The sequence below is a fragment of the Affinundibacterium seohonense genome, assembly GCF_014284305.1.
In the GTDB taxonomy this organism is placed as follows: domain Bacteria; phylum Pseudomonadota; class Gammaproteobacteria; order Burkholderiales; family Burkholderiaceae_D; genus Undibacterium; species Undibacterium seohonense.
On the sequence record NZ_JACOFW010000001.1, the window covers coordinates 346,028 to 403,698 of the forward strand.

The window sequence follows — 57,671 nt, forward strand, 5'->3', positions numbered from 1 at the left end:
GCAGCGATTTTAGCAAGCTCGTTGCGACCGCATCATTTTTTGTAGAGGCCTTCAATCGATTTCAAACCAGTGTTGGTGCCATGACGAATTCATTCGAGTCATCTTTTGATACCAGCTTTTTACTGGCCTTACACACGCAAAACGTCCAAGTAGGATCAGAGCATGCGCAGTCGTTCATAGATAGTTTGGCGCAAGTCGGGATTCATTTTAACGAAGCGACTGAGGAGACGAATCCAAATCAGTTCAAGATAGATTCGCAGGCACTGGAAGCCGCTTTTAATGCGAATCCCGCGCAAACGACAAACTTGCTCGATAAGGCATTAAAGGGGCTAGTGGTGATTGAGGCAAAACTGCTCGCAAGCGAACCTAAGTTAGATATGTTTACGAGTGACTTTACGCCAGCGCTTTCAGTGGCGGTGCCAGCGAGCCAATTTGATCTCAACATGGTCAATGCGAACCTATCTAAGCTCAGTACAGCAGACGCGCAGGAAATTAACAACGCATTGCAACGCTTGCTGGCCGATGAATCACTTGGCGCTGCGATCGACGCGACGCCGATTACATCGAGTGCGACAAGCACGCAGGCGGATGCTGTTGAGCTCCTTGGTAAGACTAGCAACAACGCAAGCGCTAGCGCTGACAGCGGCGTTGATAGCAGTGCCGGCAATAGCGTTGCCGATACGCTTGATAATAAGCTTGGTACCACTAGCTCTAGCACAGCGGCATCGGTCGAGAAATTATTGACCGAAATTCCCACGTCTGTGAGTGATGCCGTGCTTGCGCCAGTCGTGGTTGTGCCCGATTCATTTGCTCCAAGAGCAACACAGCCTGCGGCTGTAAGTAATTCTGATGAATCGCCCACGCTTCCTTATTCTTCGATTGAAGTAGGTCTTAATTCCGCTAATTCAGTGCAGAGTCCTGCAAAAATCTCGACGGTAGAAAATGCTGTCACGCAAACCGGGCAGGGCGACGATCTCGATAATACGCAGGTCAACACCGCCTTGAATACTAAAGTGCAATCCAACACGAACGTGGAGTCCAACAACAACACCAACACAAAGCCAAGTACCAGCACAAAAATCCAAACGAGGCAAACTCGCATTGGATCGAGTGTTGTAGATTCAACTGCTCAATTAGATTCAAATGCTCAAGCAGCAACCATTCGCCAAGGCGCCAACGCAGCCTCTGCGCAAGCTGACCGAGCAATGCCAGTCGTGGAAGCGAGTCGCACTATCGCCACACAAACCGATCTCAATAATGACGATAAGCTGGATGCGCCTAGACGCAACAGCATCGAGAGTAATACGAAATCAGCGGGCGCGACGAGAGCCCTTATCGCCGAGTCTGCTAGCAGTCAGCTCAAGCCACCAGCCGCCGCTTCTATTGTGCGTGCTATGTCTTCTAACGATGATGTGGAACGTGTTGCGGATGCCAGCGGGGTCGACAAAAAATCGAGGACTTCCAACGCCGCCCAACCACAAATACAGCCAATACTGCAGCCTGCCAATCTAATCAATTCTGAACCTTCGGGTACTAAAGAAGCACCCACTGTGCAAGGCGAGCCGGATTTAACCAATAAGGATGCGGTGAACAATAAGGCGTCAATAGTTGAGAAGCCTATTACTTTTTCCGTTGACGATGTGAGCTCGCGCACTACCTCGACTTTTACCAGCAATGGTTTAAGGAGCAGCACCAGCACCAGTCAAACCATACCTGCTAGCGCACAAGCTGCGTTTGAATATCCCACAGTGCAACCGCAGGCGACGCCAGTTCACTCTTCAATAAATCCCTCAATTGCAGCGGCAGTCGCCGCATACCGTTTCGGCGAAACAGTCATCGTTCAAGAAAGCGATGAGCTAGCGAGTGTAGCGACTGAAATCGTTCCAGATGTTTCCGTCATCCCTCGCATTGATGTGCTTGAATTGGACCCGCACGACGGCAACAGTGACGATGCACGCATTGCGGCGGCGCTGAACGAAGTCAAAACATCAGCACAAAGAGCAGAGTTTAAGGTCGCACATGGGCAGTCACCACCGCTCGATAGTGTGGATGTTTTGGCTTAGTGGGTACTGAGTTAATGCCAGTTTTTTTTCAAGTTCAGTGTAATCATTTTCTCTTATGCGCTCTAGCGAACATAAAAGGGACGCACTTCGTTCTAGACTAGGCTGATCAACAAATTCACAGGCAGCGATCAGAGTTTGTTTAACCTAATCTAGTCTGGGGTGCGCCTTGCTCTTTCGTCTTCTGCTCAGTTTGGTCGGTCTGCTCCTTGTGGTTACGCTGGGCGTGGTCAGCTTTTATTGGCGCTTCGCCTTGGCGGCGGTTACACCACCGCCAGCGAGTACTTTTTCGATTCAATTGGTACAAAAAGGCCAAGTGCTAGCTGGTATGGGAAACTGCGCCGCCTGTCATACCACCAAAGGCGGTGCGCCTTTGGCTGGCGGCTTGCCGATGGCAACGCCGTTTGGCATCATTTGTTCCAGCAACATTACGCCCGACCCAGATACCGGCATTGGCCGCTGGTCGCAAGACGCGTTTAAGCGAGCGATGCGCGAAGGCGTGCGGCAGGATGGTGCGCATCTATTCCCGGCCTTTCCCTACACCCATTTCACGATCATCAATGATGAAGATTTAAGCGCGCTGTATGCCTTTCTGATGACGCGCCCTGCAGTGCATGCGCTCACCCCTGTTAATACCATTCCTTTTCCCCTTAACATACGCTCGCTGCAAGCGGGATGGAAGTTACTGTATTTCGATAAGAAACCTTATCAGACCAACGTCTCACAAAGCGTTGACTGGAATCGCGGACGTTACCTGGCCGAAGGCATAGCGCATTGCGCGGCGTGCCATACGCCGCGCAATTTTCTCGGAGCAGAAAAGAAAAATTCGGCCTATTTAGGTGCCCAGATCGACGGCTGGTTCGCGCCTGCACTGACCGCCGCCAATACCTCGCCCTTGCCATGGACGCAAGCAGAGCTATTCTCCTATTTGCGTAGCGGTGTGTCGCAGTTTCATGGGGTCGCCAGTGGTCCTATGTCGGAGGTGGTGCATCAGGGTTTAGTGCTGTCACCGGATGCTGATATCCATGCGCTCGCTACCTACTTTATTAATATTAATGGCAGTCCGGTCGCCACCACATCGACTGCATCGGCAGATACCATCACAGCCACGAATTTGGCAAAAATCTTGGGCAAATCAGCACAAGTGAGCGACCTATACACGGACTGTGGCGCCAACTTGTATCTAGCAGCCTGTGCCTCATGCCACTCGAATAGTAACGGCGTTCCCACCGGTGTCCGGCCAGAACTAGGGCTCAACAGTGTACTCACAGCGACTGACCCTAGCAATCTGTTGCGCGTGATCTTAACGGGCGCAGCTAGGCGATCGCTAGTAAACGCTTGAAATGTTTGAACTGGCTCTTTGCACAAATTTGGGCTAACAGCTACAACATGGAAACGAGAGCCGATATCAATCCCAGCGGCGAATGGATTGATGATTGGCAACCCTGTCGGTTTGCTTCCCGATTGCATTTTGGACATATGACACCTCCTGGTTTAAAAAACGCAGGATAGGGAACGCGGATAAAATCAACTTCCTAAACGGGGTCGATATGAATCGCCACCACAACTGAGTCCGCAATTATCCCCAGGCCAGGTTTTTTGACGGGGTCGAAACCTCCAAGAAGCTTACGGCCAGGATCCTACGATCTTTGCAGTATAGTTCACCGGAGTTTCTATTCAAAAGGGGCGCGGCGGACCGCGTGGGGCGGTTTTTTAAGATGTCGCGCTCCTCTGTTGTGCGTTTTAATTCAGCCTTTAGACGAGTCACTTCTAACTTGAGTGCATCAGTATTATCTTGCTTAGCCGGATTCGATTGTTTCTCGTGCTGCTTCAACCAGAGATACAGACTTTTATCGGAAATGCCGAGTCGCTTGGAAACATCGACAACGCCATGCCCGCGCTCAAGGACCTGCTTAACGGCTTCTGCTTTAAATTCTGCTGTGTAACGATTGTTTCCCATTTGGAGTTTCCCCTTCTTAGTTTCGACATTATGAAATGTCTACTAAACTAGGGGAAGTCCATGTATTCAATTTTAAGCAAAGGTATTCATGAACTAAGTGAAAATGAATGCCTCACGGCATTCCCAATTGTAAAAATAGGCATTGAAATTATTCTTGATGGGAAGCTTGAAGCAATAGAGAGAGAAAGAAAGCTCACTGAAGCCAGAAAGGCAATTTCAGCCCTTAATAGTAGCTTATAAATAGAGCAAATCATTTCAACGAACACTTACAAGCACTGCAAGTTAGATTCCTTTCGCTAGCGCTACGGAACCACGTAATTCAATCCTTAGCTGTTTTTCCAATTAACCTTAATAAGGAGCTTTAATCATGACTGAGGCAACCATTCAACAAGCCGAATTGCGGGTATTATCCGGTGAAACTTATCGTATCCCTGACGGGACAGTACTAATACTAGTGGACAACCTAATCGTTGAGGACAATGCGAAAATTGAGGTAGCACCGGGTGCTGAGCTCTTAACAATAAAATCTAAAGCTACCATCTTTGGAAAGAATACCTTCATTTCTGCCAAAGGTTCCGATGGTAGCGATGGCGAGGCTGGCGGAAACGGCACCGCGTTGCATCTATTCATTGGCAATGTCACGTTCAATGGAAATACGATAGATACGCGTGGTGGAAAAGGTGGAAATGGGACTAAGGGAGCCAAAGGCCGTCGTGGTCGAGATGCGGAATGTAGCGGTGCTGATGCTACAAACGGAGGGCAAGGGGGAAAAGGAAACCCCGGAGGCACTGGTGGGCGTGGTGGTGATATTTCAATTTCCTACACATCTGCTGGCCCTCTCAAATTGCTTTTGCGTCCAGAGGGTGGCCAAGGTGGCGCACCAGGCGCCGGTGGTGATGGTGGTGACGGCGGTGGTGGTAAAACCCGTTGTGGAGTTTGGTCCTACTGGTCACGAGGTTCTGGCTATGGTGGAGCGGCTGGTGCTCAAGGAGAGTTGGGATTGGATGGTCTGTGGGGTGACTACGTCATTCAACAAGTTAGCGCGACCGAATCAGATAAGGCTCTTTCTGAGGTAATTGAGAAGTTTTTCCCTAAGGACAAAGTTTTCAATATAAACAGCTAGCCCTGCGTTCGCGAGGAGCTGCGCAAAAGCGCAGCAGTCCTTCAAATTTACGTTAAGCTGTCCCGAAGGGTCAATCTCTTGCCTCGTTTTCCTAGTGATTGCGGGGCTTTTTTTTTCCGTGTCGGTCGTCGCCTCTCAGGGCGAGCCGCAAGAGTTGAAAGCGGTCATAGTCCGAATTGTTTTTTTCCTTTTGAGGTCGATCAACCGTACCCCACAACTAAAGACAGAAAGTTTTGCATTTTAAGAAATTGTTGTAACATGGAATTTTTAGGTGGTCGAACAAATTGCATCAACTAGAATTATTCAATTTTGAAAAATTAAGCGTTACGGAAAAACAACAGTGTTTTGCAGTGATTAGGAACCAATATTGGCATCTTAGAAATCTGCGAAAATGGAAACCAAACGAGAAAATCCGACGACGGCATTATCGAATTGTTGAGGTTGAAAAAAAACGCCTGCGGTTAGCAGGCGTTTCAAAAGAAGAGATTTTATTGTTTTTATGCTGTTGCCGCGAGCGCTGTAAATTGGGTAGAGATTGTCCGTTTTGTGCCTCTAAATATCGTTGAAAGGTTGCGAAATTTAGCTAACAGATTGCGGAGGAATTTTTTCGCCATTTGACATAATATAAATTATGCGAAAATTTATTATTGCTTCGTTATGGGCCTTCGACTAATTTCGGCTCATTTGAATATGAACTTTCGATGCTGTTTGATATCAGACATGAACACCATCAAGTGAAAGAAGGAAAATATGAAACTCTCACGCCTATTATTGACGTTAGCGCTATCGACTGCGCTCATCGGCGTTCCAGCGTTCGCAAATAACGCACAATCAAACATTCAAAAGGCATCGCCAGTTTTGGTGACGTCGCCCGCAGCGCAAGCGATTGATGTGCAAAGTCTCGATGGCATTGTGGCGGCTCTTTACGATGTGATCTCTGGTGGCATTGGCCAACCAAGAAACTGGAATCGCATGCGCTCATTATTTATTCCTGAGGCGCGGATTATGGCAATTGTGCCTAAGCGAGACTCTTCGGATCTAGCGTTGAGAATTATGAGTATCAGTGATTACATCGCAAATTCTGGCCCTGTGCTAATTGAGACTGGATTTCGCGAAAAAGAAATCACTCGCAAAACTGAACAATGGGGAGAACTTGCGCAGGTTTTTACGACGTATGAAACCATTATGGATAAAGATGGGATTGTCAGGCGTGGGATTAATAGTATTCAGCTGATGAATGACGGTACCCGCTGGTGGATAGTCTCCTTACTATTTGAGGCTGAGCGTGACCAATTGCGATTGCCTGAGACCTATTTGGCACCGGCTAAATAAAAAGTACAAAAAAAGGAAGCCAGTTAAACTGAGCTTCCTTTTTTTGTGCTTTGAGTGAAGTCCTACAGGCTAAGTTCGCCTAAAAATCTGGTCGAACTGTAAGCTGTTGACATAATGGGCTTAATTATTCTGAAGGAGGAATATTGCGATCAGCGGCTTGAGGATCACTATTTTCTACTGAAGTCCCCTCTTCTGGCTCGGATCTTTCAGCACGATTTTTTAGCTTTTCTTCTTTTTTTCGTTTTTTTGCGAGTTCTTTTTGGCGTTTCTCATACCCGTAATTTGGTGTGGCCACAGTTATCCTTTAATGTTTTTAGCACTCTAACACATGGAGGCACTGAACACTTGTCTGAATTGGCTTATTCCACGATCCACACTTTGAATAATGATTTTTGATGTATTTTTTCTTAAAGCAATCTTTTTGTATTGAAGAATTCATTTTTCTCATTTAGTATCCATAAATCAATATATGCTAGAAAGGGTATGTTATGAGTCAAATGCCTCCGGCAATCAGTAGCACGGGTGAAGATAATCCAGAATTGATGTACAAAGGGCTGGGCCATGTGGTTCGCGCACTGCATGATGCATTAACCTGGGTTGGTGCTGATGAAATTTTGGCGGAAGCATCAAATGAATTTCCATCGGCACGTGAGCGATTAAATCATGTCGCTGTTTTGACTGAAAAGGCAGCGAATACTGTTTTATCGACAGTGGAAAATACATTGCCATTACAACAAGCGACTAAAAAAAATGCAGACAAACTGCTGTCGCAATGGGATCAAACTTCGTTACAAGATCTGTCGAAGGAAGAATTACTAGCTCTCGCAGAAAATACCCGGGCTTTTATTGGTGAAACAAAAAATACCAGTGAGATGACCGAGAAGGCTTTGTCAGACATCATGATGGCACAAGACTTTCAAGATCTTACCGGGCAGTTAATTAAAAAAGTTGTGAGCTTATTAGAGCGCACTGAAAAAGATCTTTTGGGCTTGTTGATCAGCGGCGCACCTGATGGGGCAATATCTTCGAAGAAGAAAGATGATTTGCTAGCTGGCCCCGGTGCTGTAGGTGGTGTTCAACTCAATCAAGAAAGTGTCGACGATCTGTTGTCTGATCTAGGATTTTGATATTGTTTTAGTGCAGACGCATAGACTTCTAGGTCTGCGAGTTAACTAAAAAGGGCTTTCCGGAAAGCCCTTTTGTATTTGAATTATCTTGTCGTTATCTTGCTTTTGACAAAATCACTAACCATTTACGGAACAGTAAAATTTCTAAATGCCCGGCCTGCACTCCTGTAGAGCATTCGATCACCGGATTCACTTGATAGTGACGATTTCTAAAGTCATTACATACAAAAATTTCACGACGACCAATACGCATTAAAAACGTGCTCGGCGAAAATTGCACAGTGAAACGCGTATCAAGAGTTTGTTCTAAGTTAGTCATTTGATGAAATCTCCATAATCTGATGTCGAATTGCCGAAACTACTAAAATACCGAGCTAAACACTGATAATTTACGTTAAAACCACTGTATGCGCGTTCAGTAGTTGATAATGTAAATCAAAACTACTGTGCATGCAATCAGTATTTATATTTTGTCGCTCAGGTGTTGTTTTGTTTCGGTGAACATCAATGCTAGAGATGAATCGATATGTATTTTCTATTTCAATCGTTATAGATCCAAGACGTGAAAGTCCAAAAACTAAAGTCAGTTGCCGAAAAAATTAGTCTTCGATTAGCCCTTCTTGAGTCAAGCGTAATACACGATCACAACGCTTCGCTAATTCAGCGTCGTGCGTCACGATCACAAATGCCGTTCCCAAGGTTTTGGATAATTCCAACATTAACGCGAAAACCTGATCCGCAATGCCTCGATCCAGGTTCCCGGTAGGTTCGTCAGCTAGTACGCAGGCTGGATTCGTGACCAAAGCACGTGCTAGTGCAACGCGTTGACGTTCTCCTCCTGAGAGTTCACCGGGAACGTGAGTGATTCGATGTGCTAAACCGACTTTAGTTAACATGGTTTTGGCAACTTCTTGCGCATCTGCCCGCTTCATGCGGCGAATCAATAAGGGCATGGCGACATTATCTAAGGCTGAGAACTCGGGCAGTAAATGATGGAACTGATACACAAAACCAAGCGACTGATTACGTAAATCGCCACGAGCAGATTCACCCATACTGGCGAAATCATTGCCTAGCAAATTTACGATACCTCTGCTTGGCGTATCCAAACCACCAAGTAAATGCAGTAAGGTCGATTTCCCAGAACCAGAGGCACCGACGATGGCGATACGCTCGCCAGCATGAATAGCGAAATCAACACCGTGCAAGACCTTGACCGCTTGTTCGCCATGCCCAAAGGTTTTTGCCAAATTTTTACAAGATAAAACAGCTTGTTGCTTACTCATAACGCAATGCCTCCGCAGGTTTAACGCGGGCAGCGCGCCAGCTAGGATAAATGGTCGCCAAGAACGCCAATACGACTGCGATACCGCCAATAGTCCATACATCAGACCAATGTAAATCAGAAGGCAGGGTGCTAATCACATACACCTCTTTTGCCAAAAACTGTATGCCTAAAATCTTCTCAATAAAGGGCACGATGACGTCGATATTGAGTGCTACGATGATGCCTGACAAGACACCGAGTGCGGTGCCAAATAATCCAACGAGACCACCCTGCACCATAAAAATTTTCATGATCGACATCGGTGACGCGCCTAAGGTGCGCAAGATCGCAATGTCAGCCTGTTTCTCGGTCACTGTCATGACTAAAGTCGAAACTAAATTAAACGCAGCGACGGCGATAATTAAGGTCAAAATAATGAACATCATGGTTTTTTCTGTTTTCACCGCTGCAAAATAATTACTGTTTTGCTGTGACCAATCACGCGTGATTAAACTGCCACCTAAAGAGCGGCTCAACTCAAAGGCGACCTGTGGTGCTTGCAACATATCTTTGATACGCAGACGCACACCAGTCGGTGCGTCTTGACGGAAAAATTTCTGCGCATCAGCAAGATGAATAAACGCCATACCGGAATCAAACTCGTAGTGACCCGCTTCGAATACCGCGACCACAGTAAATCCTTTGAGACGCGGAATGGTACCTGCTGGTGTCAATTGGCCTTCGGGCGCTGCCAAGGTAACTTTATCACCGATCCCAACGTGCATAGCGCGGGCTAGTTCAACCCCAAGAATAATATTGAAGGCACCTTCTTTTAAATCTGTTAATTTGCCTGCTTTGACCTTGCTTGCGACAATCGATACTTTCGGTTCTTCGTCTGGCAAAATACCGCGAATGACTGCGCCACGCATGACACCATCATTGACGATCATACTTTGCGCATCAACATAAGGCGCTGCACCCAAAACCGAGGGATGCAATTGTGCTTGCTTAGCGGTTGCTTGCCAATCTGGAATAACACCACTAGCATCAAACACTTCGATATGCGGCAAAACCGACAGCATCCTATCCCGCACTTCTTTCTGAAATCCATTCATCACTGACAATACAATAATCAGTGCTGCGACACCGAGTGCGATGCCAGCCATCGAAATGAGCGAAATAAAAGAAATAAAACTATTGCGGCTACTACGGCGTCCAGCGCGGGTATAACGCAAGCCGACCAGCCATTCAAAAGGGAGATTTTTCACGAAAGGAGCGATTCCAAATAAACAAATATGCAGACAAAAAAGCGGACAAATCTTCAAGAGCCCGTAGTTTGCCATACAATGACGCTATGAGCTATTTAGAAATTATTTTGCCTTTCGGCATACCACCCGCCTCCTTGGCTAAAGAATTAGTCAAGCAAATGAAAACGCCGTCACTTGCTATGCTTTTAGGATATGCAAAGCAAGATCAAGTGCACGTCTTTGATGAATTCGCAAGGTTGTTGCCGCATGAGTTTTGGCTCAGCCGGCATTTTAGTAAAGCGAACTCCATTCTGACTAGCCCACCACTTACCCATAGCCATATGCAAGAATTTGGCCAGCCAAAGGCGGAAGGATTTTGGTTCACCTTAAGTCCAATCCATATTCACATTGCCCGCGATCATATGGTGATGACCGATCCGCGCCGCCTTGATATTTCTGACGAAGAGTCACGTGCATTGTTTGAAGCAGCCAAAGAGATTTGCGAAGAATTGGGAAAAACGCTAGTGTTTGGCGATGCGAAGACTTGGTTTTTACGTGCAGACGAATGGTTCTCGTTGCAAACAGCTAGCTTAGACGCCGCAGCTGGTCACAATATGGAAATCTGGATCGCGAAAGGTGAACACGAAGTTGCTTGGCGCAAATTGCAGAATGAAATCCAAATGCTCTGGCACATACACCCTGTGAATCAGCAACGTGATGAGCAGGGACGCAATACCATTAACTCAGTTTGGTTACACAGTGGTAGTGCGGAACCACAGACTCTGCAATGTGAATTGGGTGTCAAATGTTTTGCTGACTTATCTAAGCAACAAAATACGCAGAAGAATACGAAGCAGAGCGTAGTAATTGACAATTGTTTGGAACCTGCGCTCAATAGTGATTGGGGAACCTGGTTAGCACAGATGAATCAATTAGAACGTGATTGGTTCGCGCCGGCATTAGAAGCTATACAAAGCAAGCAAATTAAAACTCTGCAATTGGTGTTAAGCGATGGCCAATGCTTGGCTCAATTTTCTTGCCGCGCCCCGCAAACATGGAAGTTTTGGCGCAAACCTAGCTTGGAGATTTTATTGAAATTGGCGCAGCCATCAGAGCAGACTAGATAATCGTTAACACATCAGAGATGCAGCAGTAATTTACTAATTTAATTTAACTTGATATGACACGCATCAGCACTCGTCCCTACGCATTTCGACAAGCAGAACTCCTCAAGCAAAGTGGCTTACATCCTGTCCTGGCGCGTCTTTTTGCTGCTCGCGGCATTCTCAGTGCAGAAGAATTACTCACCGACTTACCAGCATTGATTCCGCCTAATCGTCTATTAAATAGCGAAAAAGCGGCAAAATTTCTAGCCGATGCGATTGCCGCCAAGAAGAGGCTCGTGATCGTCGCAGATTATGACTGTGATGGCGCAACCGCATGTGCGGTAGGCTTGCGTGGTTTACGTATGTTGGGTGCAGAAGTTGATTACATCGTGCCGAATCGATTTGAATACGGCTACGGCTTAACACCAGAAATCGTCGAACTCACTGCACGCGAAAAATCGCCCGATATTATCGTCACCGTTGATAATGGTATCGCTAGTATTGACGGCGTCGCCGCGGCCAATGCGCGTGGCATCGAAGTGCTGGTAACGGATCACCATTTGCCTGCGGATACCTTGCCGCAAGCGAGAGTGATAGTGAATCCGAATCAGCCATTTTGCGATTTTCCTAGCAAAAATCTAGCTGGCGTTGGCGTGATGTTTTATGTATTGCTGGCATTGCGCGCTGAACTACGGCAGCGCGGTGCGTTCGATCAACAGAATCAGCCTAAATTAGATACTTTGCTCGATCTGGTTGCGCTCGGTACGGTTGCCGATGTGGTGAAGCTTGATCCGAATAATCGTATTTTGGTAGCACAAGGTTTAAAACGTATGCGTGCTGGTCGTATGCATGCCGGTATCGCCGCCTTATTCCGTGTTGCTGGTCGCGAACCTCGCTTGGCAAGCCCGTTTGATTTAGGTTTTGCTGTCGGTCCGCGACTAAATGCGGCCGGTCGATTAGCGGACATGTCACTTGGCATCGAATGTTTAACCACCGATGATGAAGGACGCGCTTGGCAAATCGCGCAAGAGCTCAATAGTATTAACGCGGATCGCAAAGATATCGAACGCGAAATGCAAGATGTCGCCCTACTCCATCTTGATGATTTTCAAGCACAAGACACGCACACGATCACGGTCTTTGACGAATCTTGGCACCAAGGCGTAATCGGTATCGTCGCTTCCCGTTTAAAAGACAAATTTTTTCGCCCGACGATTACCTTCGCACCAGGTGATGAAGGTTTAATCAAAGGTTCTGGTCGCTCAATTCCGGGTTTTCATTTACGAGATGCTTTAGATCTAGTCTCAAAACATGCACCTAGTCTGATACAAAAATTTGGTGGCCACGCGATGGCGGCTGGATTGACGATACGTGCTGACGATTTCGCTGCGTTTCAAACTGCCTTTGAAGCGGTAGGCAAATCATGGCTACGTCAAGAACAACTAGAGCGCATCATCGAAACCGATGGTGTTTTGGAAGATGCCTATTACACCACCGATTTTATCGAACTGATCGATAGCCAAGTATGGGGACAAGGTTTTGCACCACCGATATTTTGTGATGAATTTAAGTTGGTTTCGCAGCGCGTTTTAAAAGAGCGCCATTTGAAAATGGTATTAGAAAAAAATGGCATGCGTTACGATGCGATTTGGTTTGGGCACACGGATAGTTTTGGCGAACGAATCAACGTCGCCTTTCGGCTTGATGCAAATGAATACAATGGCGTCACCAAAGTACAGTTATTGGTTGAACATGTAGAACAAGCTTAATCCTCGTCCGCAATATGCAAATCAGCAGGGTCGATATCATAATCAAGAATATCGGCTGGTTTGCAATCTAAGACTAGGCAAATTTTTGCCAGCGTATCAAAACGTATGCCGCGCACTTTTTCGGTACGCAACATCGACAGCTGCGTCTCAGAAAGACCGATTTGCGCTGCCAATTGTTTAGCACGCATCTTTCTGCGAGCCAGCATGACATCTAAGTTGACGCGTATAGGCATGATCTGCTTGGCGCCTTGAAACTACACAAAACTATCAACTTCGCCTTGTAAAGATTGCGCACGTTGTGCAACATATTTTAGGATCAAACCTATCATACCTATGGTCACCGCCTCAACATCCCAAGCTGTTTTTAGATCACGAGAACCTTGATTGATCCAAGCTTCAATAGTCGGTACCAACAAGATAGCTGCCATAGCGGCGTACATCAAATTAGCACCTATCGTCTGTAGACTTTTGAGCAAATCGCCATTGAACGACTTACTCCGTTCAAATCCTCTCAAAAAATTTGCAGCACCCCAAAGTGCGAATAAATAAGTGATCGGTACCAAAAGACCAGTCCAGAAAAATGGTAACTTTAGTGACGTCATCAATGTGTTTTGCCAATTAAAATTCCCACCCAAAGTGTAGATGGGAATTAATTGCAAGCCTCGTTCTATTACTAAGTTCAGTGCAAAAATAAGAGTCATGATTTTGACGAAAATACTTAACTGTCCAACGCCAAAGATCGCTGAAGTCTTAACTGGACTCATGAAAAACTCCATCAAAAAGAAATTAGGTTTAGCTCAAAATCACATCTGTACCGTTGGCATCATCTCGCAAAACTGAAAGCCTAGTTTGGTAGACACGCCTCGCCCACTCTATTTTTCTTACGTAAGCAATTGAAAAATATCGTTAAAACAAATATTAATTGAAGTAAAAATTAAAGTAAATGTTTCCTTGTGCGGTAAGATAAAAAGCCATTTCGATGATTTGGGAGCGATGATAAGATGCTCACCTTGCTTAGTTCGATTCATCAACTCGATGTTACATTTGCCAATTTACTTCTCTGGAATTCATATGCGTAAAATTGCCCTCTTATTCGCAAGCCTCATATTATCAAGCTCGATTGCCAGCGCTCAGTCGAACATCAAATTGAGTACAACCGAAGTTGTTGATAATGAAGACTTGATGAATGTCTTGCGCTTCCAAGGTATCAACTATAGCAAGGTAAAGTTCACTGGAACCCATTTATGGGGCAAGGATTTTAAAATATCGATCAGTGACTTTGTCAATGGAAAGCTGATCAAAACCCATGAGATTTTCGATTCAAGAGAAGATGAGTTTTTTAAATTAAAAGAACAAGAATTTAACTTCAATGTGTTGGCACAGCGCACTAGTGCGGGTAAAGCAAAATTTGATTTTCGCTTTTTAGGTTTTGGTGTCGTGAAAGAATTTAACTTAAATGTCGATCATAAAGACTTGGTCTTAAAAGGTTTTCAATCTGGTAAAACGGAAGTCGATTTTTCTACCAATCGAAACCAAAGTATTTTAGCTTTTATGATGCCTTACAAAACGAAAAAAGGCGCTATGCAATACGTTGACATCAACGGTTCGGGCATCAAACCAGAAGAGCTTGGGCAAAAATTCAAGATTCCTAGATATTTTTTGATTGATGTTCGATTCGATTAAAAATTCAAATAATAAAAAAGCACAGAGAAAAAACGCTGTGCTTTTTTTTGATGGCTTACTTCTCGTTCCAGATCTTCATCATATCTGCAGATCCTTGAGAACGAATGCCATTATCCGATAATATGCCTTCAGTTTCGGCGAGCATTGTCTTACGTGGCAATACCATAGTCTCCCCGTAACGCTGATCATAGTGAATGACAATCAAATCATCTTGCATGTCGCGCAATAAGGTGACTAAGTGTTTGAGACTTTTCACCTGAATGCCATTGATTGAGTAAATCACCGAGCCAAAACGATTGCTATATCCAGTCACCAGTTTATGCGGAAAAAATGGAGAGCTGACCACGACCAATTCTTCTCGTTCCTTGGTCGGCATTTCACCGCGCATAGTGACCAATGGGCTGGCATTGTAAGCGTAGCCATTTAGTGCTGGCGCGTTATTGGAAAGGAAGCTTAAGTATTCAACAGTGGCGCGCGAAAAAACGATGGGGCCAAAAATAAAATAGGATGGATAGCCGCCTTGCAAATCACCAATTAGGTGTGGTCTTCCCACATAAACTGGGGCTTGTACCGTCATCGGTTTTCCTGCTCTGACAATGTTTAATGCGACCTTGCCGTTACTAGCAATTTGTTGCACCTTGTATTTAAACATGACGCGAACGCTAGGTTTTAGTTTTACCATGCATTGATTGTCGATTGCGGTATCACCAATTTGCGTGATTACATCCCACTCCTTCAAAACAGCCGTACTGGATTGATCATAAGGTCTGTGAATGATGCAACCTTCTACGCTTTTATCTAGTTTGAGATAGTCACGTACAGTAGGATTTTCTAAAGTTTGTGTGACGTCTAACAGAGACGGTTTGCCGTCATACTTTTTATCAGCCACATCTTTCAAGAAAATTTCAATTTCTTCATTGGGGATGATGTAGCCAATATTTTGTGCATTCATGAGTCCTGAAAAAGCCAGGCCAATCATCTTGTCGCCAGCGATCACCGGTCCACCACTATTACCGGGATTAATTGCGGCATCAATTTGTATCCGTAAGCCGCCGGTACTGCCATCGTAGTCAACAAACTCGATTCGAGAGACGATGCCTTTCGTAATTGATAGCGAGTTACCCCCAGTTGGGTAGCCATAGGCGAATACAGCATCGGTGACTTCGGGTAATTTATTGCTGCGCATGACTGCGGCATGGGTATCAAAAAACTTTTCATCATCGAGTTTTAAGATAGCTAAATCCATGCCACGAGAAATCGCTTCCACCGTCGCAGAGACTTTATCCCCTTCTTGCCCAGTTTGAACCTGCACTTGACTCGCATATTCGACCACATGGGCATTCGTCAAAATGCGGCGTCCCTCTATGACCACACCGGATCCGGTCACTTCCTGTGGTGAAGCTTTCCCCCAAGGTTTAAATGGATCTGGACCACGCAAGGTGGAGAAGACTTTAACGACGGATTTTTCCAAATGACTGCCGGACGCTGTGGCAGCTGCTTTGTTGTTTGCTGCGTTTGCAAAACTGATTGAAAAGAGTGACGTAGTTACAATAAAACTGAAACCGACAAAAAACTTTTTAAACATCTGAGTGTCTCTTTGCATAAGCTGATTATTATAAAAAACGACTAGGTTAACAAAACATTCGCAACATCATATTGCATTTTCATTTTTGAAATTTGACCAAACAATGTCTATTTAGTTTCAGAATTTTTCTCTACAGCAGATTGTTCGGACTTCGAACAAGATTTTGCGCTAAAAACACCTTTCAAATACGAGCGTCTGACAATACCAGCCATTCCTGCTGCCGCCACTTCACGTGCATGGCTATCAGCGCCAGTCAATCGCCTGACCCACGACCGAAAAGGCACAAACCCTTCGGTAAAACTTCTTAACGCATTGACTGAGGCGTTGCCCAGTTCACGTTCTACGATATTGCCATCGGCATCCACTTTTACAGCATCGAGATCTGGACCGAGCACGGCATTTAATTCTTGAATTTCGCGTTCGTACCAAGCGCATTCAGCACCTGGCACAACAACATACGGCGCCTTACGTGCTTTGATGAGGACTTCCGGAATATCAGCCTTCATTAAATTCAAATCACTTAAAGGAGACGTAATGGCTGAGCCAAACCTGGCATCTAGTGCTTGATCTGCCTCCGCTTTACTTGTGGGCTTTGATTTTTTTTCAGATGTAGTGCTGCATCCCGTTAGTGCTATGGTGGCAGAAAATAGGATTATCGTTCCCACATTTTGTATTTTTTGTCTGTGTTGTTTCATCGCTTAAGCCGCTTATCTCAAATGAAAAACTGTATTAACTCTGATAGGAATTATTTGCAAAATTATGCGTTTCCTATTCGTATCCAGCATTTTGGTAAATCGATTTTACCTGCTGTTTATTGTGAATGCTTGCTTTAAATGAAATTCAAACTTTGATAATTGAGAAGTCGATCGACAATTGTCAACAAAAACAAAGGCTTAGAGTTTAAGTAAAATTATGTGACGCAGGCGCAATAGGATGGATTCAGGTAAAATCACGCCCATGAATCCAGCCCCTAAAAATCTATTTGCCTCGCCACGTTACCGTTCCGATGTTGGCGGTAAGCACGCAGCACCTTTTCTCCCTATGTCTCGCGCCGAAATGGACGCGCTTGGTTGGGATAGTTGCGACGTCATTTTAATCACAGGTGACGCCTATATCGATCATCCAAGTTTTGGTATGGCCTTAGTTGGTCGTCTACTCGAACAACAAGGCTTTCGGGTAGGCATTATTAGTCAACCCGATTGGCATTCCGCGGAAGATTTTCGTGCATTAGGTAGACCTAATTTGTATTTTGGCATCACTGCGGGAAATATGGATTCTATGGTGAATCGCTATACTGCAGATCGCAAAATTCGATCTGAAGATGCTTATACACCAGATGGTGATCCCAACAAGCGCCCCGACCGTGCTGTGGTCGTCTATGCGCAACGCGCACGCGAAGCTTTTCCTGAAGTGAATGTGGTGATCGGTAGTATTGAAGCGAGTCTACGTCGCATTGCGCACTATGATTATTGGTCAGACAAAGTAAAGCGTTCGGTCTTGCCTGATTCTAAAGCCGACATACTATTGTTTGGTAATGCCGAGCGTGCGATTGTCGATTTAACGCATCGACTAGCAGCTGGTGAATCGATTAAGTCAATTCGTGATTTACGTGGCACGGCGTTCATGACGCCATCAAATTGGTTGCCAGATGAGGATTGGTCAGAAATTCAATCAATCAAGATTGATACACCTGGCAAAATAGAAGTGCATACCAATCCGTACGAAATGATGCCGGAGAAAGAAGCGAAATGCGCGACTGGTCAAGCGCCAGCTTCGGCAGTAGCTTCAGTCGTTGCAGAGCAAGCCGATGTGATCAAACAGCAAGCGATTCGTATCATGAGTCGCGAAGAACGTCAGGCGATGCTCAAGAATAAACACAACAACACCGTGATACGACTGCCGTCATTCGAGGCTGTTAAGGATGATCCTGTGATGTATGCGCATGCGTCGCGCGTTTTCCATTTAGAGGCCAATCCTGGGAACGCCAAGGCACTTTCGCAAGCACATGGCGATCGCGATGTTTGGATTAATCCGCCGCCACTGCCTTTGGCGATGGACGAAATGGATGGTGTCTATGACCGTGCTTACGCGCGTGCGCCGCATCCTAGCTATGGTAAAGCACGCATCCCGGCTTGGGAAATGATCCGCTTTTCAGTCAATATTATGCGCGGCTGTTTTGGCGGATGTACTTTTTGCTCGATTACGGAACACGAAGGTCGGATTATTCAAAGTCGTTCTGAACCGTCGATCTTGCGTGAAATTGAAGAGATTCGCGACAAGACCAAAGGCTTTACTGGAACCATATCCGATTTGGGCGGACCAACGGCAAATATGTATAGACTGGCTTGTAAAGATAAAAAAATTGAAGAATCTTGTCGCCGACTGTCATGCGTTTATCCCGGCATTTGTAGCAACCTCAATACCGATCACAGTAAGCTGATCTCTTTATATCGGAAAGCACGTGCCATTCCGGGTGTGAAGAAAATCTTGATCAGTTCTGGTTTGCGTTATGACCTCGCTGTACGTTCGCCTGAATATGTCAAAGAATTGGTCACGCATCACGTCGGTGGATTATTGAAGATTGCACCCGAGCATACGGAAACCAATACCTTATCGAAAATGATGAAACCAGGTATCGGTGCCTATGACGAGTTTAAGGCGATGTTTCACAAATACTCCAAGGAAGCTGGTAAAGAACAGTATCTAATCCCCTACTTCATCGCGGCGCATCCAGGGACTACCGATGACGATATGGTCAATCTCGCTTTGTGGTTGAAGAAGAATGATTTTAAGCTTGATCAGGTTCAAACCTTTATGCCAACGCCTATGGCCTTGGCAACCACGATGTACCACACCCGTAAGAATCCGCTGAAGAAAATCACTGCGGATTCCGAAGTAGTCGAAACTGCTCGATCAGGAAAAATTCGCAAATTTCATAAAGCATTGCTGCGATATCATGCGCCTGAAAATTATGAGATCGTCAAAGAAGGATTATTACGTATGGGACGTGGTGATTTGATCGGCAGTAGCGAGCGACACTTAATTCCATCAAGAGCACCTGTTGTGGCGAACTTGGTCAGCACTGGTATGGTAGCGATGAAACGAGGCACCGCTCCTAAACTCAACACCTTCGGAAAAAGCTCCGCTACTCGATTGGCAGCCAAGCTTGCCCCCCCAAATGGCAAATCAGGTCTTGCTTATAACCCTGCAAAACCCAAAAAGGTCGTCGCGAAAACGGGACGCAAGTAATAATGCGCAGACAAGATTTACAATTACGTCAAATTGCTTTTATTGCCATCTTTGCGACTGATTGAATGGTCAGTCCTAAAGATGGATTCATCGATCTAACAACAGCACTAACGATTTCTTTGCTAGTTTTCAAATTGCCGCGTTACAATTTCCCGCAGGAAAATAATCGAGAAATTTGGTTTTTTTAAAGCGGTAGTCAGTCTCAATCTCAAGGAGAATCGTGATGAAGCATATGAAGACGGTGTTAATTTTGGAACATACCGAGGAAGTGTTTGATAAGTTAACCTGCGATGTCTGTGGTGCTGAATCGCATTGGGATGAAAATTGGTCAAGTGCAGAACCTGAGAAAACGATCACAACAGTACAATTGGAAGAAGAAGAGTCTTTCCCGAATGGCGGACAATCCTGCCAAACTCAATTTCATATCTGTCCTACATGCTTCAAAACCAAATTAACCGATTGGTTTGCAAGTCATCGTCAGGTTAAGCCGACGGTTTCAAAGTCAGTTTGGTAGTATTTACTACTACGCTAGGTAGCCAAATAAATCGTTTTTATTTGGCTCTCAATCCAATCTCCTCGAAACTTCGCCAACACCCAAAATTGCTTGCGACCTCTTTGGGTTTAACTGCCGCCATTTTTTCGTTTATCACTCGTTAAATCGTCCAATTCACGCAATTGATACTACCTGTCAGGTATAATTTAGGGTTTATTTATCTCACCTACAGAAGAATCTCATGGAAGCTGAACGCCTCAATAGTATCGCCAACCTGCTCATCGACTTAACCAGTCGTGAAGCCGAACTTCGGAGGTATCTTTGACTTCGATATCAAGTCAGAGAAACTGGAACAAGTTAACGGTGAATTAGAAGATCCAAAAGTTTGGGAAGAGCCTAAACGTGCCCAAGAACTCGGCAAAGAGAAGAAATCCTTAGAAGCCATCGTTCACACCCTCATCAAGATCGACGCCGATCTCAAAGACGCCAACGAAATTTTCGCGATGGCGCGTGAAGAAGATGACGAAGACACTTTAGAAGCTATCGAGGCAGACGCCGCTCATTTAAGAGAATTAGTTGAAGGCATGGAATTCCGCCGGATGTTTAATAATCCTATGGACGCGAATAACTGCTTTATCGATATTCAAGCTGGCGCTGGCGGAACGGAGGCGCAAGACTGGGCGTCGATGTTGCTGCGTCAATACTTGCGTTATTGCGAGCGCAAAGGTTTCAAAGTTGAGATTCTCGAACAATCTGATGGCGAGGTTGCTGGCATTAAGACCGCAACACTCAAAGTGGAAGGCGAATACGCTTATGGCTTCTTGCGTACAGAAACAGGTGTGCATCGTTTAGTGCGTAAGTCACCGTTTGATTCGGCGAATGGTCGTCACACATCGTTCTCAAGTTTGTTTGTTTATCCCGAAGTGGATGAATCATTTGAGATTGATATCAATCCAGCTGACGTGCGTGTTGATACGTATCGCGCATCGGGTGCGGGGGGGCAGCACATTAACAAAACCGATTCCGCGGTTCGTTTAACTCATGCGCCTTCTGGCATCGTCGTGCAATGTCAAAACGACCGTAGTCAACATCGTAACCGTGCTGAAGCATGGGAGATGTTGAAAGCGAAGTTGTTTGAGCTGGAATTACGTAAGCGCATGAGTGAGAAGCAGAATCTGGAAGACACTAAGACGGACGTCGGCTGGGGTCACCAAATTCGCTCCTACGTACTAGATCAATCTCGCATCAAAGATTTGCGCACCAATTACGAAATGGGTAATACCAAAGCGGTACTTGACGGTGATCTCGATGGATTCATCGCGGCGTCGCTAAAGCAAGGCGTATAGTCTTAGAACACGCGACCTAACGAAACAATTTCAATTTCAATTTTAGAGAACAATCATGTCCGACCAACAAAATACAGCAGCAGAATTGCCACAAGACGAAAATTCGATCATCGCTGAGCGTCGTGCTAAACTCGACGCAATCCGTGCGAAAGGCGTTGCCTTCCCTAATGATTTCCGTCCACAGCATAAGGCGTCAGATCTGCAAGCGCAGTATGGTGAAGTAAGTCGTGAAGACTTAGAAGTGCAAAATGTGGAAGTTGTTGTTGCTGGTCGCATGATGCTCAAGCGTGAAGCGGGTAAAAAAGCAGCCTTCGCGACTTTACAAGATGCATCTGGTTTAAAAGCGGATGGTCGCATTCAGCTCTACGTAACTAGCGATAAAACCGGTGAAGCCGAAATGGAAGCCTTCCGTCATTATGACTTGGGCGATATTTTGGGTATTGAAGGTGTTTTGTTCAAAACCAAGACTGACGAGTTGACTGTCAAAGTGACGAAATTGCGCTTGCTGACTAAATCGTTGCGCCCTCTTCCTGATAAATTCCACGGCTTATCCAATCAAGAGACAAAATACCGTCAGCGTTACGTCGATTTGATCATGAGCGAAGAAACCCGTCGCACATTCAAAGCGCGTACCGCAGCGATGAACTCCATTCGTAGCTTCATGAACAGCCATGATTTCATGGAAGTGGAAACACCGATGTTGCACGTCATTCCTGGCGGCGCGGCAGCAAAACCTTTCATCACACATCACAATGCGCTGGATATGGAAATGTATCTGCGTATCGCACCAGAATTGTATTTGAAGCGCTTGGTCGTCGGCGGTTTTGATCGCGTGTTTGAAGTCAATCGTAACTTCCGTAACGAAGGTGTCTCACCACGTCACAATCCGGAATTCACGATGATGGAATTCTATGCTGCCTACGTAGATTACAAGTGGTTGATGGACTTTACTGAAGAAGTCATTCGCAAAGCTGCGGTCGATGCACACGGTACGGCAGTCTTGACTTACCAAGGTAAAGAGTTAGATTTATCCAAGCCTTTCCAACGCTTGACCATCGTCGGTGCTATCAATAAGTACGCGCCTCACTACACAGCAGAACAATTGGGTGACGCAGAATTTATCAAAGCAGAGTTGAAGAAATTTGGCGTTAAACCATTCGCCACGGCTGGCTTAGGTGCATTGCAATTGGCTTTATTCGAAGAAACTGCCGAAGCGCAGTTGTGGGAACCGACTTACATTATCGACTATCCAGCGGAAGTCTCACCGTTGGCACGTGCTTCTGACACGGTTCCTGGCATTACAGAACGCTTCGAGTTGTTCATGACGGGTCGTGAAATTGCGAATGGTTTTTCTGAATTGAACGATGCAGAAGATCAAGCTGCGCGCTTCATGGCGCAAGTCGCCGCCAAAGATGCAGGTGATGAAGAAGCTATGTACTACGACGCCGATTACATTCGCGCTCTGGAATACGGTTTGCCTCCAACCGGCGGTTGTGGCATCGGTATTGATCGTTTGATGATGTTGATCACGGATTCACCAAATATTCGTGACGTGATTTTGTTCCCACATTTGCGTCGTGAGGAATAAAACTACCGTAGTGGAAAATTAAGAAAAGGATGAGACATGTCTCATCCTTTATTTTTACGATGCAACGATGCAATGATGTAATTTGTATTTAGAATGAAGGCTTAGCTTTAGGTGCATTGGCCCTATCGCCGATTGCATTTTCACTAAGGATATGATGTGACTACTCTAACGACGATTACGACACCATTTTTATCAAACTGGAATCACATAGATGCATTGCTTGACAGCGGACCAGGATGGAATTGGTTAACTCCAAAGCGCAACACGATTTTTTATAGCTTCGCTGTTAATGCTGAAACAAGTGCACCAACTTCAGGTGTAAGCGGCAACTTAGAAATATTCAGTATCACACAACAAAATGCGGTGCGTGATATTTTTCGCTACGTTTCACAAATTACTGGCATAGCTTTCAGTGAGACAATTGAGGCTAATATTGCGGATTTACACTTTGCCAATGCCAATATTGACAATCCTAATTTTGCTGGATTAACTGATTGGAACTATAACTATCGTTACGACAAGAATAAGCTCCTCACGAGTTACGATGTTCAAGCTTATCTGTATATCGATACAGCGGAGTACGGCAATCAATACTTGAGCCCTCAATTGGGCAATTTTTCCTACGAGTTACTATTGCACGAGATTGGTCATGTGCTCGGTTTGAAGCATCCATTCTCTGGCAACATCGCTCTGCCGACGGAAGATAACAACACTGAACACAGCTTAATGTCGTATACCAAAATTGGTGTACATAGCCAGTACAGTCCTTACGATATAGCAGCATTGAAATGGCTTTATGGTGATGATGGCCTCGGTGGAGCTTTAGGCGTCGGGTCACAAGGGAAATACTTGATGACGACAGCTGATAACGATATCTTAATTGGCACCTCCGGCAACGATGTTCTAGACGGCGTAGAGGGCATCGATACCGCACTATATAACGGTACACGTAATAGCTACACACTTAAAAAGACTGGAGACGCCTACGAAATTCAAGGTAGCCAAGGCATAGATAACTTGCTCAACATTGAATACATTAAATTCGCTGATATGCGTATTAATTTGCAGATCCAAGCATTGGCCAAATCAATTGATCCAAAAGCACTGCAAGGTATCGAAGAACTCTATGCCGCTTTTTTTAATCGCGTGCCCGACGCAGATGGACTCTCTTATTGGATCACTCAATTCAAAAATGGAAGCTCGATACGCCAAATTGCCGAATCATTCTACGATGCTGGTGTCGAACACTCCGCAGTTACCGGCTACTCCGCAAACATGAGTAATCAAGACTTTGTTAATCGTATTTACACCAATGTCCTTGGACGAACCGAAGGTGCCGATGCCGAAGGACTAGCCTACTGGAGTACGGCACTTAGTAGCGGTAATGAATCACGTGGCTCACTCGTCACATCCATCCTCAATAGCGCTCATACATTTAAATCTGATCCGACATGGTCATGGGTCGCTGACCTGCTAGACAATAAAATTAAAGTAGCAAACATTTTCGCCGTTGATGCAGGCCTTAACTACAACAGCCCCGAACAATCCATTACGCAAGGTATGGCGATCGCAAAAGCAGTATCTCCGACCGATATTAATGCCGCGATTGCTTTGATAGGATTAGCACCAGATCAATTGGGCTTGCTGTAGTCTTGGTTGCTATTAATTTTGAAATTTGGTTTTACTAGACGGCTTGCTTAGTGGAAGCGTAAAGCATTGACCAAGACACCCATCTCGTAAAGCAACAAGAATAGTGGCAAGATCAAGCCTGCTATTGCATTCATTTAACTAAATTGTAGCGACGCGAGTGATTTAAGCCAACTGAGCTGGTACAATTGCCATAGCACTTACGACACAAGTTAGAGCGACCTCTCGACAACAACTGCATGGTTGTTTTCATAAACAAGCCCAAGTCAAATTTACCAATTTACGACATCAAACCCCATTAAGAATGGGCACTTTTAATCCCACCCCCATCACACAACGCTTTTGCAGATGCGCAGCGTAGGCTTTAAGTCGTTCGATTTGACCAATCGCACTGCCCCGGCTCATCGCTTTGCTTTGCATACTTTGTTGAAACTGCTCTGGTGTAAAACCAAGCCGCGTCAATATCGGTGGTGTGTTACCTGGCATCGCATAACTTTTATCGCTGCGTACGATACGAGCTGCCCAATCGACTAGTTCTACATATTCTTGCAGAGAGCATGGCAGGCCTTGGGCAGGAGCGACACTGAGGGAATTGCCAAAGGGGTGTAGCGGCAAGGTAAACTCGGCGATATTGATGTTGGTGTCGTCGAAAATAGGCTGCAACTTAGTGTTTGTTGCCATCTTTGTGTCAGATGAACTCATTCTTTGTTCAGTAGCTTCGGCGACTTGCACGCTGCGTATTCGCTGCTGTATCGACGTGTATTCCGCCTGCTCTGGCAGATCGACCATGCCTGCGCGAATGGGATTGAGATCGACATAGGCACAGCAGGCTAGCAATCCCGCTTCATCCAAAATCGCCTGACTTTTGAAGCGACCTTCCCAAAACCGCCCTGTGCAGTCATCTTCGGCATTGGCACGACGCGCTATCGATTCGTTGAGACAGCGCATATACCAAGACAAATCATGTAAGCGACTACGCAATTCCAGAATCAAACTATCAACGACACGCCTGGTAGCAGCGTCTTGCGCATCACCCTTCAGAAAATTTTGTAAGAGCAAAGGCAAAGAAAACAAGCGCTGCCATCGTTCTACGACCTCGGCATCGGACATAGCGGCGGTGCGTTCACGATCGACGTGCAACACCAGATGGTAGTGATTCGACATAATCGCGTAGGCGCAAATCGAGATTGAAAACACCTCGGACAACTCCCGCAAACGCTCAATCACCCAAGCTTTACGATGCGAAAAATCCCGTCCTGAAAAATCATCTTTACCCCACAAAAACGCACGGCGAACGCAACGTCCAATGCAGTGGTAATACGGTGTCGCGTCTAAGGACACATATCGATTACGAGCCATTGGCATGATTCCACCTCCGTTTTTGCGGTTGAAAACTGACGTGGGATCAGATTATTTAATGAATAAATAATAAGCAAGCTTTTTAGCTATGTTTGTTGCTTTTTGAGATGGGTGTCTCTTGTTGTTGTGTCGCGTCCAAGGACACATATCGATTACGAGCCATTGGCATGATCTCACCTCCGTTTTTACGGTTGAAAACTGATGTGGGATCAGATTATTTAATTGGTAAATAATAAGCAAGTGTTTTAATTAATTTGTTGCTTTTTGAGATGGGTGTCTCTTGTTGTTAGAAGGTGTTTTGTTCAAAACCAAGACTGACGAGTTGACTGTCAAAGTGACGAAATTGCGCTTGCTGACTAAATCGTTGCGCCCTCTTCCTGATAAATTCCACGGCTTATCCAATCAAGAGACAAAATACCGTCAGCGTTACGTCGATTTGATCATGAGCGAAGAAACCCGTCGCACATTCAAAGCGCGTACCGCAGCGATGAACTCCATTCGTAGCTTCATGAACAGCCATGATTTCATGGAAGTGGAAACACCGATGTTGCACGTCATTCCTGGCGGCGCGGCAGCAAAACCTTTCATCACACATCACAATGCGCTGGATATGGAAATGTATCTGCGTATCGCACCAGAATTGTATTTGAAGCGCTTGGTCGTCGGCGGTTTTGATCGCGTGTTTGAAGTCAATCGGAACTTCCGTAACGAAGGCGTCTCACCACGTCACAATCCAGAATTCACGATGATGGAATTCTATGCGGCGTATGTGGATTACAAATGGTTGATGGACTTTACCGAAGAAGTGATTCGTAAAGCGGCGGTCGATGCACACGGCACAGCGGTATTAACTTACCAAGGTAAGGAATTAGATTTATCCAAGCCATTCCAACGCTTAACTATCGTCGGCGCAATCAATAAATACGCACCGCATTACACAGCAGAACAATTGAATGATGCTGAGTTTATTAAAACTGAATTAAAAAAGTTTGGCGTGAAACCTTTCGCCACGGCTGGCTTGGGTGCATTGCAATTGGCCTTGTTTGAAGAAACGGCAGAGGCGCAATTGTGGGAGCCGACTTACATTATCGACTACCCAGCTGAAGTATCACCTTTGGCACGTGCTTCTGACACTGTCGCGGGGATTACAGAACGCTTTGAGTTGTTCATGACTGGCCGTGAAATCGCAAACGGCTTCTCTGAATTAAACGACGCAGAAGATCAAGCAGCGCGCTTCATGGCACAAGTTGCCGCCAAAGATGCTGGTGATGAAGAAGCTATGTATTACGACGCCGATTACATTCGTGCTTTGGAATACGGCCTGCCACCAACCGGCGGTTGTGGCATCGGCATTGATCGTTTGATGATGTTGATCACGGATTCACCAAATATTCGTGACGTGATTTTGTTCCCACATTTGCGTCGTGAAGATTGATTTCTTAGTCGCTTGAAGAAAAAAAGGAAACTTGATGAGTTTCCTTTTTTTTATTCACTTTTGTCTTGGTGCGCTACAAAATCCGCCAACGACAACGATCATCTGAAAATGAATTTATGTCGGTTGTAAACTCCTGACAATCGAGGACTAATGCGCTTTTCGAACTTCTTTCTTGGACCGAAGACAAAACGGCAATGATGCCAACAAAAAGCCCTAATTTACTCTTGAATTATCTTGCTTGTGTGAACGATATTCACTAGTCTATCAAAACACCATTAAACTGGTTTCCCCGCCATTACTGCATTTCAATAAGGATTGCTGACATGATTAAGTTAAACGTAAATACCAAAGAAAGTGCCCTCGATCTGGCACCTGACACCCCAGTTTTATGGGCAATTCGTGATGGACTTGGGCTCAGCGGTACCAAATATGGCTGTGGCGTTGCACAATGTGGCGCTTGCACCGTGCATCTTGATGGCCAGGCGATTCGATCATGCGTAACCCCGATTTCGGCAGCCAATGGGCGCAAGCTCACCACCATAGAGGCTATTGCCAACGACAAAGTTGGTCGCGCAGTACAACAGGCTTGGATTACCCACGACGTAGCGCAATGTGGCTACTGTCAAAGCGGACAAATCATGAGTGCAACCGCCTTATTGAAAACCAATAAAAAACCGAGTGACGCCGATATCGATGCGGCGATGTCGGGCAATATCTGCCGATGTGGTACCTATCAGCGTATACGCAGTGCGATCAAAGCCGCCGCTGCCAATTTGAACTAGCAATCTTTTCAGCACATTCCTAAGTTCATGCGTTCTATACAAAAAGCACAAAAAGGATATTGACATGCATTTTCAGCCAACCAATAAAGACTTAAGCCAACTTCCCAAAGGAATCGCGGCCTTAATCGAAAAACAAACCGCAAGTCGCAATGAGACAAGCGCCCCATCGCGTCGGCAATTCTTAAAAATGAGCGTCGCTGGTGGTTTTGCCTTGGGAATGTTCCCCGCGATGGCACAGACCGACAAAGCCCCTCCAGGATTGAAAGCGTTTGAACAACCACTTGCCTTTTTACAGATTGCCAACGACGGCACCGTTACAGTCACGATCAATCGTCTCGAATTTGGGCAAGGTGTACACACTGCTCTGCCTATGATTTTGGCCGAAGAATTGGATGTGGATTGGAGTAAAGTTAAGGCGATTCATGGTAGTGCTGATCCGGCCTATGTCGATCCGGCTTTTGGCATGCATTTGACTGGTGGCTCCGGCTCCATTAAGAATTCTTACAAGCAGTATCGTGAATTAGGTGCCAGAGCCCGCGCCATGCTGGTTGCCGCTGCCGCCGCACAATGGCAAGTCAATCCCGATACATTACGGACCGATCGCAGCGCGGTAATTCGGGCCGATGGCAAGACCTTAAGCTATGCTGAATTAGCTAACACGGCCATGAAACTCGCCGTACCTGATACGGTGAAGTTAAAAGATCCTAAGACTTTCAAAATTATTGGCAAACAAGTCGGTCGTCTCGATGCCAAAGATAAATCGACCGGACAGCAGCAATTTGGCATCGATGTTCATTTACCAGGCATGCTAACCGCGGTGATTGCCCACCCACCAGTATTTGGTGCAAAGCTAAGATCTTTTGACGATAGCGCTGCTAAACAAATTAAAGGTGTCCGTGCTGTTTTGAAAATTGCCGTCGATCGTGGTGGCGAAGGTGTGGCGATCATTGCCGATGGTTTCTGGCCAGCCAAACAAGGGCGAGATGCATTGAAAGTGGATTGGGATAGTAGTGGTGTCGACAAAGTTGATAGCCTTACCCAACTCAAACAATATCAAGACTTGGCAAAAACCACCGGCAAATTACATTTCGATGCCGATGTCAGCAAACTAGCGACCGCCACAAAAAAGATCAGCGCGGAGTTCACCTTTCCCTACTTAGCCCATGCTGCGATGGAGCCACTGAACTGCACGGTTCAATTGAGTGCCGACAAGAGTAAGGCTGAACTATGGGTTGGCACGCAAATGCCCGGCGTAGAGACGATGGCTGCGGCACAGACGCTGGGAATTTCACCGCAACATGTGATGCTGCATGTACAAATGGCGGGCGGTGGGTTTGGACGACGTGCGGTACCTAATTGTGATTACGTGATTGAGTCTTGTCAGGTGGCGAAAGCTGCTCACGCTGCAGGAATTCAGGCCCCCATCCGTACTATCTGGAGCCGTGAGGATGACATTAAGGGAGGTTACTACCGACCTATGCATGTTCATCGTGCAGAGATTGGCTTAGATGAACAAGGGCAAATTCAAGCATGGGATCATGTCATCGTTGGCCAATCTATCGTTTCTGGCACCCCATTCGAAGGTTTCCTTGTCAAAAAAGGTATCGATGGCACTGCGATTGAAGGAATGCGAGATCCATATGAAATACCAATGCGCTTGTCGGTACATCACCCTAAAGTTAACGTCCCAGTCTTGTGGTGGCGTAGCGTAGGCTCTACACATACCGCCTATGTGATGGAAACCTTGATTGATGAAATTGCCCGTAATGCCAAACAAGATCCTGTAGCTTATCGTTTAAAGCAATTCGGCGATAAACATCCGCGTCATACTGCGGCATTAAAGTTAGCCGTAGAAAAATCCGGCTACAACAAACGTCGCTTGCCCAAAGGTCATGCTTGGGGCGTCGCTGTCCATGAATCGTTTGAAACTGTAGTTGCCTATGTCGTCACCGCCTCAATTCAGAATGGGCAGGCAAAATTACATACAGCGACGGCAGGCGTGCATTGCAATCTGGCTGTCAACCCCAAAACCATCGAAGCGCAAGTTCAGGGCGCTGCTTTAATGGGGCTAGGTATGTGTCTAGAAAACGCAGCAATTACGTTAAAAGATGGCGTGGTTGAGCAAAGCAATTTTGGCGATTATGCAGTCGCTCGCATCACCGATATGCCACAGGTGAGTGTGCATATTGTTCCGAGTGCCGACCCGCCAACCGGTATGGGCGAGCCCGGTTTACCTCCTTTGGCGCCAGCATTTGGGAATGCGATTGCTAAGTTAGTAGGCAAGGCACCTAGAAGCTTGCCATTTAAATTAAGCTAAAACTGAGTTGAGCTAAAACTGAACTAAATTTAAGGTTCGCCCAAAAAAAATAGCCCCGAAACAATGTTAGGGGCTATTTTTATTTCAGAACAGTATTTGTTAGTCGTGCTTGTATTTGGAATGGTGCGCTTTAAAAAAACGAACAAAGATCAGACAAAATAAAGCGGCGGTTCCCGCCAACATAATGAGCAAAAAATAGAGAACTGGTTTTTCCAGCGGCAATTCACTGGTCATGTAAATCTGTCCTGGCTTGGTGACATATTTCCCATCCGGACTGATCATTCCACCATCCTTGGCAAGCTTCGGTACATTCTCACTGCCAGGCATAATGATCTTCGCAGTCACTGCCTGCCCCGCCACAATGGGAAATTCTTTCGTCGCTGTTTTTAATCCTTTGTTTTCACAAGGCTCCTTTGAAAACATTTTCTTGCCGTGACTATCCATGCAAACAAAAGCATCTGCGTGGGCATCATTGTGAAGAAAAACCAAAGAGAAAATAAGTAAAATCGAAAAGTAACGCAGCATAAGAATTCACTAAAAAAATGATCAAGCCAGAATAAGCGGCGATGGTATCAGAGCACGGTGAGCTTAGGTAATTTTTAAGCAAATGCTTGGTATGTTAAGCCTATTTTTAGGACGATCTATTTCCTAAAAAGACACAATAACAGGCATTCAAGTTTATTTCTCGTCGCAACTACGGAAAAGCGATGAACTTATAGTATATTTTCAAGAGTAGCGAAAAATCTGCCACTATACGAAAACCGATCAACTGATTCAAGCCTCATGCAAATCACTATCTACGATAAAACCGACAAGGGCCGCGAAGAAATCGCCACCCGCAAATGGCATCTACCCTCTCGTATGCGTTCACTATTGGTACTGATTGATGGGAAAAAAACCGATGCCGATATCGTGCAAAAAATCGGCGGTCTAGGTTTAAATCTACAAAGTTTGCAAGAACTAAAAGATGAGGATTTCATTCAACGTGTTTACGTAGAATCTGATCAAGTTGATACGCAGTTGGTGTTGAATTCAAATGATTTAGATTTAACGGTGACACCTTCCGAATTAAGTTTAAGTTCAAATACACTTGGCTCGATTGATGCGTTGGAAGAGTCGCAAACGATTTTCGAACCAGCAGAAGATGAAGAAGTTGTATGGAACAACAATCTTGATGCTTTACTCGCCAAATATGATGACGATGATAGTCGAGAAAATCGCGTCGATATGATGAAGCGCTATTTGGCAGAACACATTAAAGAGAATCTCGGTTTAAGAGGATTCTTCTTGCAAAGAAAACTGCAAAAAGCTCGTAGTCTGGAGGATCTTCATGTCTTCCGTCATCCTTTCATAGCCGCTATTTTGCATGCAAAAGGCAAAGACAAGGCGGTCGAATTGCGTGATGAATTTGATTCACGTATGTATATTCGCTTCTCTCTCGATGATCCTGAATTCTTAGATAATTGATCCGATAAGCTTGATATTAACCAGCGTTCCAAATAAAAAAGACCAGAAAATTTCTGGTCTTTTTTTACGTTAAAGCATTGCAAACTTATTCAATACCTTGACTAGTCAAATACTCTTCGTAGGTACCACGGAAATCGATAATCTTACCGTCCTTAACTTCTAAAACACGGGTCGCCAATGATGAAACGAATTCACGATCATGTGAAACGAAAATCAGCGTGCCTGCATATTTTTCCAAGGCGATATTCAAGGATTCGATTGATTCCATATCCATATGGTTAGTCGGTTCATCCATTAACAACACATTATGGCGACCCAGCATCAATTTACCGTAGGTCATGCGCCCTTTTTCACCACCGGATAACACTTTGACGGACTTTTTAACGTCATCACCACTGAACAGCAAACGACCGAGAATTGAACGCACCGCCTGATCATCATCGCCCTCTTGCGTGTACATTCCCATCCAATCGGTCAGATTTTTATCCGATGCAAAATTTTCCGCAGGATCTTGTGGCATGTAACCTGGATTCGCATTTTCTGCCCATTTCACTTCACCGCGATCCGCCGTTAAGCCGCAAAGATCGGCACCACCTATGCAACGCAACAAAGTGGTCTTACCTGCACCATTGGCGCCGATGATGGCGATACGCTCACCAGCTTCTACCATGATGTCAAAACTATCGAACAATTTTTGATCATAGGCTTTGGACAGATGCTGGACTTCGACTGCCAAACGATGCAATTTTTTCTCGCCATCAAAACGGATGAACGGATTCTGACGACTCGATGGTTTGACGTCTTCAATCTTAATTTTTTCGATTTGTTTCGCACGTGACGTTGCTTGGCGCGCTTTCGATTTATTCGCTGAGAAACGGCGAACGAAGTCTTGTAACTCTAAAACCTTGTCTTTGGCTTTAGCATTATTGGCTAATTGTTGCGCACGAGCTTGTGAAGATGCCAACATGTATTCGTCATAATTACCCGGATATACCTTCAAAGTGCCGTAATCCATGTCGGCCATGTGGGTGCAGACTTGATTCAAAAAATGACGATCATGCGAGATGATAATCATGGTTGAATTACGCTGATTCAAAATATCTTCCAACCAGCGAATCGTGTTGATATCCAAGTTATTGGTTGGTTCATCCAGCAACAAAATATCCGGATTCGAGAACAACGCCTGCGCCAGCAATACACGTAGTTTCCAGCCTGGTGCGACAGAACTCATCAAACCCTGATGCTGGTCGGTAGGAATACCAACACCCAATAACAATTCACCAGCGCGGGCTTCCGCAGTGTAACCATCGTATTCGGCGAATCTTGCTTCTAAATCAGCCGCTTTCATATAATCGTCATCGGTGGCTTCAGGATTGGCATAAATCGCATCGCGCTCTGCCATCGCTGCCCACATTTCGGTATGTCCCATCATGACGACATCGAGTACACGCATGTCTTCAAAAGCAAATTGATCCTGACGCAATTTACCTAATCGCTCATTTTGATCCAACATCACCGTACCGGAAGACTGATCCAAGTCACCACCCAGGATTTTCATGAAAGTGGACTTGCCGCAACCATTGGCGCCGATCAAACCGTAGCGATTTCCTTCGCCGAACTTCACAGAGATGTTTTCAAACAGTGGCTTAGGGCCAAACTGCATGGTGATATTTGCTGTTGCTAACACGTTGAGACCTTTTTGCGTGGAATTAAATTAACCGCAGATTATACCATTGTGCATTGCAACTACTCATAAAAACGACAGAAATTCAAACTCCTAAGTTTGCTGAAGTACGCTGAAATGTGCCGAAAAACTAATTAAATCGATTGAATTCAAACGCATATGCACTTTAGGCAAGCAAATCAATCAGTTTTTTATTCTGCATAGAACCAGAAGAAATATTTAACAATATTTTGGAATTTAAGACACCAATTTAGTGACTTAAACCGTTAAAATGAATTTCCGTAAGGAAACTAATTTCTAGTGACTTCTGTTGTATTCCATTAAGTACCGAGGCAGTGAACATGCTTAAAAAAATCCCTGTCGAGCAATTGCGTGTTGGTATGTACCTGCAATCACTCTGCGGTTCATGGATCGACCATCCATTTTGGAGATCCAAATCTATCATTACTGATCCTAGGGACATCACGCTCATTCGGCACAGTGGCATTTCAGAAGTTTGGATCAATCTGGACAAAGGTTCGGACGTCGATGCGGAGTCAAGCTTAGAACATCAGCAAACTGTCTATCCACCACCAGGGGCAAACCTTGAAGCCACACTGGCTGTTGCAACACCGATAGTAAAAGTCAGGCCAAAAGCGAGCAGCATGAATGATGAGATGCAGCGAGCCGCCATGATATGCGCGAGGGCAAAAAAATCAGTGCAATCCATGTTTGAAGAAACGCGGATGGGAAAAGCGATTTCGGTCGACCATGCAGGCGAGATCGTCCAAGACATTTCCTATTCGGTGATGCGCAATCCGAATGCGCTAATCAGTCTGGCACGCCTAAAAACTGCTGACGACTACACCTATATGCACTCCGTCGCAGTATGCGCACTGATGGTCGCGCTTTCTCATCATTTAAATCTCGATGACGAGCAAACTCATGAAGCAGGTCTCGCCGGTCTATTACATGATTTGGGCAAAGCAGTCACGCCGAGTGAAATTTTGCTAAAACCAGGCAAACTAACAAAGGAAGAATTCGACATCATGAAAACCCATCCTCAAGAAGGCTATCGCCTATTGACGGAAAATGGTTTTCATCACGCGGTCACTTTAGATGTCGTCTTACATCATCATGAACGTATTGATGGCAGTGGCTATCCACATGGCTTGGCAGGAAACGAAATCTCATTATTCGCAAAAATGGGTGCGGTCTGCGACGTGTACGATGCCATTACGTCTAATCGTCCTTATAAAGCAGGTTGGGAGCCAGTCGAATCGATACAAAGAATGAGCGAATGGTGTGAAGCGCAATACGACAAAGATGTGTTTCAAGCGTTTGTCAGTAGTGTAGGAATTTATCCAGTTGGATCGCTGGTCAGGCTCTCCTCTGGACGTTTGGCCGTCGTGTTGGAACAATCCAAATCTTTAGTGGAGCCCAAAATCAAAATATTTTTCTCCACCAAGTCAAAGACTTACATTACGCCGCAAATCGTCGATCTTTCTCGTCCGACGATGGATTGTAAGCGCGAGAAGATCGTTGCGCATGAAGATGTCAGCAAATGGGCATTTAAGAATTTCAATGACATGTGGGTTGGGTAGAAAATAACACTAGACTAACCAAGTTTGTCCTTGATGCCCCGCTGCAAATTGCGCAATCAGTTCATCCACTGTATCCCATCCCAAGTGATCCGCATAAAACATCGGGCCACCACGATGCAAGGGGAAACCATAGCCTTTCAGATACACAATATCAATGTCGGAAGACCGTGCTGCAATCCCCTCTCTTAGAATTTTTCTACCCTCATTTGCTAAAGCCAAGACTAATCGCTGCACTATCTCTGCATCGCTGATATCACGTTGTGGTATTGCCATGTCATGTGAATGTTGGCGAATCATTTGAACGACAAGCTCTGAAGGATAAGCGCTTCTACCATTGGGTTGATAGTCATACCAACCGGCCTGCGTTTTTTGTCCAAAGCGTCCTTGCTCGCAGAGTAGATCACCTAGTTTAGAATAAATTGCATCAGGGTTTGCCGTCAGACGACGTTTACGGATCGCCCAACTAATGTCATTGCCAGCTAGATCGCTCATCCGAAATGGCCCCATCGCAAAGCCAAAGTTTTCGATCGCTTGATCAACTTGCTGCGGACTGCATCCCTCTTCCAATAAAAAGGTAGCTTGTTTGGTATATTGCTCTAACATGCGATTGCCGATGAACCCATCGCAGACGCCTGCCACCACTGCGGTTTTTTTGATTTTTTTCGCAAGTGCAAAACAAGTCGCTAACACATCGTTTGCTGTTTGTGCACCACGAACGATCTCTAATAACTCCATGATGTTGGCAGGACTAAAAAAATGTAGGCCGATCACATCTTGAGGACGTTTGGTAAAATTAGCGATTTGATTCACATCCAAAGTCGAGGTATTCGAAGCTAAAATGGCGCCTGCTTTCATCACCTGATCGAGCTGCACGAAGACACTTTGTTTCACTTGTATGTCTTCAAATACAGCTTCAATCACTAAGTCGGCGTTGGCAATCGCTGTATAGCTATCGACACCCTGCACTAACTTGCAGCGTTGATCACACTGCTCTTGCGTCAATTTCTTTTTAGTCACCGCACTTTGATACGTGTCGCGAATTTTTTGTAGACCTTTTTCTAAGGACGCTGCTTGCAAATCGAGAATTTGCACCGGAATGCCGGCACTCGCAAAATTCATGGCAATCCCTGCTCCCATGGTGCCAGCACCAATCACCGCAACCGATAAAATTTGCCGGAGTGGCGTGTCTGCTTCGACACCGACAATTTTGCCAGCTGCTCGTTCTGCCATAAAAATATGACGTAAAGCTTTCGATTCATCACTTTGAAGCAATTGCTGAAATAGTTTGCGCTCGGTCTTGATACCCTCATCGAAGTCTTGCGTCATACTCGCTTCTAGAGCGCCGAGGCAGGCAAATGGTGCCGGAAAATTTTTCGATCTTTTCATCAAACCAGCGCGAGCGATGACAAAAAAATCCTCGCTCTTTGGTTGATGAACTGGGAGATCTCGCACGCGCGGCAGCGGACGGATGCTTGCTACCTGTTGTGCAAATTCACTTGCCGATTTCATCAACTCTTTGGGCGCAATCTCAAACAAATTGAATAATGCGCTGTCGGCCAATTGATCAGACAGCGTTACTTGTCCACTGCTAATCATTGTGGCACACATCTCCATACTGAGCAGGCGTGGCAGACGTTGCGTGCCTCCTGCGCCAGGGAGTAAGCCCAGCTTCACCTCGGGCAAGGCAAAGGCAATTCCACTGGTCGTAACCCGATAGTGGCAGGCCAAGGCCAACTCAAGACCACCACCCATGCAGACTCCGTTAATCACCGCAATGACGGGTTTGCTGATGCGATCAAGTTGTTCTAATAACGTAGGCAAGGATGGCTCAGCATAAGTTTTATCGGTGCCAAATTCTTTGATATCGGCGCCACCCGAAAATGCTTTACCTGTCCCGGTCAACAAGATCGCCGTCACTATAGGATCGCTTTCAGCCAAAGCTAGATGTTCAGAAATGGCAGCACGGCTTGCATGCCCAAGACCGTTCACAGGTGGATGATTGATCTTGATAATGGCCAGATTGTTCTGTATTTCTAGGGATGCGCTCATGAATGTCTCTTGATAGGAATTCTGGTGAAAATGCGTATTTTTTGTTGGAGAATTTTAATGCAATTGCAGGGAGAACCGCTATCTTATGTGTTGTAATTGCAGAGACTATGCTGTCTCGAATGACAATAATTTGGCGTAGTTCGCCACAGGCACTGACTAAACTTCCAACCACTCTTTGCGTAATAACTCATTATCCAGAAGTTCCTCGCGACTTCCATCAAACACGATCTGACCATGTCCAAGTAATAAAAAGCGATCCGCCAATTGCATCGCCAACTGTAGTTTTTGCTCCACCAATAAGATCGCCACACCACGTTGTTTGATCGTTTGAAAACAATGCAGCAGCTGCTTGACGACCTGAGGTGCCAGACCCTCGGTTGGTTCATCGACCAACAACAAATCAGGATTACCCAACAGACTGCGCGCCAACGATAGCATTTGCTGTTCTCCACCCGATAAGGCACCAGCTGCCACATGTCGCCGTTGTTTGAGAACTGGAAACAAAGCATAAGCATCATGCAATTGCCATTGGGTGGTCGTGTTGCTCGACACCGAGTGAGCCGGCTTTAGTCCTAGTAGAAGATTCTGTTCCACTGACAATTTGGCGAAAATGGCTCGGTCTTCTGGAACATAAGCGATCCCAGCTTGTGCAATCGCATAACTTGGCAAGCCCACTAACGATGCTGACTGATATTGAATACTGCCTTTCATTTCCACCATGCCCATAATCGCTTTTAGGCAGGTACTGCGTCCAGCACCATTTCGTCCCAAGAGTGCGACAACCTCGGATGAGTTGAGGTCAAAATTGACTCCGCGCAGCACCTGACCTTTTGCATAAGACGCATGCAGATCGCGCACTTGAAGTAGATTATTCATGCGCCCTCCGACGTCGCAAGTATCGTTGCAGGAGCCTGAAAAGCCTTCTCACTCAGGTACGCTGCCTGCACTAAGGCATTGGCACGTATGTTCTCTGGCGTATCACAGGCAATGATTTCACCTTGTACCATCACCGCGATCCGATCAGCCAACGCAAATACCACTTGCAGATCATGTTCGACGATCAGCAAACTCTTACCAAGACTGATTTGCTTCAGTAAGGCTATCATCTCTTTGGCCTCAGTCCGACTCATCCCAGCAGTCGGCTCGTCTAACAAGATACAACTCCCTTCGCCGATGAGGCTCATCCCAATTTCCAAACGTCGCTGTTCGGCATAGGGTAATACACCGGCGACGACGTCTTGGCGGTCTCGCAAACCGATCAAATCCAACATGGATTCTGCTGCAATGATTACTTGCTGCTGCGCTTTTAGACGACGCCAAAACAAGTAGGGAGAACCATATCGCGCCATCGCAGCACAACACAAATGAGCAAATACAGACATCCCTAAAAACAACTGACTAGTCTGAAAACTGCGGGACAATCCCAAGCGTGCAATCTTATGCGTTGTCAGTCCGTTGATCTGAGTGCCCTGCAAAAATATTTGTCCGCTGTTACCACTTTGGCGACCAGAAATTACATCAAATAAACTGGATTTCCCTGCGCCATTTGGGCCTATCAGCGCTAATACCTCACCCGCTTTCAATTCAAGATCGACGCCTCGCAGGATATCGGTATCGCCAATTCGGAGTTTAACCTGATGAAGTTGCAGCACGCTCATTGTTGGCCTCTTCGCCGGCATTGCCCGACCATCTTCAGAGCCACCAGACCGACAACAAAACTGCTTGACGTGATTAACCAACTTGAATTGTTATGGGGGGCCAATGTGATGCCAAACGCGACTAAAGGATGAAACGTCTCGGAGGGAAAGCGCCAACGATATAGCAGCTCAATCATCATCACGCCGCCACAGCACAAGAATGTTGATGCGCTCAGCCATAAACTTGTCCAAACGAGGAGGCCCGACAAGTGCGATTGACGTTTGGCGCCTTTGGCGGCGTCTATCCAACTGAGCAGCATGCCGCTCACACCGTGCGGCGCAAACGACACGACGAACATAAAAAGTAAACCAAGATACAGTTGCCAAGCTGGTGTTAGTTCAGATAAGAACACCGACATCACGACGGCCAAAATGGCACCAACGACAGGGCCGAGAAACACGCTGACACCACCAATGTAGGTGAAAAACAAAATCGCCCCAGAGCGTGCCAAACTAAAACTATCCGTCGTCGCCATTTCAAAATGTAAGGCGGATAATGCCCCAGCCACACCAGCAAAAAAGCAAGAAATACACAACATGAGAAAACGTACATAACGCGGATTAACGCCAAGAAATGCGACACGTTCCTCATTCTCCTTTACGGCATTCGCCAATTTACCTAAGGGAGTTTTTGTCACAAAAAACATCGTCCCAGCAGCGATCAAGGTCCAGAAAATAATGAGATAAGTAATTTCGATCTGTGGACCGAAAGTGATGCCCATCCAAGTCTCGCCTACGACGCGATTCGCACTCTTGCCGCCCTCACCGCCAAATACGGTGGGAAACATCGCAGATCCTGCAAATACCAACTCGCCGATACCCAAACTAATCATGGAGAATGTCAGTCCTGATTGTTTACTTGATATCCATCCAAACAGCATGCCGAAAAACAGCCCGGATAGACCACCGATTATTGGTACCAGACTAACTGGCAAAAACCATATCCCCGCGCTAACTTGATTGAGTGCATAGATCGCCGCGTAAGCACCAAAACCAGCATAAACCGCGTGACCAAATGACAGTAGACCTGTTTGTCCGAGTAAAAGATTAAAAGACAATGCCAACACCGCCGTGATGCAAACTTGTGTTAAAAAGTTTAATGCGGCGTTCGAAGGCCATAACAGCGGTGCGCTAATCAATAGACCACTGATCAGTACAGCCACAAAAAAGGAAGAAGAACACCAAAATCTTTTAGGCATGCTTGGATCTCGCACCAGCATTCAACGGCGCATTCGCACGTTCACCAAAGAGGCCATTGGGGCGCCAAACCAGCATCATGATCAAAAGTAAAAACGGTAGCACGGGTGCTAATTGTGAAATGCGGATAGTCATTAAGCCAGCTTCATCAGATATCGGCATTAAGACACCGAAATATGCCAGCATCTCTTGCAAGGAAAGGTCTACTGTTACTGCAAAAGTTTGCATGATCGCGATTAACATCGAGCCCCAAAATGCACCCTTCAGCGATCCCATGCCACCTACCACGATCACTACAAAAATAATGCTACCGACATGTGCTGCCATACTAGGCTCGGTCACCATTAAATTACCCCCGACCGCCCCTGCTAGACCAGCTAAACCGCACCCAAGTCCAAATACCCACATAAAAATCTTTGGTACGTTGTGACCCAAAGCTTCGACCATCTTTGGCTGCGTCGATGACGCTTGAATAATCAAGCCGGTTCGGGTACGACTAAACAACACATAGAGTAGTCCCAAAATCAGCAGCGCAAGCAAGGCAATAAAACCTCGATAAATCGAGAATGGACTGGAATACACGTTAAACAAATTCCCTTGCAATGCTAGTGGAATTTGGTAAGGCAACGCTAATTTCCCCCAAATCAATTGCACCGTTTCCAGCATGACCGCTGCAAGACCAAAGCTAAACAACAGCTCGGCGAGTTGTCCTTGGCGATGCAATCGACGTAACGCAAATCGCTCGATCATTATCCCGAGTAATCCCGTCAACAGTGGCGCTAACATCAGCCCCCACCAAAAGCCAAAAATGTGACTGAAGCTGTAGCCGAGATAGGCGCCCAGCATGTAAAAACTGGCGTGTGCAAAATTCAGTACACCCAGCAGACTAAAAATAATGGTGAGTCCAGCGCTCAGCATGAATAATAAAAAACCGTAGCTGAGGCCGTTCAATAAGTTGATGAGAAAAAATTCCAAAGGACAGATTCCGCGCGTTTATTTTATGGACGTTGCATCTGACATGATGTCGCCTGACTCGAAATAAATGGTTCGAATTTTTGTAAGGTTTTCCACCCTAGGCCGGTATTCTCTTGATCAAAGCGCACTGTCTTTCCGTCGACCTTGACCCAATTCGAAACATACAGCGCCTGCTGGAATTGATGATCTGTTTTACGCATCGTCGCGGGCGTTCCAAAAAAATCGATTTGCACCTGTTCTAGTGCATAGGCCACTTTCACAGGATCGATGGCGGAAGTCTGCTTGTCGGTGCGCTCACTGGTTTGAATCGCTTGCGCCAAACTGGCAATCATTGCGTAAGTCGAGCTTGAAGAAAAATCGTCTTTGTATTTCGCTTTATAGCCTTGTGTAATGGCACTACCAAGCTTAGAGGGATTATTTGGATGCCAGTAACCGATCAATTTAACTTTATCGATGCCAGCCTCACCCATCGCTGTTGGCACGCCAGTTGAACTTGCATAGTAGGTATAAAAATTCACCTTGAGATTGAGCTCTTTCGCCGATTTAATCAATAAGGCTAAATCGGTTCCCCAATTGCCGGTAATCACGGAGTCCGCGCCCGACGCTTTAATCTTGCTAATGTAGGGAGAAAAATCTTTCACGCTGGCGATAGGATGTAAATCCTCACCAACAATTTGTATATCAGGACGTTTGCGAGCCAATGCGGCTTTGGCCGCACGCGCCACTTGTTGGCCATGTGAGTAGTTCTGACCGATTAGATAGACTTTTTTGATTTGCTGATCAGCCGCCATGAAACTACTGAGTGCTTCCATTTTCATGTCTGAATTGGCATCAAACCGAAAATGCCAAAAACTGCATTGCCGATTCGTCATATCAGGATCGATAGAGCCATGATTCAAAAAAATAATTTCTTTACCACGATTGCGTTGATTATGTTTATTGACCGCGTCAATCAATGCAAGCCCCACAGCCGAGCCAGTACCTTGGGTGATAAAACGATAGCCTTTATCTGCCACCGTTTTCAATAAACTTAAACTCTCCTGTACGCCAGCTTTATTGTCGAATGCATCGAACACAAAGCGATGCTCACCTGCCCACTTTTCGGTATTCGCACGTTCGGCGATAAATTTGAATGAGTTGAAGGTATTCAGACCAACGGGGCCAAATGGTCCAGACATGGGATCAATCACGGCGATTTTGATGGTATCTGCTTGGGCAATTTGACCGCCAATTAGGAGTGCGGAAACGACACCGAAAATTGACTTGCTTAGTGTGCTAAGTAATTGATGCATAAAATTTCCATATAGAAGACGCACTATGCAAACAGACATAGATCGATGAAGCATTTTCAGCTTAATCGATCTACAGTTGCGGTCTTGAGATATCTGAAAAAGTTTAACGCGACCGTGTCTTCGACAGATTGGCGGGACGTGCTGTGCGTTTGCCTTGTCCAAGATCACGACTCGCAACTGGCGCTGCGCCAGTTCTTGCGCCACCCTTGTTTGCATTGCTAGTGCGCAGGCTGCCAACTTGCGGACGACCAGTGCCTGCGGTTGCTGGACTACCTGCTCGGCCTGTACCTCGCGCACTGCGATCGACTGGAGCACGTACCGGGCTCTTCACTTTCACTGTGACCGTCTCGCCTGATTCAATCTCATATTTTGCGCTGACGTCTTTACCTAATACGCGTACCAAGTAAGGCATGACCTCGCGCAAAGTGGCTTCCAAAGTCCACGGCGGATTAATAATGAACATGCCGCTGCTGTGGAGACCAAAACCATCTGGGTTGGGGCCGCTGATACTCAAGGTCACATTCAACCAACCATTGGACGGAATACGTTTAAGGCGTTCAGGTAATTGTTTGGATTCGATGCGAGATAGCACTGGATACCAAACCGCATACGTGCCAGTAGGAAAACGCAGCAAAGCGTCCTCGAGACAAACTTTGACGCGACGATAATCATCTTTGACTTCATACGGCGGATCAATCAAGACTAAACCACGACGTGATGGCGGCGGAAGAATCGCTTTCAATCCCTCAAAGCCATCACCCGCATTAATCATGATGCGCTTGCCGCGCACCGTTTGACGCTCACCCTGCTCAGCTTTATGGGCTTCTAATTTGCGAAAATTTTCGCTAAGAATTTTGATTTCGCTAGGATGCAATTCAAACAGGCGCAAACGATCTTGCGAGCGCATCACCTCATTGGCACAATACGGCGAACCTGGGTAATAACGCATTTTGCCACTGGGGTTCATACCCTTGACTAAATTCATGTACTCCTGCAAAGCGGCAGGTACATCATCCCTCTCCCACAAAGGACCAATACCGGTTTCGTACTCCGCATTTTTCATTGCATAACCGGTGTCCAACGAATACAAACCCGCACCTGAATGGGTGTCGACATAGGTATAAGCGGTGTCTTTTTGTCCGAGATAATTGAGTAATTCAATTAAAACAAAGTGTTTGAGAACGTCAGCATGATTGCCAGCGTGAAAACCATGGCGATAGCTCAGCATAGTGGGGATTCCTAATAGATTGATGCTGACTCATTCGAGACGTGTCAGCCATGAAGATGTCGAATAAGGCGGATTTTACTCTGTTTGCTAGCTAAGCGCTTGATTTTGCTGAAATTTAGCTCGCAAAATCAAATATACCTTTGCATATTTGAATGCGCTTACCAGTTCATGTTTAGGTAAAAAAAAAGCCTAAGTACCATCAATCCGTTTGCCAAAAATAATCAAGTCTCGCTCGATACCATCCAAATTCGCAACGCGAGGCATATTTGCCCAAATCTCAAAATTGAACGAGGCAAATAAGTTCATGCTTGGGACATTGTGACCAAAGATGAAACCTAACAGCGTATGGACCTGGATTTGCGGAGCAAATAGAATCGCCTGCTCCAATAAGTAGCGCCCCAAACCCTGACGGCGGGTTGATTCATGCAGGTAAATCGAAAGTTCAGCCGTGCCTGAATATGCAGGACGCCCGTAAAAATTGGAGAAGGATAGCCAACCAATAATTTGCCCACCTTCACCTTCGACCACCCACAACGGGCGTTTTTCAGGGGTATGGTCGTGGAACCAATTCAATCGCGATGCGACTGAAATTTCTTCCGTGTCGGCTGTGACCATACGTGAAGCAATAGTCGAATTATAAATCGCGACGATCGCGTTGAGATCCTCCAATTGCGCAAGTCGGTGGGTGAACGTCGATAAGGTATTGGATGCCATAAGTGCTCGATGCTAAAAATAAAAACGCTGAACTTGTTTGAAAAGTATCAGCGCTTGGGGAAATAGGGAGAAAAGTCGTTCGACTTATAAAGTATGCGTAGCGCGCGACGATCTAATCGTTGCGCCTAGTACCTCTTCAACTCGTGCCTTAACACGTATGCCACTTTCGTCTTGTGGAAAGTGTACGCCGATACCCTGTGATTTATTGTTACCAGCACCAGCAGGTGTTACCCAAGCAACTTTGCCAGCAATAGGATATTTGCTCGGATCGTCAAGCAGAGTAAGAATGACATAGATTTCCTCCCCCAACTTATAGGACTTATTGGTTGGAACGAAGATACCGCCATTTTTCAGAAAAGGCATGTACGCTGAAAATAATGCAGAACGCTCTTTAATCGCTAAAGAAAGAACAGAGGGCCTGGAGGGCGAAGGCATATTTAATGGAATGCCCGGATCTTGAGGTAATTCAGCCATAATTTTTCCTGTTGATGTGTAAGTCATCCTGCACGCGCTAGGAATTCTACATCGTCGATACTTAGATGAAAGCGGATGAATATTCTAACAGCATATCTTCTACAAAGAGCTTGCCTGACAATGGATGACTTGCAATTGCCTGCCTATCTTGTACGTTTTTGATCACTTGCATCAATTTTTCCAGAGTAATACGGTCAGCGAGCTTCGCAATGTCGTTTCGATGCTTTGGATAATAGCGTGTCAGTTCGGTTTGTTTATAGGAAAAAATATCGTATAACCACCGTTGTAACCAAGAGACTGTTCGCGGCATATCCATCTTTTGCATCTTATCGGCAGTTTTCAAACTGACTTCAATGTCAGGTCTAGCAAGAGTGCGCAAAAGATCATCAAGGTCCTTCAAATCCTCAGATTGCGCCATGTCCAATGCTAACAAAGGCGCACCACCCTGTTGCGCCAACCAGACTTCTGCTTCCTTGACGCCTTGCGCTTGGAGCCAAGCCAAACCTTGTTCCTTGGTCGGCATCGTCAGGGCAAGTTTGTGGCAGCGGGACAAGATAGTCGGCAATAATCTGTCTATTTTATGTGACACCAAAATGAAAACTGTATTGGGATTGGGCTCTTCCAAGGATTTCAACAAAGCATTCGCGGCTGGTGTGTTTAAGGCTTCCGCCGGATACATGACCACGACACGGGTACCTTGCCTGTGAGTCGAAATATTCATGAAATTCGCCAGGGCTCGCACTTGGTCAATCACAATTTCTTTAGACGGCGCCTTACTCGATTTTGCGGATTTTTTTTCCGCTTCTTCATTGCTCTCCCCTGCCTCTCCTTCGGACGCATCTTCTTCATCAAGCAGGCCAGGACGTACTCGTCGATAATCCGGGTGGCTGTATTGATCGAACCATTTACATGACAAACATTGTGCGCAAGCATGTCCAGCTTCCGCTGGCGTTTCACATAGCAGCGATTTAGCCAAGTGTTCGGCAAACTGCGCTTTGCCTATTCCCTCTGAACCGTAAAGTAAAAAGGCATGTGGCATACGTGCACGCATTGCCATAATTTGTTGCCAAGAATCTTGTTGCCAATCGAATAAAGTATTGCTCATTTTTTCTCAAGTCCGCCTGTTTATTCAGTCTGGTCTATTTGCTGCCTTGGCGCATAACACGTCAATGATGTCAGCTAATTCTTGTTGAATGACGGCGATGCTACGGGTCGAATCGATGACCTTAAAACGCTGCGGAAATTCCGCCACACGACGCAGATATTCATTGCGCGTATCGTTAAAAAAATCACTCTTTTCTTGTTCGAATTTGTCTAAAGTTCGAGTGGCGTCTAGACGAGCACGCGCTACGTCGACGGGAACATCAAACAACAGTGTTAAATCGGGCTGCAGATGTGGATGCACCCACTGTTCCAAGACATTCAATTTATTCAAATTCAATTTGCGCCCCCCACCTTGATAGGCAAAAGTGGCATCCGTAAACCGATCTGAAATTACCCATGAACCAGCATCTAATGCTGGTTGTATCACTTGCGCGATATGTTCACGTCGTGATGCAAACATCAGCAACGCTTCGGTTTCGAGATGCATCTTTTCTGTCAACAACAAGCTGCGCAAGGCTTCACCCAGTGGTGTTCCGCCTGGTTCTCTAGACGAAACAACCTGAATTCCACGTTGCTCCAATATGTTTTGGACAAAACTAATGTGGGTGGACTTGCCAGCGCCATCAATCCCTTCGAAACTGATAAACAAACCGGATTTATGCTTTTTTTTCGTCATATTTTTTACGTTTTTATTGAGGTACTCAGCGCTGATATTTATTGACCGCTTTATTGTGGTCATTTAAATTTTCTGAAAAGTGACTAGTGCCATTTCCACGCGCCACAAAATAGTAGGCATTGCTGGGTTCGGGATTGAGCGCGGCTTTTAAGGCATCTACACCCGGCAACGCAATTGGTGTTGGCGGCAAGCCAGCACGTGTATAAGTATTGTAAGGCGTATCAGTCGTCAAATCATGCTTGCGAATATTTCCTCGAAATTTCTCGCCCATGCCGTAAATGACGGTTGGATCAGTTTGCAATAACATGCCCGCCCGCAAACGATTCACAAATACGCTGGCAATCATGCCGCGTTCAGAGGCTTGCCCGGTCTCTTTTTCGATGATTGAGGCCATCACCAAAGCCTGATACGCATCCTTGTAAGGTAAATTGTTTGCACGTTTATTCCAGGCTTCATCAAGGCGATTTAACATCGCTTGATGCGCTTGTTGATAGACTTGAACGTCGCTGCTATTTTTGGCAAATAAATACGTATCAGGAAAAAACAATCCTTCGGGATGCGTGTATTTACTGCCGATTTTAACAAGCAAATCTCGATCCGACAGGCCTGTTGTATCGTGTTTGATTGCTGGATGCGCATCGATCGCATTGCGCATTTGTTTAAAACTCCAACCTTCGATAATGCTCAAGTTAGTAAAACTAAATTTCCCTTCCACCATTTTCTTGAGTAATTGCTGCGGTGTTTCTTGTGTTTGTAATTCAAACGACCCAGCTTTTAAGCTAGCAGCTTTGCCAGTGATACGGGCGAGCGCCTCAAATAGATAAGGATGGACAGGAACGCCAGCATCAACTATCTGACGTGAAGCTGCGCGTATATTGCTACCTGATTTGATCGTGAATTCGACGACCTTATCATTGCTCAATGGGGTGTCCATCCAGCGTATAAACCACCAGCCGCTGGCAGCACCGATTAGTAAAACCAGTAAAGTACAAAAAACAAAGAATTTTTTCAAAGAAGCCATGTGAACACTAATCTCATTTTGCTGCGATAATCATAAAAATCGCTGTCATTGTAATTGGGAACATTCTGCATTGACATAAAAACCGAAAAAATTAGCACAACACAAGCACACGATAAGCACAATATGAGCACAACACAGCAATTATTCGAATCCGCACCGCACTTCAACGCGACCAACATGCGCGTAGAACAACTAACAAACGGATACATCTGCCAACTGCAAGATCAAAGTTTAATACAAGCCAATGGCGACGACGCTGCCAGTTTTTTGCACAATCAACTCAGCAATGACGTCGAACATTTGAATCAAACACAAGCACGTTACGCGGCCTATTGCACGCCTAAGGGTCGTATGTTAGCGAGTTTTTTATACTGGAAAACGGATAGCGATATCATCCTGCAATGTTCATCTAGCTTACAGCCCGCTTTGCAAAAGCGCTTGCAAATGTTCGTAATGCGCTCCAAAGTTAAGCTGGAAGACATCAGCGAACAATTCGCGATTCTTGGGCTTGGCGGCAAAGCGGCAGAAATTTTCTTATTGACCCAATTTACGCAGCTACCCAGCACGATTAATGATAAAGTCAGCGGCAGTATGGGCAGTGTAATTCGCGTGCAGGATGCGTTTGATTCACCTCGCTATCAGTGGATCATCAGCCACGAGAAATTGGCGACTGTATCGACACAGCTCACTGCGGATTTATTAAAAATTGATGCCAGCATCTGGCGCTTAGGCAATATTCATGCGGGTGTGCCGCAAGTTGTCGAGCAAAGCAAAGAAAAATTTGTACCGCAGATGATTAATTTCGAATTAATTGGCGGTGTCAATTTTAGAAAAGGTTGTTACCCGGGACAGGAAATCGTCGCCCGTAGCCAGTATCTCGGCAAACTCAAGCGACGCATGGCAATTGCACTAGTTGAGGCTGAAACCGTCGAGGTGACAATGGAGATTTTTTCTGACAATGATCCTAGCCAGCCTTGTGGCATGATCGTCAATGCAGAACGCAATTTTGACAAACGGTTTGCCTGTTTGATAGAAATCAAGCTGGCGGATCAAGAGCAAGGCAAAGTACATCTAGGCGTTAGCGATGGACCCGTTTTAGAATTTATCCCGCTACCATATGCATATCTCGACGTAACTGAATAGGTGAAAACATGGACTGCTACATTTACTACAAAGCGAAAGTGGAAAATGCCAGACAAATACAGGTCTGCGCCAATCGATTACAACACTATGTGGTGGAAAATTTGTGGGCCAGCAGTGATTTCGCGATGACACCTCCACAATTACAGCGACGTCCAGAAGCATCAGATGGCATTCATACGTGGATGGAAATCTATAGAGACGTACCTGCGCAGTTCGAACGAATTGTAAAAGACGCTGCCATCGCCTCCGGCATCCTTGATCATGTCATTGGCGAGCGACGCTTAGAATATTTTATCGACGCGAATGCCTAAACATGGCGACACTAGCAAGTTGTGAAATTGGTCTTTAGCAGGACGCTGACGCGTCGAAATCCGCATCCAACAATTGATTTGTTCTGCTTATATCAAGCAAAAAAAGGATGTCGTATCGATGACATCCTTTTTTTAAGATCTAAGCATGTAAATTGCGTTTTAGCTCAGCTCTTCCAAACGCAATTTGGTCACTTTACCGGTCACTGAAGCCAAGGCCTCAATTCTAGTAATCGCTGCATCGACGTTCTTTTCTTGGGTTTGATGAGTCAACATAATGATGTCCGTACGAGACTCCCCTTCTGCTGGCTCTTTTTGCAGCATTGCATCGATAGAAATCGAAAATTCGGCGAGTATCTTTGTAACGTCGGCTAATACACCCGGCTTATCTTCTACGCGCATACGCAAGTAGTAACTCGTAAATACTTCAGAGATTGGCAATACTTTTAAGTCGCTCAATGCATTTGGTTGAAATGCTAAATACGGAACACGATGTTCAGGATCGGCAGTTGCCAAACGCGTGATATCGACTACGTCCGCAATCACGGAAGAGGCTGTTGGCTCTGAACCTGCACCTTTGCCATAATACAAAGTGGCACCGACTGCATCACCTTGCACCAATACCGCATTCATTGCGCCTTCTACGTTGGCGATAAGGCGTTTTTCTGGGATTAAAGTTGGATGCACGCGCAACTCTATGCCGGCTTCACTGCGCTTAGTAATGCCTAAGAGTTTGATGCGATAGCCAAGTTGTTCAGCGTATTCGATGTCCGTTGCTTCTAATTTCGTAATGCCCTCGATGTACGCTTTGTCGAATTGCGTTGGAATACCAAATGCGATGGATGCCATGATCGTCAACTTATGTGCCGCATCGATACCTTCGATATCAAAAGTCGGATCCGCTTCGGCGTAACCAAGCGCTTGTGCTTGTTTGAGGACGGTCGCGAAATCCAATCCCTTATCACGCATTTCCGACAAAATAAAATTCGTCGTACCATTGATGATGCCGGCGATCCACTGAATGCGATTTGCAGTCAAGCCTTCGCGCAAAGCTTTGATAATAGGAATGCCGCCAGCAACTGCGGCTTCAAACGCCACCATGACGCCTTTGTCTTGCGCGGCTTTAAATACTTCATTGCCGTGTTTAGCGATCAACGCTTTATTTGCCGTGACGACGTGCTTGCCGTTGGCAATCGCCTTTAGCACCAAATCTTTGGCAATATCGTTGCCACCAATCAGTTCCACGACGATGTCGATATCTGGATGATTAACGACCAGATTGCCGTCGGTGACGATTTCAACATCACCTTTGACGATTTCTTTTGCGCGCTCCACATTACGTACTGCCACCATCGTAATTTCAATCGCACGACCAGCACGGCGCATAATCTCTTCTTGATTGCGCTTGAGAACATTGAAGGTGCCGGAGCCGACTGTGCCTAATCCTAATAGGCCTACTTTGATGGGTTTCATATATGTTTAAATTAATTTGAAAAAAGATTGATTATAGATTATTCATTTGTTTGTTTGGGCGCGAATTCACCTGTGCCATGGCGGCGACGATAGCCTTCGAGGAAGCTCGCAATGCGATTCATCGCATCCGTCAAATCATCGGTATTGGGCAGGAACACAACGCGGAAATGATCCGGTGCAATCCAGTTAAAACCTGTGCCCTGCACTAGTAAAACACGTTGTTCAACCAACAGATCTTGAATGAAAGCCTGATCGTCTTCTATTGGGTAAATAGCCGGATCAAGTTTGGGGAACATATACAGCGCCGCTTTTGGCTTAACGCATGTGACCCCGGGGATTGCGGTTAATAGTTTGTGCGCGAGATCGCGCTGTTTTAATAGTCGGCCACCAGGGCCAACTAAATCTTTAATACTTTGATAGCCCCCCAAAGCAGTCTGAATCGCGAATTGACCCGGCGCGTTCGAGCATAAGCGCATCGACGCCAGCATGTTCAAGCCTTCAATATAATCTTTGGCATGACGCTTTTCACCAGAGATGACCATCCAACCTGCGCGATAGCCGCAAGAGCGATAATTTTTGGAAAGACCGTTAAGCGTCAAGAACAAGACATCATCGGCTAGAGAGGCAATCGACACATGCTCTGCTTCGTCGTACAACGTTTTATCGTAAATCTCGTCGGCAAACACAATCAATTGATTTTCACGAGCAACATCAACGATCTTTTGTAGAATGTCTATCGGATACAAAGCACCAGTAGGATTATTCGGATTGATCACGACAATCGCTTTGGTATTCGGCGTAATTTTGCGTTTGATATCGTCGATATCTGGCATCCATCCAGCGCTTTCATCACAGATGTAATGCACAGGTTTGCCACCAGAGAGACTTACCGCCGCAGTCCACAACGGATAATCCGGTGCTGGAACCAACACCTCATCACCAGAATTCAGTAGAGCATTCATGCCCATCACGATTAACTCGGAAGCGCCATTGCCAATATAAATATCATCCATCGTCACGCCCCGAATTTTCTTTTCTTGGGTGTAATGCATGATGGCTTTGCGCGGTGCAAACATGCCTTTCGAGTCGGTGTAGCCCGCCGCACTTTGCATATTCAAAATCATATCCTGGACGATTTCGTCCGGTGGACCAAAATTAAATACCGCCAGATTGCCGATATTTAATTTGATGATTTTTTGACCTTCTTCTTCCATCTGCTTGGCTTTCTCCATGACGGGGCCGCGGATGTCATAACAAACGTCTGCAAGTTTTTGGGATTTTTGGATGGGGCGCACGAGACTGCTTTCAAAAAGTGAATTATAAAATGCTGCACTGCCGAATGAACCATTCTGCCCAATGCGACTGATTTTATCAATGTGTTTCGCCAAATTATTTAGGGAGATTCCCACAAAGACAGCGTTTACCTCTTGGCTTTTACGCTTCAGGCACAATTTAAAGAACTAAATATCTGAAATCTCCGCACGAAATCTTCATTTCAGTTCGGCATATTTAAGAATCAAGCGGTCGGAGATGTCCGCTAACTATGGTAAAACGCCAGTATGTCTTTATCCCCACATCGAGATTCCATGTTAAAAACCCTGTTAAAAGAGCTTCAATCTCCAACGCCAATGGACATTGATGCCCTGCCCATCCTCGTCAGATTATTTGCTTTACTTCGTCCTACGACGCGTCATGGACCACACCAATTGCCAGCGTTGATCGCATTGCTAGAATCCGAACCAGAGTTGGCGACCGGACTTCGAAATGCCTTACTGAGCCTTTTTTCGCAAAGACATGCAGTACTGCTGCTCGCTACGTCAGGAATTTATCCAGCAACCGGGGTTTTCTCTGAAACTTTACGTCGAATTTCGCACAAGTTACTTCCAGAAGTCGATGATGCAACACAGCTCAAAGATGGATTGCGAGAATTATTGCAAGCAAGTGATGCAAATTGGATAGCAGAGAGTCGACATGAAGACTGGCAGCGCATTATCACATTATTAGATTTCGACTCTGTTTCCTCTGCCCCGGGCAAATCATCCATGTTGGCCGACACCTTGGAAGCTCTGCGCGTTGTCGCCCATCGAATTGCTGCGACGGGACTGGAAACTGAAATGTTACGCCTAGATCCATCACTGGAGAATCATGGCTCGCCATTCTTGGGTGTATGTGAAGAAGCGCTAGATTTAGTAAAGTCGGTAGAAATACAATTAATTACTGGAGAATTCAAGGCCGAGACTCTTGATACGGATATTGCGCAACTGGAAGTACTGATTGCACAAGCACGCACTACGATCTCTCGCATCCGTAAGCGGGCGCAACAACAAGGCGCGAGTTTTCAACTGACTTTTCATTTGCGACGCCTACAACAACACTTAGATCGATTAGCGACGCTAAGCAATCTGGTGGCAAGTCATGTACGCCAAGACTATCAAGCACGCACAGCCCATATTGCAGCGATCTGGCAAGAGTTAGCAGTCGCGGAATGTAGCCAAAATAAGGTTCGCGATTTTTGGAAACAAAACGCCGAACTTGTTGCCTTGCGTGTGACAGAAAATGCAGGGCGTAGTGGAGAACACTACATCACTGAAACGCGGAAAGACTATTTCGCTATGCTAAAAGCGGCTGCAGGTGGTGGTCTGGCGGTGGCTATAGTCGCGGCGATCAAGATCAATATCGGCTCACGTGGATTGGCACCGCTTGCAGAAGTGCTTGCGAACTGCCTCAATTACGGATTCGGTTTTGTGCTGATACACCTATTACATTTTTCGGTGGCGACAAAGCAGCCAGCCATGACGGCCAATGCGATCGCCGCAGCCATCGGCGAAATTCAAGACAATCCACGTGAACGCAAACATGATCTAGAGCCTTTAGTAAGTTTGGTAGCGCGCACCATGCGCACTCAGCTAGCGGCAATTGTAGGAAACATCGGCTTAGCGATTCCGGTAGCATTGCTGATTGCCTATCTAGTGCAATACCTGAGCGGAACGCATTTTGTTTCTCCCGAAAAAGCGAAACATTTACTGCAGGATATCAATCTCTTTAGCCCAGGAACGTTGATTTTTGGCGGTCTCGCAGGGGTGTGTTTATTTCTTGCAGGTTTGATTGCCGGATACTATGACAATCTTTGCAGTTACAGTCGAATACCTGAAAGGCTGAATCAATTGCCGTGGGCGCAAAAACTGTTTGGCAAAGTACGGTGGCAGCGAGTGAGTGAATATATTCGGAATAATCTAGGTGTTTTAGCTGGCAATTTCTTTTTAGGTTTCTTGCTGGGTGGCGCGGCTGGACTCGGTGCTTTGCTCGGATTACCAATTGATGTTCGACATACGACTTTGTCTTCTGCCATGTGGGGCTATTCACTATTTGCACTTGATTTTCACGTGCCGTGGCAATTAATTGTCACGACAGCTCTAGGATTTCTTGGGATCGGCATGATGAACTTGGGTGTGAGTTTTTACTTAGCTCTGTCAGTTGCATTACGAGCACGAGGCGTGGATTTCACGCAACGTATCGCACTATTACGAGCAATTAGTCGTCGCTTCAGAAGTCACCCACGCGAATTTCTATTGCCGCCACCGAAGGAAAATCGTAGCCAATAAGACTGATGAACCTCTTTTCCTTTGAGGATAAAGTCGAAAAAAGCTACAATGCGCCAGCCTTTTTCCATAGCTAGCTGGCTATGCTTTTCAAAAATCCAAATAAAATTGATATGAAGCTCCACGCCACCAATACCCAACAATATCAAACCGTTACCGCCTACGACGAACAAGGCGTTGAATTTAACCTGATTCGCTACGAACATAGTCTCATCGTATTGCCAGAAACTGCGCCAGTGGTTTGGGACGTAGCGCATTTTGACAGCTTGGCAACAGAACACTTCGAACAAATTGCTGGAACATCGCCTGATGTGGTGATCCTAGGTACGGGTAAAAAACAACGGTTTGTTCATCCAAAACTCATCGTTGCGTTAAGCGCCCAACACAAGGGAGTCGAATGCATGGACAACCAAGCCGCCTGCCGCACCTACAATATTTTGATGGCCGAAGGTCGTAAAGTTGCACTAGCATTGATTTTGGAGAAAACATGAATCCATCTCAATCTTCTTACCTGAAGACCCCGTATGACTCAGTTCGGACACTGTGGGCAATCTTGGTGGGGTTCTTAATTATTTGGTTTTACATGCTCGGTGCACGTACGTTAGTGCCAACCGACGAAGGTCGTTACGCTGAAATGGCGCGTGAAATGGTGGCGACTGGTGATTGGATTACACAACGTTTAAACGGTATCAAATACTTCGAAAAACCACCACTGCAAAATTGGATGAACGCACTCACCTTTAGCTTGTTTGGCTTGGGCGATTGGCAGGCGCGACTTTGGACCGGTTTGTGTGGGTTAATCGGTATTTTAGCGGCTAGCTATACCGCTTACAAAATCTATGGTCGTCGAGTTGCGATCAGCACAGCTTTAATTTTAGGCTCCAGTTTTTACTGGGCGGCGATGGGACATATCAATACCTTGGATATGGGCTTGTCCGGCATGATGACCTTGGCATTGTGCGGTCTATTATTAGCACAACGTGATGGCGCCAGCGACAAAGAACAAAGAAATGGCATGTTGCTGTGCTGGGCTGGCATGGCACTGGCAACGATGTCTAAAGGGCTAATCGGCTTTGTGCTACCTGGTGCGGTGCTAGTTTTGTACACGATTTGGACGCGCGATCTTGGATTATGGTTACGCCTGCATATGGGCAAGGGTTTGTTGTTGTTTTTTGCGATTACCGTGCCCTGGTTTATTTTGGTGTGGCAAGCCAATCCTGAGCATCCACAGTTCTTTTTTATCCACGAACATTTTCAACGCTTCACCAGCACCGTGCATAAACGCGGTGGTGCTTGGTACTATTTCTTTCCATTGCTGATCATCGGCATCGTTCCTTGGTTAGGCTTGTTATTGCAAAGTTTGTTGGCATCACTGCGTAAAGAACAAAGTCAGTTCCAAGCCAAGAAAATGTTGACGATCTGGGCGGTCTTTATTTTCTTTTTCTTTAGTGTTTCAGGTTCAAAATTACCGTCTTATATTTTGCCGATATTTCCAGCCTTAGCGATTTTGATTGCTTGTCAATTAGAGAAAATATCCGTGATGAGTTTACGTCTCAATGCGGGTCTGTTGACGTTAATTGGTGTGGCCTCATTGGTGTTCACTCCCAAGATCGCAGGTATCGCAAAGGCTCCGTACGAACTACCATTTTATGAAACAATGATACCGTGGGCGTATGCCGCTGCCACCATTGCACTAGTTGGTGGTTTAGTTGGTATCCTGTTCGCGAAACGCCATAAAGATGTCGCTGTGCTCGCGATGGCGATTGGTGGCTATCTCGGTGGCCAAGTGGTTTTCATCGGTCACGATCAATGGGGCAAATACAGTGCTGGTATCTATCACTTACCTGCTATCCAAGCTGAATTAAAAGCCGATACGCCAATTTTTGCAGTTGCCCGCTATGAACAATCACTACCATTCTATTTGCGCCGTACCACAATTTTGGTGGAGAATCCGGACGAAATGCAATTTGGCGTGGGCATACAACCAGAATTATGGATACCAAAACGGGCCGACTTCATTATCAAGTGGCGAGCAATGCATGCAAAAGGTGAAAAGGCTGTAGCGTTCTTGAATCCTACGGTCTATAAAGCGATGCAAGATGAAGCGGTACCGATGAAGCTTATTGGCGAAGATCCTAAGCGGATTATCGTTGCGATTCCTTAATCGACGCTGCCATTCACGTCCGCACTGATCAACACTATTTGTTTTACGAAAGAATAATATGAGCACCAACCAGGCATTTCTTCCATTTACCAAGCCAACAATCGACGAAGAGACCATCAGTGCAGTGGCTGAGGTGCTGCGCTCTGGCTGGCTCACGAGTGGCCCCAATGTAAAAGCCTTGGAAGCACAATTATCGACTTACTTTGGCGGTCGTCCGGTACGCACCTTTAATTCCGGAACCTGCACAATGGAGATCGCTTTGCGTATCGCGGGCATCGGCGCTGGTGATGAAGTGATTACCACGCCCAATTCCTGGGTTGCCACCGCCAACGTAATTATCGAAGTTGGTGCTACGCCAGTGTTTGTGGATATTGATCCGAAAACCCACAATATTGATTTGAACAAAGTCGAGGCAGCAATTACACCGCGCACCAAAGGCATTATTCCGGTTCACATGTGCGGTCTGCCGTGCGATATGGATCATTTATATGCGATTGCGAAGAAACACAATTTACGTGTAGTCGAGGACGCCGCGCAAGCGATCGGCTCGACTTGGAAAGGTCAACGCATAGGCGCTTTCGGTGATTTCGCCTCTTTCAGTTTTCAAGTGAATAAAAACGTCATGACCGCGGAAGGTGGTTGCCTGGTATTAAATAATGAAGACGAAGCCAAATTGGCTGAAAAATATCGTCTGCAAGGTGTTTCACGCACTGGACTCGATGGCATCGACGTCGATGTCTTGGGCGGCAAATACAATATGACGGATATTTCTGCAGTCATAGGTCTGGGGCAAATGAAACGTTTGGAAGAATTCAATACCAAGCGCAAAGCACTCGCGCATCACTACTTCACGAGCTTCGGTACCGATTTTGAAACGCTGACTGGCGCTGAATTGCCAGTCGCTGATTTTACGAATTCAAACTGGCACATGTTCCATATTGTTTTGCCTGAACGCGTCAATCGCGGGGAATTCATGCAAAAAATGTTGGATATGGGGATAGGACTTGGCTACCACTATCGCGCTATTCATTTGTTCACCTTGTACCGTGAGCGCGGCTTTACGGATGGCATGTTCCCTATCGCCGAACGTGTTGGCAAGCAAATTGTGACGCTACCACTTTTCCCGACCATGAACGAAAGTGATGTCGAACGGGTAGTGGCTGCGGTAAAATCCTGTCTACACTAATTTCCTCACAGATAATCACAATGCATCCTGAACTTTCCGTTGTCATTCCTGTTTATAACGAAGAAGCTGGCCTCGCCAATTTATATGCTCGACTTTACCCAGCTTTGGATAAGCTCGCAGAGCGCGGCATCACTTACGAAATTGTTTTTGTCAATGATGGCA

Annotated in this window: 49 protein-coding genes and 3 pseudogenes (2 of these 52 running past the window's edge); 26 read left to right on the forward strand and 26 right to left on the reverse strand. The window is 45.9% G+C overall.

The genetic code is table 11. The features are described 5' to 3' along the window. Together H8K52_RS01460 and H8K52_RS01465 are read left to right on the forward strand one after the other, a co-directional pair. Nucleotides 1-2,063, forward strand: the 3' portion of a protein-coding gene (locus tag H8K52_RS01460; protein ID WP_186920726.1) for a hypothetical protein. It extends 274 nt beyond the left edge of the window; only the last 2,063 of its 2,337 coding nucleotides appear in the window; the start codon falls outside the window, past its left edge; its stop codon occupies nt 2,061-2,063. 166 nt (nt 2,064-2,229) lie between these two features. Beyond that, a complete protein-coding gene (locus tag H8K52_RS01465; RefSeq protein WP_186920727.1) occupies nt 2,230-3,402 on the forward strand; it encodes a cytochrome c in 1,173 nt (390 codons plus the stop codon). A 369-nt stretch (nt 3,403-3,771) separates the two neighbouring features. Here the strand turns inward: H8K52_RS01465 and H8K52_RS01470 are convergent. Then, nucleotides 3,772-4,020, reverse strand: a pseudogene (locus H8K52_RS01470) (transposase); the annotation flags it as partial. Nucleotides 4,021-4,080: 60 nt separating this feature from the next. Here H8K52_RS01470 and H8K52_RS01475 point away from each other — a divergent pair. The 3 genes from H8K52_RS01475 to H8K52_RS01485 all read left to right on the forward strand — a co-directional run bounded on the left by H8K52_RS01475 (nt 4,081) and on the right by H8K52_RS01485 (nt 6,475). Next, a complete protein-coding gene (locus H8K52_RS01475) occupies nt 4,081-4,260 on the forward strand; it encodes a hypothetical protein (protein ID WP_186920729.1) in 180 nt (59 codons plus the stop codon). Nucleotides 4,261-4,387: 127 nt separating this feature from the next. After that, entirely contained in the window at nt 4,388-5,143 is a 756-nt protein-coding gene (locus H8K52_RS01480; protein WP_186920730.1) for a hypothetical protein, read from the forward strand. Nucleotides 5,144-5,893: 750 nt separating this feature from the next. Continuing rightward, nucleotides 5,894-6,475, forward strand: coding sequence for a hypothetical protein (locus H8K52_RS01485; RefSeq protein ID WP_186920731.1), 582 nt, complete (start codon nt 5,894-5,896; stop codon nt 6,473-6,475). 124 nt (nt 6,476-6,599) lie between these two features. Here H8K52_RS01485 and H8K52_RS01490 read toward each other — a convergent pair whose 3' ends face one another. After that, nucleotides 6,600-6,770 (reverse strand): hypothetical protein, encoded by a 171-nt coding sequence (locus H8K52_RS01490; protein WP_186920732.1) that lies wholly within the window; start codon nt 6,768-6,770, stop codon nt 6,600-6,602. A 193-nt stretch (nt 6,771-6,963) separates the two neighbouring features. Between H8K52_RS01490 and H8K52_RS01495 the strand changes: the two genes are divergently transcribed. Then, a complete protein-coding gene (locus H8K52_RS01495) occupies nt 6,964-7,602 on the forward strand; it encodes a protein phosphatase CheZ (RefSeq protein ID WP_186920733.1) in 639 nt (212 codons plus the stop codon). A 94-nt stretch (nt 7,603-7,696) separates the two neighbouring features. Here H8K52_RS01495 and H8K52_RS01500 read toward each other — a convergent pair whose 3' ends face one another. The 3 genes from H8K52_RS01500 to H8K52_RS01510 form a co-directional block, all read right to left on the reverse strand. Next, complete coding sequence (locus tag H8K52_RS01500) at nt 7,697-7,921, reverse strand: hypothetical protein (protein WP_186920734.1); 225 nt, start codon at nt 7,919-7,921, stop codon at nt 7,697-7,699. A 280-nt stretch (nt 7,922-8,201) separates the two neighbouring features. Next, on the reverse strand, nt 8,202-8,888 hold the full coding sequence (gene lolD, locus H8K52_RS01505; protein WP_186920735.1) for a lipoprotein-releasing ABC transporter ATP-binding protein LolD: 687 nt from the start codon (nt 8,886-8,888) through the stop codon (nt 8,202-8,204). Then, entirely contained in the window at nt 8,881-10,137 is a 1,257-nt protein-coding gene (locus H8K52_RS01510) for a lipoprotein-releasing ABC transporter permease subunit (protein WP_343044117.1), read from the reverse strand. Before H8K52_RS01510 ends, lolD begins: the two co-directional genes overlap by 8 nt. A gap of 86 nt (nt 10,138-10,223) precedes the next feature. Here H8K52_RS01510 and H8K52_RS01515 point away from each other — a divergent pair, with 86 nt between their 5' ends. Then, nucleotides 10,224-11,243 (forward strand): hypothetical protein, encoded by a 1,020-nt coding sequence (locus H8K52_RS01515; RefSeq protein WP_186920737.1) that lies wholly within the window; start codon nt 10,224-10,226, stop codon nt 11,241-11,243. Between the two features lie 53 nt (nt 11,244-11,296). Then, nucleotides 11,297-12,991 carry a single-stranded-DNA-specific exonuclease RecJ gene (gene recJ, locus H8K52_RS01520; RefSeq protein WP_186920738.1) on the forward strand — a complete coding sequence of 565 codons (1,695 nt, stop codon included), beginning with the start codon at nt 11,297-11,299 and terminating at the stop codon, nt 12,989-12,991. On the opposite strand, the gene H8K52_RS01525 is transcribed toward recJ, so the two are convergent. Together H8K52_RS01525 and H8K52_RS01530 are read right to left on the reverse strand one after the other, a co-directional pair. Next, the gene (locus tag H8K52_RS01525) at nt 12,988-13,224 is read right to left on the reverse strand and encodes a helix-turn-helix domain-containing protein (RefSeq protein WP_186920739.1); all 237 of its coding nucleotides are present in this window, start codon (nt 13,222-13,224) and stop codon (nt 12,988-12,990) included. The genes recJ and H8K52_RS01525 overlap by 4 nt on opposite strands. Before the next feature lie 21 nt (nt 13,225-13,245). Continuing rightward, complete coding sequence (locus tag H8K52_RS01530) at nt 13,246-13,755, reverse strand: DUF2975 domain-containing protein (protein ID WP_186920740.1); 510 nt, start codon at nt 13,753-13,755, stop codon at nt 13,246-13,248. Nucleotides 13,756-13,942: 187 nt separating this feature from the next. Here H8K52_RS01530 and H8K52_RS01535 point away from each other — a divergent pair, with 187 nt between their 5' ends. Further along, on the forward strand, nt 13,943-14,674 hold the full coding sequence (locus H8K52_RS01535) for a hypothetical protein (RefSeq protein ID WP_186920741.1): 732 nt from the start codon (nt 13,943-13,945) through the stop codon (nt 14,672-14,674). Nucleotides 14,675-14,729: 55 nt separating this feature from the next. Here the strand turns inward: H8K52_RS01535 and H8K52_RS01540 are convergent, their stop codons facing one another. Together H8K52_RS01540 and H8K52_RS01545 are read right to left on the reverse strand one after the other, a co-directional pair. Next, complete coding sequence (locus H8K52_RS01540) at nt 14,730-16,259, reverse strand: S1C family serine protease (protein WP_246464187.1); 1,530 nt, start codon at nt 16,257-16,259, stop codon at nt 14,730-14,732. Nucleotides 16,260-16,366: 107 nt separating this feature from the next. Beyond that, complete coding sequence (locus H8K52_RS01545; protein ID WP_222613639.1) at nt 16,367-16,954, reverse strand: hypothetical protein; 588 nt, start codon at nt 16,952-16,954, stop codon at nt 16,367-16,369. Between the two features lie 346 nt (nt 16,955-17,300). Between H8K52_RS01545 and H8K52_RS01550 the strand changes: the two genes are divergently transcribed. The 5 genes from H8K52_RS01550 to H8K52_RS21775 all read left to right on the forward strand — a co-directional run bounded on the left by H8K52_RS01550 (nt 17,301) and on the right by H8K52_RS21775 (nt 24,585). Then, nucleotides 17,301-19,508 (forward strand): YgiQ family radical SAM protein, encoded by a 2,208-nt coding sequence (locus H8K52_RS01550; protein ID WP_246464220.1) that lies wholly within the window; start codon nt 17,301-17,303, stop codon nt 19,506-19,508. A gap of 223 nt (nt 19,509-19,731) precedes the next feature. Further along, the gene (locus H8K52_RS01555) at nt 19,732-20,022 is read left to right on the forward strand and encodes a hypothetical protein (RefSeq protein ID WP_186920743.1); all 291 of its coding nucleotides are present in this window, start codon (nt 19,732-19,734) and stop codon (nt 20,020-20,022) included. Nucleotides 20,023-20,242: 220 nt separating this feature from the next. Beyond that, nucleotides 20,243-21,347, forward strand: a protein-coding gene (gene prfB / locus H8K52_RS01560; protein ID WP_186920744.1) for a peptide chain release factor 2 whose coding sequence is annotated in 2 segments (ribosomal slippage) — nt 20,243-20,323 and nt 20,325-21,347 — 1,104 coding nt in all. Because the reading frame shifts where the segments join, the coding sequence is not laid out codon by codon here. 55 nt (nt 21,348-21,402) lie between these two features. Then, nucleotides 21,403-22,935 carry a lysine--tRNA ligase gene (gene lysS / locus H8K52_RS01565; protein ID WP_186920745.1) on the forward strand — a complete coding sequence of 511 codons (1,533 nt, stop codon included), beginning with the start codon at nt 21,403-21,405 and terminating at the stop codon, nt 22,933-22,935. A gap of 156 nt (nt 22,936-23,091) precedes the next feature. Further along, the gene (locus H8K52_RS21775; protein WP_186920746.1) at nt 23,092-24,585 is read left to right on the forward strand and encodes a DUF4214 domain-containing protein; all 1,494 of its coding nucleotides are present in this window, start codon (nt 23,092-23,094) and stop codon (nt 24,583-24,585) included. Nucleotides 24,586-24,870: 285 nt separating this feature from the next. Here the strand turns inward: H8K52_RS21775 and H8K52_RS01575 are convergent, their stop codons facing one another. Next, nucleotides 24,871-25,947 (reverse strand): transposase, encoded by a 1,077-nt coding sequence (locus H8K52_RS01575; protein WP_186920747.1) that lies wholly within the window; start codon nt 25,945-25,947, stop codon nt 24,871-24,873. Nucleotides 25,948-26,230: 283 nt separating this feature from the next. On the opposite strand from H8K52_RS01575, the pseudogene lysS (H8K52_RS01580) reads away from it, so the two are divergent. The 3 genes and pseudogenes from lysS (H8K52_RS01580) to H8K52_RS01590 form a co-directional block, all read left to right on the forward strand. Beyond that, a pseudogene (lysS, locus tag H8K52_RS01580) lies at nt 26,231-27,376 on the forward strand (lysine--tRNA ligase); the annotation flags it as partial. A 323-nt stretch (nt 27,377-27,699) separates the two neighbouring features. After that, nucleotides 27,700-28,158 (forward strand): (2Fe-2S)-binding protein, encoded by a 459-nt coding sequence (locus H8K52_RS01585; RefSeq protein WP_186920748.1) that lies wholly within the window; start codon nt 27,700-27,702, stop codon nt 28,156-28,158. A 64-nt stretch (nt 28,159-28,222) separates the two neighbouring features. Beyond that, nucleotides 28,223-30,475, forward strand: a complete 2,253-nt coding sequence (locus H8K52_RS01590; RefSeq protein ID WP_186920749.1) for a xanthine dehydrogenase family protein molybdopterin-binding subunit — start codon at nt 28,223-28,225, stop codon at nt 30,473-30,475. 99 nt (nt 30,476-30,574) lie between these two features. Here H8K52_RS01590 and H8K52_RS01595 read toward each other — a convergent pair whose 3' ends face one another. Then, nucleotides 30,575-31,000, reverse strand: coding sequence for a hypothetical protein (locus H8K52_RS01595; RefSeq protein WP_186920750.1), 426 nt, complete (start codon nt 30,998-31,000; stop codon nt 30,575-30,577). Nucleotides 31,001-31,258: 258 nt separating this feature from the next. Here H8K52_RS01595 and H8K52_RS01600 point away from each other — a divergent pair, with 258 nt between their 5' ends. Further along, the gene (locus tag H8K52_RS01600; protein WP_186920751.1) at nt 31,259-31,942 is read left to right on the forward strand and encodes a hypothetical protein; all 684 of its coding nucleotides are present in this window, start codon (nt 31,259-31,261) and stop codon (nt 31,940-31,942) included. An 85-nt stretch (nt 31,943-32,027) separates the two neighbouring features. Here H8K52_RS01600 and H8K52_RS01605 read toward each other — a convergent pair whose 3' ends face one another. Beyond that, nucleotides 32,028-33,629: an ABC-F family ATPase gene (locus tag H8K52_RS01605; protein ID WP_186920752.1), complete on the reverse strand. Its 1,602-nt coding sequence runs from the start codon at nt 33,627-33,629 to the stop codon at nt 32,028-32,030. A gap of 338 nt (nt 33,630-33,967) precedes the next feature. On the opposite strand from H8K52_RS01605, the gene H8K52_RS01610 reads away from it, so the two are divergent. Next, complete coding sequence (locus H8K52_RS01610) at nt 33,968-35,209, forward strand: HD-GYP domain-containing protein (protein WP_186920753.1); 1,242 nt, start codon at nt 33,968-33,970, stop codon at nt 35,207-35,209. Nucleotides 35,210-35,218: 9 nt separating this feature from the next. On the opposite strand, the gene H8K52_RS01615 is transcribed toward H8K52_RS01610, so the two are convergent. From H8K52_RS01615 to mltG, 12 genes and pseudogenes are all read right to left on the reverse strand, one after another. Beyond that, nucleotides 35,219-37,258: a 3-hydroxyacyl-CoA dehydrogenase NAD-binding domain-containing protein gene (locus H8K52_RS01615; RefSeq protein ID WP_186920754.1), complete on the reverse strand. Its 2,040-nt coding sequence runs from the start codon at nt 37,256-37,258 to the stop codon at nt 35,219-35,221. Between the two features lie 156 nt (nt 37,259-37,414). Beyond that, nucleotides 37,415-38,134 (reverse strand): ABC transporter ATP-binding protein, encoded by a 720-nt coding sequence (locus H8K52_RS01620; protein WP_186920755.1) that lies wholly within the window; start codon nt 38,132-38,134, stop codon nt 37,415-37,417. After that, entirely contained in the window at nt 38,131-38,916 is a 786-nt protein-coding gene (locus tag H8K52_RS01625) for an ABC transporter ATP-binding protein (protein ID WP_186920756.1), read from the reverse strand. Before H8K52_RS01625 ends, H8K52_RS01620 begins: the two co-directional genes overlap by 4 nt. Further along, nucleotides 38,913-40,154 carry a branched-chain amino acid ABC transporter permease gene (locus tag H8K52_RS01630; RefSeq protein ID WP_186920757.1) on the reverse strand — a complete coding sequence of 414 codons (1,242 nt, stop codon included), beginning with the start codon at nt 40,152-40,154 and terminating at the stop codon, nt 38,913-38,915. The genes H8K52_RS01625 and H8K52_RS01630 overlap by 4 nt, the downstream gene beginning before the upstream one ends. After that, nucleotides 40,147-41,127 (reverse strand): branched-chain amino acid ABC transporter permease, encoded by a 981-nt coding sequence (locus H8K52_RS01635; protein ID WP_186920758.1) that lies wholly within the window; start codon nt 41,125-41,127, stop codon nt 40,147-40,149. The genes H8K52_RS01630 and H8K52_RS01635 overlap by 8 nt, the downstream gene beginning before the upstream one ends. A 23-nt stretch (nt 41,128-41,150) precedes the next feature. After that, entirely contained in the window at nt 41,151-42,419 is a 1,269-nt protein-coding gene (locus H8K52_RS01640) for a branched-chain amino acid ABC transporter substrate-binding protein (protein ID WP_186920759.1), read from the reverse strand. Nucleotides 42,420-42,765: 346 nt separating this feature from the next. After that, a pseudogene (locus H8K52_RS01645) lies at nt 42,766-43,647 on the reverse strand (23S rRNA (adenine(2030)-N(6))-methyltransferase RlmJ); the annotation flags it as partial. Between the two features lie 189 nt (nt 43,648-43,836). After that, on the reverse strand, nt 43,837-44,361 hold the full coding sequence (locus H8K52_RS01650) for a GNAT family N-acetyltransferase (protein WP_186920761.1): 525 nt from the start codon (nt 44,359-44,361) through the stop codon (nt 43,837-43,839). An 84-nt stretch (nt 44,362-44,445) separates the two neighbouring features. Next, the gene (locus H8K52_RS01655) at nt 44,446-44,835 is read right to left on the reverse strand and encodes a PilZ domain-containing protein (protein WP_246464188.1); all 390 of its coding nucleotides are present in this window, start codon (nt 44,833-44,835) and stop codon (nt 44,446-44,448) included. Between the two features lie 61 nt (nt 44,836-44,896). Further along, the gene (gene holB, locus H8K52_RS01660; RefSeq protein ID WP_186920762.1) at nt 44,897-45,940 is read right to left on the reverse strand and encodes a DNA polymerase III subunit delta'; all 1,044 of its coding nucleotides are present in this window, start codon (nt 45,938-45,940) and stop codon (nt 44,897-44,899) included. A 24-nt stretch (nt 45,941-45,964) separates the two neighbouring features. Next, nucleotides 45,965-46,615 (reverse strand): dTMP kinase, encoded by a 651-nt coding sequence (tmk, locus tag H8K52_RS01665; RefSeq protein ID WP_186920763.1) that lies wholly within the window; start codon nt 46,613-46,615, stop codon nt 45,965-45,967. 25 nt (nt 46,616-46,640) lie between these two features. Next, nucleotides 46,641-47,636 carry an endolytic transglycosylase MltG gene (mltG, locus tag H8K52_RS01670; protein ID WP_186920764.1) on the reverse strand — a complete coding sequence of 332 codons (996 nt, stop codon included), beginning with the start codon at nt 47,634-47,636 and terminating at the stop codon, nt 46,641-46,643. A gap of 123 nt (nt 47,637-47,759) precedes the next feature. Between mltG and ygfZ the strand changes: the two genes are divergently transcribed. Both ygfZ and H8K52_RS01680 read left to right on the forward strand, forming a co-directional pair. Continuing rightward, nucleotides 47,760-48,779: a CAF17-like 4Fe-4S cluster assembly/insertion protein YgfZ gene (ygfZ, locus tag H8K52_RS01675; RefSeq protein ID WP_186920765.1), complete on the forward strand. Its 1,020-nt coding sequence runs from the start codon at nt 47,760-47,762 to the stop codon at nt 48,777-48,779. Nucleotides 48,780-48,787: 8 nt separating this feature from the next. Further along, nucleotides 48,788-49,090 (forward strand): DUF4936 family protein, encoded by a 303-nt coding sequence (locus H8K52_RS01680; protein ID WP_186920766.1) that lies wholly within the window; start codon nt 48,788-48,790, stop codon nt 49,088-49,090. Between the two features lie 159 nt (nt 49,091-49,249). On the opposite strand, the gene H8K52_RS01685 is transcribed toward H8K52_RS01680, so the two are convergent. Then, nucleotides 49,250-50,560 (reverse strand): homoserine dehydrogenase, encoded by a 1,311-nt coding sequence (locus H8K52_RS01685; RefSeq protein ID WP_186920767.1) that lies wholly within the window; start codon nt 50,558-50,560, stop codon nt 49,250-49,252. A 38-nt stretch (nt 50,561-50,598) separates the two neighbouring features. Beyond that, a complete protein-coding gene (locus H8K52_RS01690) occupies nt 50,599-51,855 on the reverse strand; it encodes an aminotransferase class I/II-fold pyridoxal phosphate-dependent enzyme (RefSeq protein ID WP_186920768.1) in 1,257 nt (418 codons plus the stop codon). A 291-nt stretch (nt 51,856-52,146) separates the two neighbouring features. On the opposite strand from H8K52_RS01690, the gene H8K52_RS01695 reads away from it, so the two are divergent. The 5 genes from H8K52_RS01695 to H8K52_RS01715 form a co-directional block, all read left to right on the forward strand. Next, nucleotides 52,147-54,162, forward strand: coding sequence for a preprotein translocase subunit TatB (locus tag H8K52_RS01695; RefSeq protein ID WP_186920769.1), 2,016 nt, complete (start codon nt 52,147-52,149; stop codon nt 54,160-54,162). 110 nt (nt 54,163-54,272) lie between these two features. Further along, nucleotides 54,273-54,650: an Mth938-like domain-containing protein gene (locus H8K52_RS01700; protein WP_186920770.1), complete on the forward strand. Its 378-nt coding sequence runs from the start codon at nt 54,273-54,275 to the stop codon at nt 54,648-54,650. Then, a complete protein-coding gene (locus tag H8K52_RS01705) occupies nt 54,647-56,323 on the forward strand; it encodes a glycosyltransferase family 39 protein (RefSeq protein WP_186920771.1) in 1,677 nt (558 codons plus the stop codon). Before H8K52_RS01700 ends, H8K52_RS01705 begins: the two co-directional genes overlap by 4 nt. A 58-nt stretch (nt 56,324-56,381) precedes the next feature. Further along, nucleotides 56,382-57,509, forward strand: a complete 1,128-nt coding sequence (locus tag H8K52_RS01710; RefSeq protein WP_186920772.1) for a DegT/DnrJ/EryC1/StrS family aminotransferase — start codon at nt 56,382-56,384, stop codon at nt 57,507-57,509. Between the two features lie 20 nt (nt 57,510-57,529). After that, a protein-coding gene (locus tag H8K52_RS01715; protein ID WP_186920773.1) for a glycosyltransferase crosses the window boundary here: on the forward strand, nt 57,530-57,671 show its start. The gene runs 815 nt beyond the window's last position; 142 of the gene's 957 nt are visible here — the first part of the coding sequence; the start codon lies at nt 57,530-57,532; the stop codon falls past the right edge of the window.

Excerpts from the sequence above, each read along its gene's own strand:
- H8K52_RS01475 (WP_186920729.1), top strand. The coding sequence starts at position 4,081 with ATGTATTCAATTTTAAGCAAAGGTATTCATGAACTAAGTGAAAATGAA.
- H8K52_RS01480 (WP_186920730.1), top strand. The coding sequence starts at position 4,388 with ATGACTGAGGCAACCATTCAACAAGCCGAATTGCGGGTATTATCCGGT.
- H8K52_RS01485 (WP_186920731.1), top strand. The coding sequence starts at position 5,894 with ATGAAACTCTCACGCCTATTATTGACGTTAGCGCTATCGACTGCGCTC.
- H8K52_RS01495 (WP_186920733.1), top strand. The coding sequence starts at position 6,964 with ATGAGTCAAATGCCTCCGGCAATCAGTAGCACGGGTGAAGATAATCCA.
- H8K52_RS01500 (WP_186920734.1), bottom strand. The coding sequence starts at position 7,921 with ATGACTAACTTAGAACAAACTCTTGATACGCGTTTCACTGTGCAATTT.
- lolD (WP_186920735.1), bottom strand. The coding sequence starts at position 8,888 with ATGAGTAAGCAACAAGCTGTTTTATCTTGTAAAAATTTGGCAAAAACC.
- H8K52_RS01515 (WP_186920737.1), top strand. The coding sequence starts at position 10,224 with ATGAGCTATTTAGAAATTATTTTGCCTTTCGGCATACCACCCGCCTCC.
- recJ (WP_186920738.1), top strand. The coding sequence starts at position 11,297 with ATGACACGCATCAGCACTCGTCCCTACGCATTTCGACAAGCAGAACTC.
- H8K52_RS01525 (WP_186920739.1), bottom strand. The coding sequence starts at position 13,224 with ATGCCTATACGCGTCAACTTAGATGTCATGCTGGCTCGCAGAAAGATG.
- H8K52_RS01530 (WP_186920740.1), bottom strand. The coding sequence starts at position 13,755 with ATGAGTCCAGTTAAGACTTCAGCGATCTTTGGCGTTGGACAGTTAAGT.
- H8K52_RS01540 (WP_246464187.1), bottom strand. The coding sequence starts at position 16,259 with ATGTTTAAAAAGTTTTTTGTCGGTTTCAGTTTTATTGTAACTACGTCA.
- H8K52_RS01545 (WP_222613639.1), bottom strand. The coding sequence starts at position 16,954 with ATGAAACAACACAGACAAAAAATACAAAATGTGGGAACGATAATCCTA.
- H8K52_RS01550 (WP_246464220.1), top strand. The coding sequence starts at position 17,301 with ATGTCTCGCGCCGAAATGGACGCGCTTGGTTGGGATAGTTGCGACGTC.
- H8K52_RS01555 (WP_186920743.1), top strand. The coding sequence starts at position 19,732 with ATGAAGCATATGAAGACGGTGTTAATTTTGGAACATACCGAGGAAGTG.
- lysS (WP_186920745.1), top strand. The coding sequence starts at position 21,403 with ATGTCCGACCAACAAAATACAGCAGCAGAATTGCCACAAGACGAAAAT.
- H8K52_RS01575 (WP_186920747.1), bottom strand. The coding sequence starts at position 25,947 with ATGCCAATGGCTCGTAATCGATATGTGTCCTTAGACGCGACACCGTAT.
- H8K52_RS01585 (WP_186920748.1), top strand. The coding sequence starts at position 27,700 with ATGATTAAGTTAAACGTAAATACCAAAGAAAGTGCCCTCGATCTGGCA.
- H8K52_RS01590 (WP_186920749.1), top strand. The coding sequence starts at position 28,223 with ATGCATTTTCAGCCAACCAATAAAGACTTAAGCCAACTTCCCAAAGGA.
- H8K52_RS01595 (WP_186920750.1), bottom strand. The coding sequence starts at position 31,000 with ATGCTGCGTTACTTTTCGATTTTACTTATTTTCTCTTTGGTTTTTCTT.
- H8K52_RS01600 (WP_186920751.1), top strand. The coding sequence starts at position 31,259 with ATGCAAATCACTATCTACGATAAAACCGACAAGGGCCGCGAAGAAATC.
- H8K52_RS01610 (WP_186920753.1), top strand. The coding sequence starts at position 33,968 with ATGCTTAAAAAAATCCCTGTCGAGCAATTGCGTGTTGGTATGTACCTG.
- H8K52_RS01615 (WP_186920754.1), bottom strand. The coding sequence starts at position 37,258 with ATGAGCGCATCCCTAGAAATACAGAACAATCTGGCCATTATCAAGATC.
- H8K52_RS01620 (WP_186920755.1), bottom strand. The coding sequence starts at position 38,134 with ATGAATAATCTACTTCAAGTGCGCGATCTGCATGCGTCTTATGCAAAA.
- H8K52_RS01625 (WP_186920756.1), bottom strand. The coding sequence starts at position 38,916 with ATGAGCGTGCTGCAACTTCATCAGGTTAAACTCCGAATTGGCGATACC.
- H8K52_RS01630 (WP_186920757.1), bottom strand. The coding sequence starts at position 40,154 with ATGCCTAAAAGATTTTGGTGTTCTTCTTCCTTTTTTGTGGCTGTACTG.
- H8K52_RS01640 (WP_186920759.1), bottom strand. The coding sequence starts at position 42,419 with ATGCATCAATTACTTAGCACACTAAGCAAGTCAATTTTCGGTGTCGTT.
- H8K52_RS01650 (WP_186920761.1), bottom strand. The coding sequence starts at position 44,361 with ATGGCATCCAATACCTTATCGACGTTCACCCACCGACTTGCGCAATTG.
- H8K52_RS01655 (WP_246464188.1), bottom strand. The coding sequence starts at position 44,835 with ATGGCTGAATTACCTCAAGATCCGGGCATTCCATTAAATATGCCTTCG.
- holB (WP_186920762.1), bottom strand. The coding sequence starts at position 45,940 with ATGAGCAATACTTTATTCGATTGGCAACAAGATTCTTGGCAACAAATT.
- tmk (WP_186920763.1), bottom strand. The coding sequence starts at position 46,615 with ATGACGAAAAAAAAGCATAAATCCGGTTTGTTTATCAGTTTCGAAGGG.
- mltG (WP_186920764.1), bottom strand. The coding sequence starts at position 47,636 with ATGGCTTCTTTGAAAAAATTCTTTGTTTTTTGTACTTTACTGGTTTTA.
- ygfZ (WP_186920765.1), top strand. The coding sequence starts at position 47,760 with ATGAGCACAACACAGCAATTATTCGAATCCGCACCGCACTTCAACGCG.
- H8K52_RS01680 (WP_186920766.1), top strand. The coding sequence starts at position 48,788 with ATGGACTGCTACATTTACTACAAAGCGAAAGTGGAAAATGCCAGACAA.
- H8K52_RS01685 (WP_186920767.1), bottom strand. The coding sequence starts at position 50,560 with ATGAAACCCATCAAAGTAGGCCTATTAGGATTAGGCACAGTCGGCTCC.
- H8K52_RS01695 (WP_186920769.1), top strand. The coding sequence starts at position 52,147 with ATGTTAAAAACCCTGTTAAAAGAGCTTCAATCTCCAACGCCAATGGAC.
- H8K52_RS01700 (WP_186920770.1), top strand. The coding sequence starts at position 54,273 with ATGAAGCTCCACGCCACCAATACCCAACAATATCAAACCGTTACCGCC.
- H8K52_RS01705 (WP_186920771.1), top strand. The coding sequence starts at position 54,647 with ATGAATCCATCTCAATCTTCTTACCTGAAGACCCCGTATGACTCAGTT.
- H8K52_RS01710 (WP_186920772.1), top strand. The coding sequence starts at position 56,382 with ATGAGCACCAACCAGGCATTTCTTCCATTTACCAAGCCAACAATCGAC.